At 71.1% G+C, this 57,671-nt stretch carries 47 protein-coding genes and 1 pseudogene (1 of these 48 running past the window's edge); 21 read left to right on the plus strand and 27 right to left on the minus strand.

All coding sequences use genetic code 11. The features are described 5' to 3' along the window. Together ACTWPV_RS44425 and ACTWPV_RS44430 are read left to right on the plus strand one after the other, a co-directional pair. Positions 1 to 195 (plus strand): annotated as a pseudogene (locus ACTWPV_RS44425) (hypothetical protein); the annotation flags it as partial. 58 nt (positions 196 to 253) lie between these two features. After that, positions 254 to 1,006 (plus strand): hypothetical protein, encoded by a 753-nt coding sequence (locus ACTWPV_RS44430; protein ID WP_443156408.1) that lies wholly within the window; start codon positions 254 to 256, stop codon positions 1,004 to 1,006. A gap of 12 nt (positions 1,007 to 1,018) precedes the next feature. On the opposite strand, the gene ACTWPV_RS44435 is transcribed toward ACTWPV_RS44430, so the two are convergent. Then, entirely contained in the window at positions 1,019 to 3,172 is a 2,154-nt protein-coding gene (locus ACTWPV_RS44435; RefSeq protein ID WP_443156409.1) for an alpha-glucuronidase, read from the minus strand. A 225-nt stretch (positions 3,173 to 3,397) separates the two neighbouring features. Here ACTWPV_RS44435 and ACTWPV_RS44440 point away from each other — a divergent pair, with 225 nt between their 5' ends. From ACTWPV_RS44440 to ACTWPV_RS44455, 4 genes are all read left to right on the plus strand, one after another. Further along, positions 3,398 to 6,175, plus strand: a complete 2,778-nt coding sequence (locus ACTWPV_RS44440; RefSeq protein WP_443156410.1) for a TIM barrel protein — start codon at positions 3,398 to 3,400, stop codon at positions 6,173 to 6,175. A gap of 128 nt (positions 6,176 to 6,303) precedes the next feature. Continuing rightward, positions 6,304 to 7,149, plus strand: a complete 846-nt coding sequence (locus tag ACTWPV_RS44445) for a shikimate dehydrogenase (RefSeq protein ID WP_443156411.1) — start codon at positions 6,304 to 6,306, stop codon at positions 7,147 to 7,149. Positions 7,150 to 7,161: 12 nt separating this feature from the next. Continuing rightward, complete coding sequence (locus ACTWPV_RS44450) at positions 7,162 to 8,904, plus strand: bifunctional sugar phosphate isomerase/epimerase/4-hydroxyphenylpyruvate dioxygenase family protein (protein ID WP_443156412.1); 1,743 nt, start codon at positions 7,162 to 7,164, stop codon at positions 8,902 to 8,904. Between the two features lie 9 nt (positions 8,905 to 8,913). Further along, entirely contained in the window at positions 8,914 to 9,564 is a 651-nt protein-coding gene (locus tag ACTWPV_RS44455) for a TetR/AcrR family transcriptional regulator (RefSeq protein ID WP_347650138.1), read from the plus strand. Between the two features lie 90 nt (positions 9,565 to 9,654). Here the strand turns inward: ACTWPV_RS44455 and ACTWPV_RS44460 are convergent, their stop codons facing one another. From ACTWPV_RS44460 to ACTWPV_RS44490, 7 genes are all read right to left on the minus strand, one after another. Next, positions 9,655 to 11,721, minus strand: a complete 2,067-nt coding sequence (locus ACTWPV_RS44460; protein WP_347650137.1) for an outer membrane protein assembly factor BamB family protein — start codon at positions 11,719 to 11,721, stop codon at positions 9,655 to 9,657. A 232-nt stretch (positions 11,722 to 11,953) separates the two neighbouring features. Next, on the minus strand, positions 11,954 to 12,655 hold the full coding sequence (locus ACTWPV_RS44465) for an ABC transporter ATP-binding protein (protein WP_347650136.1): 702 nt from the start codon (positions 12,653 to 12,655) through the stop codon (positions 11,954 to 11,956). Further along, positions 12,652 to 14,457 (minus strand): branched-chain amino acid ABC transporter ATP-binding protein/permease, encoded by a 1,806-nt coding sequence (locus ACTWPV_RS44470; protein ID WP_443156413.1) that lies wholly within the window; start codon positions 14,455 to 14,457, stop codon positions 12,652 to 12,654. Before ACTWPV_RS44470 ends, ACTWPV_RS44465 begins: the two co-directional genes overlap by 4 nt. After that, complete coding sequence (locus ACTWPV_RS44475; RefSeq protein WP_347650134.1) at positions 14,454 to 15,323, minus strand: branched-chain amino acid ABC transporter permease; 870 nt, start codon at positions 15,321 to 15,323, stop codon at positions 14,454 to 14,456. The genes ACTWPV_RS44470 and ACTWPV_RS44475 overlap by 4 nt, the downstream gene beginning before the upstream one ends. Before the next feature lies 1 nt (position 15,324). Then, a complete protein-coding gene (locus tag ACTWPV_RS44480; protein ID WP_443156414.1) occupies positions 15,325 to 16,467 on the minus strand; it encodes an ABC transporter substrate-binding protein in 1,143 nt (380 codons plus the stop codon). 108 nt (positions 16,468 to 16,575) lie between these two features. After that, positions 16,576 to 18,291, minus strand: a complete 1,716-nt coding sequence (locus ACTWPV_RS44485) for a thiamine pyrophosphate-binding protein (RefSeq protein WP_443156415.1) — start codon at positions 18,289 to 18,291, stop codon at positions 16,576 to 16,578. Beyond that, the gene (locus tag ACTWPV_RS44490; RefSeq protein WP_443156416.1) at positions 18,288 to 19,736 is read right to left on the minus strand and encodes an aldehyde dehydrogenase family protein; all 1,449 of its coding nucleotides are present in this window, start codon (positions 19,734 to 19,736) and stop codon (positions 18,288 to 18,290) included. Before ACTWPV_RS44490 ends, ACTWPV_RS44485 begins: the two co-directional genes overlap by 4 nt. Positions 19,737 to 19,986: 250 nt before the next feature. Here ACTWPV_RS44490 and ACTWPV_RS44495 point away from each other — a divergent pair, with 250 nt between their 5' ends. From ACTWPV_RS44495 to ACTWPV_RS44510, 4 genes are all read left to right on the plus strand, one after another. After that, the gene (locus ACTWPV_RS44495) at positions 19,987 to 20,718 is read left to right on the plus strand and encodes an IclR family transcriptional regulator (RefSeq protein WP_443156417.1); all 732 of its coding nucleotides are present in this window, start codon (positions 19,987 to 19,989) and stop codon (positions 20,716 to 20,718) included. 14 nt (positions 20,719 to 20,732) lie between these two features. Further along, the gene (locus ACTWPV_RS44500; RefSeq protein WP_347650129.1) at positions 20,733 to 21,890 is read left to right on the plus strand and encodes a CaiB/BaiF CoA transferase family protein; all 1,158 of its coding nucleotides are present in this window, start codon (positions 20,733 to 20,735) and stop codon (positions 21,888 to 21,890) included. Continuing rightward, complete coding sequence (locus tag ACTWPV_RS44505) at positions 21,887 to 22,678, plus strand: citryl-CoA lyase (RefSeq protein ID WP_443156418.1); 792 nt, start codon at positions 21,887 to 21,889, stop codon at positions 22,676 to 22,678. The genes ACTWPV_RS44500 and ACTWPV_RS44505 overlap by 4 nt, the downstream gene beginning before the upstream one ends. 163 nt (positions 22,679 to 22,841) lie before the next feature. Continuing rightward, positions 22,842 to 23,783: a ThuA domain-containing protein gene (locus tag ACTWPV_RS44510; RefSeq protein WP_443156419.1), complete on the plus strand. Its 942-nt coding sequence runs from the start codon at positions 22,842 to 22,844 to the stop codon at positions 23,781 to 23,783. A 37-nt stretch (positions 23,784 to 23,820) separates the two neighbouring features. Here the strand turns inward: ACTWPV_RS44510 and ACTWPV_RS44515 are convergent, their stop codons facing one another. Both ACTWPV_RS44515 and ACTWPV_RS44520 read right to left on the minus strand, forming a co-directional pair. Further along, the gene (locus ACTWPV_RS44515; RefSeq protein ID WP_443156420.1) at positions 23,821 to 24,312 is read right to left on the minus strand and encodes a luciferase domain-containing protein; all 492 of its coding nucleotides are present in this window, start codon (positions 24,310 to 24,312) and stop codon (positions 23,821 to 23,823) included. A gap of 61 nt (positions 24,313 to 24,373) precedes the next feature. Continuing rightward, positions 24,374 to 24,946 (minus strand): TetR/AcrR family transcriptional regulator, encoded by a 573-nt coding sequence (locus ACTWPV_RS44520; protein ID WP_443156421.1) that lies wholly within the window; start codon positions 24,944 to 24,946, stop codon positions 24,374 to 24,376. Between the two features lie 382 nt (positions 24,947 to 25,328). Here ACTWPV_RS44520 and ACTWPV_RS44525 point away from each other — a divergent pair, with 382 nt between their 5' ends. Further along, a complete protein-coding gene (locus ACTWPV_RS44525; RefSeq protein ID WP_443156422.1) occupies positions 25,329 to 26,597 on the plus strand; it encodes a pectate lyase in 1,269 nt (422 codons plus the stop codon). Here the strand turns inward: ACTWPV_RS44525 and ACTWPV_RS44530 are convergent. Further along, positions 26,584 to 27,156 (minus strand): cobalamin B12-binding domain-containing protein, encoded by a 573-nt coding sequence (locus tag ACTWPV_RS44530; RefSeq protein WP_443156423.1) that lies wholly within the window; start codon positions 27,154 to 27,156, stop codon positions 26,584 to 26,586. The genes ACTWPV_RS44525 and ACTWPV_RS44530 overlap by 14 nt on opposite strands. Then, the gene (locus ACTWPV_RS44535) at positions 27,153 to 28,463 is read right to left on the minus strand and encodes a PP2C family protein-serine/threonine phosphatase (protein ID WP_443156424.1); all 1,311 of its coding nucleotides are present in this window, start codon (positions 28,461 to 28,463) and stop codon (positions 27,153 to 27,155) included. Before ACTWPV_RS44535 ends, ACTWPV_RS44530 begins: the two co-directional genes overlap by 4 nt. A gap of 291 nt (positions 28,464 to 28,754) precedes the next feature. On the opposite strand from ACTWPV_RS44535, the gene ACTWPV_RS44540 reads away from it, so the two are divergent. Further along, positions 28,755 to 29,420 carry an IclR family transcriptional regulator gene (locus ACTWPV_RS44540; protein ID WP_347650119.1) on the plus strand — a complete coding sequence of 222 codons (666 nt, stop codon included), beginning with the start codon at positions 28,755 to 28,757 and terminating at the stop codon, positions 29,418 to 29,420. A gap of 75 nt (positions 29,421 to 29,495) precedes the next feature. On the opposite strand, the gene ACTWPV_RS44545 is transcribed toward ACTWPV_RS44540, so the two are convergent. The 14 genes from ACTWPV_RS44545 to ACTWPV_RS44610 all read right to left on the minus strand — a co-directional run bounded on the left by ACTWPV_RS44545 (position 29,496) and on the right by ACTWPV_RS44610 (position 47,352). Beyond that, a complete protein-coding gene (locus ACTWPV_RS44545) occupies positions 29,496 to 30,935 on the minus strand; it encodes an FGGY-family carbohydrate kinase (RefSeq protein ID WP_443156425.1) in 1,440 nt (479 codons plus the stop codon). Next, the gene (locus tag ACTWPV_RS44550) at positions 30,935 to 31,912 is read right to left on the minus strand and encodes a substrate-binding domain-containing protein (protein WP_347650117.1); all 978 of its coding nucleotides are present in this window, start codon (positions 31,910 to 31,912) and stop codon (positions 30,935 to 30,937) included. The genes ACTWPV_RS44545 and ACTWPV_RS44550 overlap by 1 nt, the downstream gene beginning before the upstream one ends. Beyond that, positions 31,909 to 32,967 carry an ABC transporter permease gene (locus ACTWPV_RS44555; protein WP_347650116.1) on the minus strand — a complete coding sequence of 353 codons (1,059 nt, stop codon included), beginning with the start codon at positions 32,965 to 32,967 and terminating at the stop codon, positions 31,909 to 31,911. Before ACTWPV_RS44555 ends, ACTWPV_RS44550 begins: the two co-directional genes overlap by 4 nt. Beyond that, entirely contained in the window at positions 32,964 to 34,472 is a 1,509-nt protein-coding gene (locus ACTWPV_RS44560; RefSeq protein WP_347650115.1) for a sugar ABC transporter ATP-binding protein, read from the minus strand. Before ACTWPV_RS44560 ends, ACTWPV_RS44555 begins: the two co-directional genes overlap by 4 nt. Beyond that, positions 34,469 to 36,871 (minus strand): glycoside hydrolase family 172 protein, encoded by a 2,403-nt coding sequence (locus ACTWPV_RS44565; RefSeq protein ID WP_347650114.1) that lies wholly within the window; start codon positions 36,869 to 36,871, stop codon positions 34,469 to 34,471. The genes ACTWPV_RS44560 and ACTWPV_RS44565 overlap by 4 nt, the downstream gene beginning before the upstream one ends. Then, positions 36,861 to 38,276 carry an L-fucose/L-arabinose isomerase family protein gene (locus ACTWPV_RS44570; RefSeq protein ID WP_443156426.1) on the minus strand — a complete coding sequence of 472 codons (1,416 nt, stop codon included), beginning with the start codon at positions 38,274 to 38,276 and terminating at the stop codon, positions 36,861 to 36,863. Before ACTWPV_RS44570 ends, ACTWPV_RS44565 begins: the two co-directional genes overlap by 11 nt. A 192-nt stretch (positions 38,277 to 38,468) precedes the next feature. Then, positions 38,469 to 39,470 (minus strand): LacI family DNA-binding transcriptional regulator, encoded by a 1,002-nt coding sequence (locus ACTWPV_RS44575; protein WP_443156427.1) that lies wholly within the window; start codon positions 39,468 to 39,470, stop codon positions 38,469 to 38,471. A 71-nt stretch (positions 39,471 to 39,541) separates the two neighbouring features. Further along, entirely contained in the window at positions 39,542 to 40,621 is a 1,080-nt protein-coding gene (locus tag ACTWPV_RS44580; protein WP_347650111.1) for a glycoside hydrolase family 172 protein, read from the minus strand. A 13-nt stretch (positions 40,622 to 40,634) separates the two neighbouring features. Beyond that, positions 40,635 to 41,432 carry a carbohydrate ABC transporter permease gene (locus tag ACTWPV_RS44585; protein WP_347650110.1) on the minus strand — a complete coding sequence of 266 codons (798 nt, stop codon included), beginning with the start codon at positions 41,430 to 41,432 and terminating at the stop codon, positions 40,635 to 40,637. Beyond that, positions 41,422 to 42,372, minus strand: a complete 951-nt coding sequence (locus tag ACTWPV_RS44590; RefSeq protein ID WP_347650109.1) for a carbohydrate ABC transporter permease — start codon at positions 42,370 to 42,372, stop codon at positions 41,422 to 41,424. The genes ACTWPV_RS44585 and ACTWPV_RS44590 overlap by 11 nt, the downstream gene beginning before the upstream one ends. A gap of 64 nt (positions 42,373 to 42,436) precedes the next feature. Further along, a complete protein-coding gene (locus tag ACTWPV_RS44595) occupies positions 42,437 to 43,786 on the minus strand; it encodes an ABC transporter substrate-binding protein (RefSeq protein WP_443156428.1) in 1,350 nt (449 codons plus the stop codon). A gap of 303 nt (positions 43,787 to 44,089) precedes the next feature. Further along, the gene (locus ACTWPV_RS44600) at positions 44,090 to 44,959 is read right to left on the minus strand and encodes a hydroxymethylglutaryl-CoA lyase (RefSeq protein ID WP_443156429.1); all 870 of its coding nucleotides are present in this window, start codon (positions 44,957 to 44,959) and stop codon (positions 44,090 to 44,092) included. Between the two features lies 1 nt (position 44,960). Next, complete coding sequence (locus tag ACTWPV_RS44605; protein WP_347650106.1) at positions 44,961 to 46,181, minus strand: CaiB/BaiF CoA transferase family protein; 1,221 nt, start codon at positions 46,179 to 46,181, stop codon at positions 44,961 to 44,963. A gap of 184 nt (positions 46,182 to 46,365) precedes the next feature. Continuing rightward, entirely contained in the window at positions 46,366 to 47,352 is a 987-nt protein-coding gene (locus ACTWPV_RS44610; RefSeq protein ID WP_443156430.1) for a LacI family DNA-binding transcriptional regulator, read from the minus strand. Between the two features lie 284 nt (positions 47,353 to 47,636). Here ACTWPV_RS44610 and ACTWPV_RS44615 point away from each other — a divergent pair, with 284 nt between their 5' ends. After that, positions 47,637 to 49,304, plus strand: a complete 1,668-nt coding sequence (locus tag ACTWPV_RS44615) for a hypothetical protein (protein ID WP_443156431.1) — start codon at positions 47,637 to 47,639, stop codon at positions 49,302 to 49,304. A 19-nt stretch (positions 49,305 to 49,323) separates the two neighbouring features. On the opposite strand, the gene ACTWPV_RS44620 is transcribed toward ACTWPV_RS44615, so the two are convergent. Next, a complete protein-coding gene (locus ACTWPV_RS44620; protein ID WP_443156432.1) occupies positions 49,324 to 50,349 on the minus strand; it encodes an aminotransferase class V-fold PLP-dependent enzyme in 1,026 nt (341 codons plus the stop codon). 117 nt (positions 50,350 to 50,466) lie between these two features. Between ACTWPV_RS44620 and ACTWPV_RS44625 the strand changes: the two genes are divergently transcribed. The 8 genes from ACTWPV_RS44625 to ACTWPV_RS44660 all read left to right on the plus strand — a co-directional run. Next, entirely contained in the window at positions 50,467 to 51,201 is a 735-nt protein-coding gene (locus ACTWPV_RS44625) for a GntR family transcriptional regulator (protein WP_347650102.1), read from the plus strand. Between the two features lie 128 nt (positions 51,202 to 51,329). Beyond that, on the plus strand, positions 51,330 to 52,460 hold the full coding sequence (solA, locus tag ACTWPV_RS44630; RefSeq protein WP_443156433.1) for an N-methyl-L-tryptophan oxidase: 1,131 nt from the start codon (positions 51,330 to 51,332) through the stop codon (positions 52,458 to 52,460). Next, positions 52,457 to 53,509 (plus strand): ABC transporter substrate-binding protein, encoded by a 1,053-nt coding sequence (locus ACTWPV_RS44635; RefSeq protein WP_443156434.1) that lies wholly within the window; start codon positions 52,457 to 52,459, stop codon positions 53,507 to 53,509. Before solA ends, ACTWPV_RS44635 begins: the two co-directional genes overlap by 4 nt. After that, a complete protein-coding gene (locus tag ACTWPV_RS44640) occupies positions 53,506 to 54,549 on the plus strand; it encodes an ABC transporter substrate-binding protein (RefSeq protein WP_443156435.1) in 1,044 nt (347 codons plus the stop codon). Before ACTWPV_RS44635 ends, ACTWPV_RS44640 begins: the two co-directional genes overlap by 4 nt. Then, the gene (locus ACTWPV_RS44645; protein ID WP_443156436.1) at positions 54,546 to 55,670 is read left to right on the plus strand and encodes an ABC transporter ATP-binding protein; all 1,125 of its coding nucleotides are present in this window, start codon (positions 54,546 to 54,548) and stop codon (positions 55,668 to 55,670) included. The genes ACTWPV_RS44640 and ACTWPV_RS44645 overlap by 4 nt, the downstream gene beginning before the upstream one ends. Further along, entirely contained in the window at positions 55,634 to 56,590 is a 957-nt protein-coding gene (locus ACTWPV_RS44650) for an ABC transporter permease (RefSeq protein ID WP_443156437.1), read from the plus strand. The genes ACTWPV_RS44645 and ACTWPV_RS44650 overlap by 37 nt, the downstream gene beginning before the upstream one ends. After that, positions 56,587 to 57,393 (plus strand): ABC transporter permease, encoded by an 807-nt coding sequence (locus tag ACTWPV_RS44655; protein WP_347650096.1) that lies wholly within the window; start codon positions 56,587 to 56,589, stop codon positions 57,391 to 57,393. Before ACTWPV_RS44650 ends, ACTWPV_RS44655 begins: the two co-directional genes overlap by 4 nt. 11 nt (positions 57,394 to 57,404) lie before the next feature. Continuing rightward, a protein-coding gene (locus ACTWPV_RS44660) for an NAD(P)/FAD-dependent oxidoreductase (protein ID WP_443156438.1) crosses the window boundary here: on the plus strand, positions 57,405 to 57,671 show its 5' portion. The gene runs 876 nt beyond the window's last position; the window shows 267 of its 1,143 coding nt (coding positions 1-267); it begins with the start codon at positions 57,405 to 57,407; the stop codon falls past the right edge of the window.

Genomic DNA, 57,671 nt, shown 5'->3' on the forward strand with positions numbered 1-57,671 from the left:
GGGCTGGGCATCCTGCTCGGCGGCCTCCTCGTCGAAGCGGCCGGACCGGAGCACGGCCTGGCGATCGCCGGCGCCGCCGGGCTGGTCGCGGGAGTGCCGGTGCTGCTGGCCTGGAACAGAGCCACCAAGGCGTCCCCCGGTCCGCGTGATCACGATGCTCGCGCCGCTCCGGGGCCGAGGCAGCAGCCTCGTTGAGGCATCGCCGGTCAACGCATCGCGAAAGCTCTGGAATCGTGATGTATACGATGCTGCTGTGGAATCCACGCGGAACGATCGTGACTCGGCCCCGTCTGCCTCATTCTCCATCGCAGGTGAGAGGGCTGTTCCCGGCAGGGAGCAAGCGCAGTTCGGCACGGGGCCGCTCTCGCGTGTCGCCGCGCTGGTCTACACCCTGCTGGTCGTCGAGCTGCTGTTCCTGGTCACCGCCGCGCCAGGGCTGGCGGCGCTCGTCCTGCTCGACCGCGACGCGAGCAACATCCCGCTGGCCGCGCTGTGCGCGCTGCCCGCCGGGCCGGCGCTGTCGGCCGCCCTCTACGCGCTGCGCCACCGCAGGTCCGACCTGACGGACCTGCGTCCCGCGGCGGCGTTCTGGCGCGGTTACCGGGGCAACGTCGCCGGGGTCATGAAGATCTGGGCGCCGTGGCTGGCGGGGCTGGCCGTCGTAGGGACGAACCTGGCGAACTTCGCCGCCGCGGGCGTCCCCGGCTGGTGGGCGGTGCTGCTCGTCGCCGTCGCCGTGGCGGCGGCGCTCTGGGCCGCCGCCGCGCTGGTCATCACCTCGCTGTTCGCGTTCCGGGCGGCCGACGTCGCCCGGCTGGCGTCGTACGCGCTCGTGCGGTTCCCCGGCGTCACCGTGAGCAACCTCTGCCTCCTCGTGGTGGCGGTCGGGCTCACGCTGGTCGCCACCGAGGCGGCGGTGACCCTCCTGGCCGTCGTCTTCGCGGCGGCGCTGCTGCGCAACAGCCGCCCGATGATCGACGAGATCAGGGAGAGGTTCACCGCCTGAGGCGCCGGCGCGTCACGGGATGCGCCGGCCCCGGGCGTCGGGCACCCCCGACTTGCGGAAGAAGTAGGCGTTGACCTGGTCGCGCCACTCCTCCGCGCAGCGCAGCTGCTCGTCGAGCAGCTCCGTCACCCGCGCGTGCAGCGCCGCGTCCCCCGGCTCCGCCCGCTCCCACAGCCGCCGGCTCCCGGCCACCTCCTCGACCCCGGCGAAATGGGTGTCGTAGATGTGCTGGATGACCGTGGTGCCGTCGTGCAGCACGTGCCCGTACGGGACGTGGTGGAAGAACAGCAGCAGCTCGTCGGGGCAGGTGCCGGGCGACTCGTAGACGTCGGACCACGGCTGCGGATACTGGCCGGTGAACCCGGTGCCGGACGCGCGGGTGCGGTCGACCCCGACGCCGTCGCGGTCGGCGAAGTGGTACGTGCCCCACGGCGTGTACTCGTAGCCGTCCACGTCAGGGCCGTAGTGGTGCCCGGGACGGACCATGAACCCGACGCCCAGCGGCGCCGTGTAACGCTCGTAGGTGCGCCACGAGCCGTCCATCATCGCGTGCAGCGTGCGCCGCAGCGGACCGGGGTCGCCGCCCTGCGCCGGCGCGAACGTGAGGTCGATCCACTCGTCGAGGAGGGCGTCGGGCTCCAGCCGCGGGTCCCAGGCCAGGCGGCCGAAGGCGTACAGGTTGGCCTGCGCGAGCGGATGGCCCGTCCAGTAGAAGTCGTCGCCGACGTTGGAGACCGCGACCAGGCCGCCGCCGTCGCCCGACGCCCCGACCGCCACGTCCGCCACGCTGCGCCCGGCCCTGTCCCCGGCGGCGTCCCCGTCTCCGTCCCCGTCCTCGCCTGGGCCCCACGGCCTGAACCCGAGCACCTCCTTCCACATCGGCGCCAGGTAGCACACGTGCCGCTGCTGGCCGGTGTACTCCTGCGTCACCTGCAGCTCCACCGCCAGCCGGGTGGACGGCATGGCCGCGATCACCGGCGACACCGGCTCGCGCGTCTGGAAGTCCATCGGGCCGTGCTTCACCTGCAGGATCGCGTTGTCCCTGAACCGCCCGTCGAGCGGCGCGAAATGATCGTGGGCGGCGCGGGCGCGATCGGTCGACCGGTCACGCCAGTCCTGCCGGTGGTTGTAGACGAAGGCCCGCCAGTGCGCGACCCCGCCGAACGGGGCCAGGGCGTCGGCGAGCACGTTCGCGCCGTCGGCGTGGCTGCGCCCGTACGCGAACGGCCCCGGCTGGCCTTCGGAGTCGGCCTTGACCACGTACCCGCCGAAGTCGGGGATGGCGGCGTACACGTGCTCGGTGGTGCGCGCCCACCACTCCCGCACCCGCTCGTCGAGCGGGTCGGCGGTGGGCAGCCCGCCGAGCCTCATCGGCGAGGCGAAGGTGACCGACAGGTGCACCCGGATCCCGTACGGGCGCACCTCGTCGGCGATGGCGGCCACGTCGCCGAGCCGGTCGGTCAGGAGGTGGGCCTCCGTGGCGTGCACGTTGACGTTGTTCACCGTGATGGCGTTCACGCCGGTCGCGGCCAGCAGCCGCGCGTAGGCCCGTACTCTGGCCAGGTCGCCGCGGGGGCCGCCGTCCCGCCAGAAGATCGACCCGCCGGAATAGCCGCGCTCGACCTGGCCCATCACCGGATGCACGTCGACGTTGTCCCAGTGGTCGAGCATGCGCCGGCGCGCCGCGGGCCGGTGCGGCTCTGCGGGGCGCTCGCCCGCGAACGCGTCCTCGCCCAGCCTGACCACGTGGAACAGCCCGTAGAGCAGGCCGGCCGGATCGCCGGCCAGCACCACGGTGACGCCGTCGCGGCGGGCGAGCAGGTAGCCCTCCTCGCCGATGGCGGACCCGCCCTGCCCAGCCAGGACTTCCCGCGCGGCTGCCAGCGCGCGGGCCACTGAGGGGCCCACTGAGGGGGCCGCGGAGGGGCCCGCGGAGGTGGCGGCCGGGGGAGCCGCGCTTGAGAGCGCGAGCACGAGGTCGGGGGAGCCCGTCGCGTCCTGCTCCAGGGAGCCGCCGTGCCGGGCGCAGGCGTGCCCGACCTCCGCGCGTACGGTGCCGGTGAGGAGCCCGTCGCCGAGCACGAGGACGCGGCGCGCGCCGACCGCGCGGAACGCGCCGGGGGGAAGCCACGCGGGATGGACGTCCGCCAGTTCGGGAATGCTCACGTGTTCCTCTGTCCGCTCAACGATGGGCTGATCCGTGCGCGAATCTACCGAAAACAGATCACCCGGCGCCGCCGGGACGTCGCCCTCGACACGCGGGAGGCCGGGTGAGGTCCCCGCCTGACCGGCGGATCCCGCGGCGCCGCCTCTTCCTTCGATGAGCGTCAAGGCATATAAGTAAGTATCTAGTTCGTTCGTTGATCGATGCGCCAGGAAGGTGAGAAGCCCATGCTCGCCACCGGCCAAGGCATGCCACGCCCTCTCGGCCGCCGCTCCGCGAGCCCTTCACTGGCGCTCGCGACGGTCTGTCTCTCCGGCACCATCGAGGACAAGCTCGCGGCCGCCTCCGCGGCGGGCTTCAGCGGGATCGAGATCTGTGAGGGCGACCTCATCGTGTCGAACTGGTCGCCGGGCCGGATCCGGCAGGAGTGCGCCGACCTCGGCCTGACGATCCATCTCTACCAGCCGTTTCATGACTTCGAGGCAGCACCGCCCGCGACTTTCGAGGCGAATCTGCGGCGGGCGGAGCGGAAGTTCGACGTGCTGGAGCAACTCGGCGCCACCACGATGGCGATCTGCTCGACGACGTCCATGACGGCCATCGACGACGACGACCGCGCCGCACAGCAGCTCCACACGCTGGCGGGCAGGGCCGCCCGGCGTGGCCTGCGTATCGCCTACGAGGGCCTGGCGTGGGGCCGGTTCGTGAACACCGTCGACCACGCCTGGCAGATCGTCCGGCGAGCCGACCATCCCGCGCTCGGCTTATGCCTGGACAGTTTCCACGTGTTCGCGCGCGGTGAGGACCCCGCCACGATCCGGGCCGTGCCCGGGTCGAAGGTGTTCCACCTGCAGCTCGCCGACGCACCGCGGCTGAACATGGACGTGCTGGAGTGGAGTGAGCACCACCGTTTGTTCCCCGGGCAGGGCGCTTTCGATCTGGCCGGCTTCGTCGGCCATGTCCTGGCCACCGGATACGACGGCCCGCTCTCGGTCGAGGTGTCCAACGACGTCTGCCGGCAGGCGGATCCCCGGCACGTCGCCGTCGACGCGATGCGCTCGCTGCTCTCGCTGGAGGAGGCGGTAGGAACGGCCTGCCCGGTGGCGGTTCGTGAGCGCGTTCGGCTGGCCGATCTGCCGCCGGCTCCGCACCTCGGCGGTCACGTGTTCACCGAACTCGCCGTGGATGAGGTCTCCGGCCCTGTCCTGGCGCGGGCGCTCACCGCGCTCGGATTCACCCATACCGGCCAGCATCGTTCCAAGCCGGTCCAGCTGTGGTCGCAGGGCACGATCCGGCTTCTGCTGAACTTCGCCCCGCAGCGGACGGTGCCGCCGGGCACTGCGGCCATCTGCGCGCTGGCCGTGGAGAGCGCCGACCCGGCCGGTTCGGTCCGGCGCGCTGAGCGGCTGCTTGCGCCCGTGCTGCCCCGCGTCCGCCGGAGGGAGGAGGCCGATCTCGACTCCGTGGCGGCCCCCGGCGGAACGGCCGTCTTCTTCTGCCGCACCGGCGGCGACGACAACTGGCTCGACGATTTCGCCCCCACCGGCCGCGTGGACCGCGGCGACGGTCTGTTGACCGGGACGGACCATGTCTCGCTCACCGAGTCGGTCGATGACTTCGACCAGACCGCGCTCTTCTATAGCGCTGTGCTCGGCCTCCAGGCGACGCAGACCACCACGCTGCCCGCGCCGTTCGGGCTGATGCACAGCCGGGCCGCGACCGACCCGGAGCAGCGCGTCCGGATCGGTCTCAACACCGCGCCGCTACGGCGGGGCGACTGGTCGCCGGCGGTGCCGAACCCGCAGCACATCGCCTTCGGCACCGACGACGCGATCGCCGGCGCGCAGGCGTTGCGGGCACTCGGCGCGCCGCTGCTGAGGATCCCCGACAACTACTACGACGACCTCGACGCCCGCCTGGCGCTGCCACCACGACTTCTTGCGGCGATGAGGCGGCATTCCCTGCTCTACGACCGCGATCAGCACGGCGAATACCTGCACTTCTACACCGAGATGCTCGGCGCGCGGATCTTCTTCGAAGTGGTGCAGCGCGTCGGTGGGTATTCCGGCTACGGCGCTCCGAACAACGCGGCGGTGCGCATGGCCGCCCACCGCAGGCGGCGGCTGACCAGTCTGAGGGAGCCGTCCGCCCCCGCCGGCGGTGACCACGCGCACGACTATTCGCTGGCGCATCTGACGGCGCTGAGCCTGTCTCCGCCCGACCTGGTGAGCGCCGCCGCTGACGCAGGCTATCGGTACGTGGGCCTGCGCATGACCAGAGTCACTCCGCACGAGCCGCACCATCCCCTCGCCACCGACCCGGCCTTGATGAGGGCGACCAAGGTCCGTCTCGCGGCCACGGGGGTCGAGGTGCTCGACATCGAGCTCGCCCGGATCCCGCCCGAGGCCGACCCCGCGGACTTGCTGCGCTTCCTGGAAGCCGGCGCCGAGCTCGGTGCCCGCCACGTCATCTGCCAGCTCCCGGACCCGGACTTCGCCCGCAAAGCCGACCGGTTCGCACGACTGTGCGAACTGGCCAGGCCGCTCGGCCTCACCATCGATCTCGAATTCCCGTCGTGGACCCAGACCGGCGACCTCACGCAGGCCGTACGCGTCCTGCGTGAGACCCGCCGGCCCAACGCGGGCATCCTGATCGACCTGATTCACTTCGCACGCTCCGGCTCCAGCGTGGCCGAGCTGCGTGATCTGCCATCCGAGTGGTTCCGTTTCGCCCACGTCTGCGATGCCCCGGCCGAGGCGCCGGACACCCTGGAGGAGGTCGTCCATGCCGCGCGCTTCGAGCGCCTGTTCCCCGGCGAGGGCGGCCTCGACGTGCACGGCATTCTCGGCGCCCTGCCGCCCAGGATCCCGTACGCCCTGGAGATCCCCCGGGCCACCCTCGTGGCCCAGGTGGGCGCCAAGGAGCATGCCCGCCTGGCGATCGCCGCGGCGCGCCGTCACCTCGACGTGGCCGCCCGGCGGACGGGCCCCACAGAGGCGGCATAGACGATCAGCAGGTATGGCAACGTAACTCACTAGTACGTACATTAGTGCTGCCGGGTTTGAGTCCTGGCTGTCTACGGGCCCGCGCCGGCGCTCACGCGTCTGTCGCACCTGCTGGAAAGGGAGACGTGATGGATTCGTTCCTGGTGGGGTTGATCGGCTCGGGCATCGGCCCCTCCTTGAGCCCGCCGCTGCACGAGCAGGAGGCCGTGCACCACGGTTTGCACTACGTCTACCGGCTGCTCGACATCGATCGCGTGGGTGGTGAGCTGGGCGAGCTGGTCCGCACGGCGCGGCGGTTCGGCTACGACGGGCTCAACGTCACCCACCCCTGCAAGCAGGCCGTCATCCCGTTCCTGGATGAGCTGTCGCCGGACGCCCGCATGCTCGGCGCGGTCAACACCGTGGTGTTCGACGGCGATCGGGCCATCGGCCACAACACCGACTGGACGGGCTTCGCCGAGTCGTTCGCCCGCGGCCTGCCCGACGCGCCGACCAGCCGGATCGTGCAGCTCGGTGCCGGGGGAGCGGGGGCCGCGGTGGCGCACGCCATGCTCACCATGGGAGCCGACCGGATCACCGTCGTCGACGCGGACGTGGCGCGGGCTCGCGCCCTCGCTGGTGAGCTGGCCGCCCGGTATGGCGCCGGGCGCGCCCGCTTCGCGGCCCAGGCCGAGCTGCCGGAGCAGCTGGAGCGGGCGGAGGGACTGGTGCACGCGACCCCGACCGGCATGGCCCGCCATCCGGGCCTGCCGCTGCCTGCCGAGTTGCTCCACCCCCGGCTGTGGGTGGCCGACATCGTTTACCGGCCGCTGGAGACCGAGTTGCTCAAGCAGGCCAGGGCGCTCGGCTGCCGCACGCTGGACGGCGGCGGCATGGTCGTCTTCCAGGCCGTGCACGCGTTCAGGCTGTTCACCGGCAGGGAGCCGGACGCCGAGCGGATGCTCGCCCACCTGACCGACCTGATCGCCGTCTGAAGAGGAGAAAGCGTGCGCAAGTCCATCGCCACCGTGTCCGTGAGCGGCACGCTGGCCGAGAAGCTGGAGGCCATCGCAGCCGCCGGGTTCGACGGGGTGGAGATCTTCGAGAATGATCTGCTGGCCAGTCCCCTGCCGCCGGAGGAGGTGCGGGCCAGGGCCGCCGACCTCGGCCTCGGCATCGACCTCTACCAGCCCTTCCGCGACTTCGAGGCGGTGGACGCCGGCACGCTGGCGCGCAACCTGCGCCGGGCCGAGCACAAGTTCCGGGTGATGGAGCGGCTCGGCGCGGACCTGCTGCTGGTCTGCTCGAACGTCTCGCCCGACGCGATCGCCGGGGACGAACAGGCGGCCGAGCAGCTCCGGCTGCTGGCCGAGCGGGCCGCCGACCACGGCATCCGCATCGCCTACGAGGCGCTGGCCTGGGGCCGGCATGTCAGCGAGTACCTGCACGCCTGGCGCGTCGCGCGGTTGGCCGACCATCCCGGCCTTGGCGTGTGCCTGGACAGCTTCCACATCCTCTCGCGCGGCTCCGACCCCATCGGCATCGAGGCCATCCCCGGCGACAAGATCTTCTTCCTGCAGCTCGCCGATGCACCCCCGCCCGCCATGGACGTGCTGCAATGGAGCCGCCACTACCGCTGCTTCCCCGGGCAGGGCACCTTCGACCTGACTGGGCTGGTGGCCAGCGTGCTGCGCGCGGGCTACACCGGGCCGCTGTCGCTGGAGGTGTTCAACGACGTCTTCCGCCAGGCGTCGGCGGAGCGCACCGCGCTGGACGGCATGCGCTCGCTGATCGCCCTGGAGCAGAGCCTGCGCGGCGAGACGCATCCGGCCGCCCCCACGGGGTTCGCCTTCGCCGAGCTGTCCGGCACAGGGCCGGTGGGCAGGCTGCTGGGCGTGCTCGGCTTCGCGCGCACGGGCACGCACCCCACCAAGCCGGTCGAGCTGTGGGAGCAGGGTGGCGCGCGGCTGCTGCTCAGCGCCGCCACCACCGCCGCCGCCGCCACCGGCCCCGCGCTCATCGCCATCGGCCTCGACAGCCCCGATCCGGCCGGCGCGGCCGAGCACGCCGAGTCGCTGCTCTCGCCGGTCCTGCCCCGCGAGCGCGCCCCCGAGGAGGCCAAGCTGGAAGCGGTGGCCGCGCCGGACGGCACCGAGATCTTCTTCTGCGACCAGGCCTGGCTCGCCGACTTCGCCCCGGCCGGGCCGATGCCGGGCCCGGTCACCGGCATCGACCACGTCGCGCTCGCCCAGCCGTGGCACCACTTCGACGAGGCCCAGTCGTTCTACCGCAGCGTGCTGGGGCTGCGCCCGCAGGAGAGCCTGGAGGTGCCCGACCCGTACGGGATGCTGCGCAGCAAGGCCATGTCGGGGCCCGGCGGCGCCGTGCGCATGGTGATGAACATCGCCCAGGTGGGCGCCGACCACCTCCCGCGGCAACACATCGCGCTGGCCTGCGACGACGTCGTGGCCGTCGCCCGGAGGCTGAGGAGCGAGCATCCCGGCCTGCTCCTGCCCATTCCGGGCAACTACTACGACGACCTGGAGGCGCGCCACGAGGCCGATCCCGAGCTGCGCCGCCTCGGCGTGCTGTACGACCGGGACGAGCACGGCGGCGAGTTCCTGCACCTGTACACCGTCACGGTGGGGCGGGTCTTCTTCGAACTCGTGCAGCGCGCCGGCGGCTACCAGGGCTACGGCGCCGCCAACGCCCCCATCCGGCTCGCCATGCAACATGCGGCAGGTCACTAGGATGGGCTGGTGACCTCTCAGCCCGCCGCCCCCGAACGCCAGCGGGACCCTGACCGCACCAAGGCGGAGATCCTCGTGGTCGCGCAGCAGGAGTTCGCCCGCCACGGCTACGCGGGGGCGCGGGTCGATGAGATCGCCGCCCGCATGCGGACCACCAAGCGCATGATCTATTACTACTTCGGCAGCAAGGAACGGCTCTACATCGCCGTCCTGGAGAAGGCCTACGCCGAGGTGCGCGAGATGGAGCGGGCCATCGAGGTGGAGCACCTGGCTCCGCTGGAGGCCATCCGCACGCTGGCCGAGCTGACCTTCGACCACCACGACCTGCACCGCGAATTCATCAAGCTGGTGACGATCGAGAACATCCACCAGGCCGAGCACATCCGCAAGTCACCGGCGCTGGCCGGCCTGGGCACGCCCGTGCTCGACCTCATCGAGACGATTCTCGACGCGGGCACGGTGAGCGGCGACTTCGTCACCGACGCCGACGCCATCGACGTGCACATGCTGATCAGCTCGTTCTGCTTCTTCCGGGTGGCCAACCAGCACACCTTCGGCGCGCTGTTCGGGCGCGACATGACCGCGCCCGAACACCGTGGCCGGCTGCGGCGGATGGTGGGGGACGCGGTCGTGGCCTATCTGCGCGGCGCGGGCGCCTGATCCCGGCCGGCGGGCCCTGGCTCGTGATCGCCGGCCGTGACCCGCCGGTGCCCGCACGTTTCCCGCTCCTGAGCCCCGACGTCGCGCCGATCAGCCCGTGACCTCGACCTTCCCGGTCGGGCGCGGGCTGTGGCAGTCGTTGAAGAAATACTCCCCCGGTTTCGTGAAGGTGTATTGGAACGACTCGCCCGGCCTGAGCCGTACATCGAACAGTCCCTCGAAGAACTGGGTGGCCCCGTGCACGTGCACGTTGTCCGGCGGGTTGACGAACGTCACCGTGGTCCCCGCCGGCACCCGCAGGTGGGTGGGCGCCATGGCGTTCACGGCCGTGGACTCGACCGCGCCCACCTGCCCGCCGGCGTAGACGCGGGCGAGCACGACCGTGTCGTTCACGACGGACCCGTCCACCGGCCCGCCTGAGACCGGCCGGCGCACCACGGGCGGGGGCGGCGCGGTGGCAGGGGACACCCGTCCGCCGAGCTTGAAAGCCCACAGGTGGTCGCCGCGCGGAGCGGAGTTGCCGTAGGGGATGCCCGTGCCGCCGGCGTAGACGGCGACGTACTGCTCGCCGTCCACCTCGTACGCGATGGGGCTGCTGCTGATGGCCGCGCCGGTCTGCCAGCGCCACAGCTCGCGGCCGTCGCGGGCGTCCAGGCAGAGCAGGTTGCCGTCGGGCTGGCCGATGAACAGCAGATCGGAGGCGGTGGTGAGGATGCCGTTGCCGTGCGCCAGCGAGTAGGGCAGGTTCTTCTTCCAGCGCACCCGGTTGGTGGAGGGGTCCACCGCCACGACGCCGCCGGTCATGTACTCGCCCGGCGGGCGCAGCCCGTTGGAGGACTCGGTGAGGGAGTGGGCGGCGGCCACGTACCCGAAACCGGTGTAGACGAGCCCGGTGCTGTGGCTGTAGGACTGGTGGCTCCAGTCGGCGCCGCCGCCGTGGCCGGGGATGGTGAGGATCGGCTCGTCCCAGTGCGGCGTGTACAGCGCGCCGATGGTGTAGTTCGGCACCGCTCGGTGCGGGAGACCGGGCAGTTGCGTGCCCAGCGGCTGCCACACCGGCTTCAGCTCCGTCCAGCCGCCCTGGCGTGGGAAGGGCTGCGTCGGCCACGTCTTCTGCCGCGGCTCCTGCGGCACGGGCAGCTCGTCGATGCCGAGAGGGGCGGAGCCGTCGGCCCGGTCGAGAATGTAGTACATGCCGGTCTTGCTGCCGTACACGACGAGCTTGCGCATCCGGCCGCGCACGCGGGCGTCCACCAGCACCGGCGCCATGACGTTGTCCATGTCCCAGATGTCGTGGTGGACGGACTGGAAGTGCCAGCGGTGGGCGCCGGTCTTCAGATCCATGGCCACGATCGAGTTGGCGAACAGGTTCTGCCCGCCGCGCTCGGAGCCGTCCTGCGACGACCTGCTGCCCCTGGCATTGCCGAACGTCCAGTAGACCAGGCCGAGCTCGGCGTCGATCGCGCAGTGCATCCACGGTGTCGCGCCGCCGGCCTGCCAGGAGTCGCCCTCCCAGGTGCCGCCGCCGACCTCGCCTGGAGCCGCGGTGCCCCAGAAGTGCCAGACCAGGTCGCCGGTCCCGGCGTCGAAGGCGAGGGCCGCGCCGCGAGGCCCGTCGTTGGTGCCGCAGTAGAGCATGCCGTCGTGGTAGGTGACGGCCACCTTCTCCAGGTTGCCGTAGCCGTTGTGCTGCCGTTCCCAGAGAACCCGGCCGGTGCGCTGGTCGAGGGCGATCAGCCAGTTGCCGTTGGCGCAGGTGTACACCTTGCCGGCGCCGACCGCGACGCCGCGGCGGGTGACCGCGCCGCGCGTCTGCTCGTACTTCCATATCGTCGCCCCGGTACGGCCGTCCACCGCGACGACGTTGCCCAGCGCCGATTCGATGTAGAGAACGCCGTCCACGGCCACCGTGGAGCTCTGGCTGTTGCCGGATGCCAGGCCGCCCTCGATGTTGTTCACCCACGCGGCGCGCAGCCGTCTGATGGTGCCACGGTGAAGGTCGCGCAGCCGGCTGTGGTTCTGATTGGCCAGGTTTCCGCCGATCTTCGGGAAATCCCGATCGGAGCGCTTGGTGGCTGCCGATGCCGGGGCCTGCCCGGCTCCCGCAAGGGCGACGGCGGCAACGGCGCCCGCGAGTAACTCTCTGCGACGAACCATGAGCATCCCCTAACGTTCCATTCTGTGGACTTTTGTATCCGTCTGATGGACGCACCATAGATCGCGTCACATTGCTCGTCAACGGACCATTTGAACCGTCTAGCGGACCTCGATTCTCGCGTGTCATGACGGTCTCAGCCCTGCCGGGCATCAGACGAGTCACGGACTCACCCCCGGGCGACCGCCAGGAGAAGAACTCCCCGTGCCGCGGGCGGCGAGCCGGAGCGGGCCGTCACAGGCCGAGATAGATGCGCCGGACCTGGGGGTCGTTTCTCAGCTCGGCGGAGGTGCCCGTTGCGGCGATCACGCCGTTCTCCATGACCAGGCAGGTGGTGGTGACATCGAAGGTGAGCTTGGCGTTCTGCTCGACGAGCAGGATGGCCAGGCCGTCGGCGTTGAGCCGCTTGAGCACGCCGGCGATCTCGGCGACGAGAATCGGCGACAACCCCATCGAGGGCTCGTCCAGGAGCATCACCTGGGGCCGGCACATCAGCGCCCGGCCCACCGCCAGCATCTGCTGCTGCCCGCCGGACAGCGCGCCCGCCAGCCGGTGGCGCATCTCGCCCAGCACCGGGAACAGCTCGTACACCTCGTCGACAGGGGTGCGTTTCCAGCTCTTGGTGTACGCGCCGAGCAGGAGGTTCTTCTCCACCGTGAGGCCTGGGAAGACGTGCCTGCCCTCGGGGACGTATCCGATGCCGTGCCTGACCAGCGTGTGCGCGGGCGCGCGCAGCAGGTCGTGGTCGCCGAAGCGGATGGCCCTGGCCTGACGCGGCGCCAGCCCCATGACGGCCTTGAGCGTGGAGGACTTGCCCGCGCCGTTGGCGCCGATGATGCCCAGCGACTGGCCGGCTTCAAGGGTGAAGGAGACCTCGTGGGTGGCGCGGACACCGCCGTAGTGCACTGACAGTTCCTCGACGGTGAGCGTGGTCATCGGGTCGCCTCCTCCACCGCGGCCTCCGCGGTCTCCTCGGTCGGTGCAGCCATCGAGTCACCGAGGTAGGCGGCCACCACGTCCGGGTGCACGGCCACCTCGGCGGGCGGCCCATCGGCGATGACCTTGCCGCTGGACAGCACCGTGACCTGGTCGCACAGGGACATGACCAGCCCCATGTGGTGCTCGATGATGATCACGGTGACGCCCGAGTCCCTGATGGAGCGCACGATCTCGGCGAGCTGCCGCACCTCCTCGCCGTTCAGCCCGGCGGCGGGCTCGTCGAGCAGGAGCAGGGTGGGGGACATGGCCATGGCGCGGGCCAGTTCGATGCGGCGCTGGATCCCGTACGGCAGTGAGCGCGGCTCGGCGTCGGCGACCTCGGTGAGCCCGAAGCGTTCGATGAGCTCCTCCGCCCTGCGGCGCAGCGTCCGTTCCTGGCCCAGCACCTTCCACGGCAGGATCGGGTAGCGCCAGATCCAGAAGGCGCGGGTGCGGTCAAGGGCGAGCAGCAGGTTCTCGCGCACGCTGAGATCCTCGAACAGGCGCAGGTTCTGGAACGTGCGCGCCACGCCGCGCTGCGAGAGCCGGTAAGGCGCCAGCCCCGTCACCCCGCGGCCGCGCAACTCGACCGACCCCTGCGTGGCCGTGTAGAAGCCACTGATCACATTGAACAGCGTCGTCTTGCCCGAGCCGTTCGGGCCGACGATTCCGCGGATCTGACCGGTGGGGACGGTGAGGGACACCGCATCGAGGGCGACCAGTCCCTTGAACCGCATCGTCACCTTCCGGACCTCCAGCGCGGCCTGCCCGTCGACGACGGACGCGGCGTCGTAGGGCAGGAACGGGCCCAGCTGAGCCCGCGAGGCGCCGGTGCGCCGGCGCACCAGGTGCCTGATCTGGCCGGGCAGGCCCGCCAGGCCCTTGGGAGCGAAGACCACCACGAGCACGACCACCAGGCCGTAGCCGAGCTGGGCGTAGCCGGAGGCGTCCAACAGGGCCTCTCTGATCAGGGAAAGCCCGATCGCGCCGACGACGCAGCCCAGGATGCTGCTCCGGCCGCCGATGATGACCATGGCGAGCAGCAGGAACATGTTGGCGATGTTGAAGGACTCGGGGGCGACGAAGCGGATGAGCCCGGCGTACAGGATGCCGGCCAGGCCTCCGTACAGGCCGGACAGCACGAACGCGGTCATGCGCAGCAGCGGGATCTCCGCGCCCAGCGAGCCTGCGGCCAGGTCGTCGTCGCGCATCGCGCGCAGCCGGCGGCCCAGCGGCGAGCGGGTGACCAGCAGCGCGAAGGCCAGCGCGACCGTGAAGACGATCACCTCGACGTAGTAGAACAGGTAGCCGCTGGACAGGTCGATGCCGAACATGGGCGGCACCGGGATGTCGCTGATGCCCTCGGCGCGGCCCGCGATCGTGGAGTTGGTGACCCAGTTGGTGAAGGCCAGCGCGAGGCCGAGGGTGACGATGCCGAGGTAGTGCGACTGCATGCGCAGCGCCGGGATGCCGGTCAGCACGCCGAACACCACCGCGGTCAGCAGCGCCAGCACGGCCGCCGTCCAGAAGCCGAGCCCGGCCTCGGTGGTCAGGATGGCCACCGTGTAGGCGCCGACGCCGAAGAAGGCGACCTGGGCCAGATTGATCTGCCCGGCCACACCCATCGTCAGGCCGAGCCCGATGGCCAGGATCGCGAAGATGATCGCGACGTCGGCGACGTGGATGGCGTAGCCGCCCAGGCCGTAGGGCAGCAGCCAGGCCGCGACCGCGGCGATGGCGATGAGCACCAGACGTTTCATGCGCGGTTCACCGTTGCCTCTCCGAAGATGCCGGTGGGGCGGATCATCACGATCACCGCGAACACCAGGAAGGTCACGAGTTCGGAGTACTCCTGGAAGTTGCCGGCGGCGAAGGCGTCGAGCAGGCCGAAGGCCAGGCCGCCGACGATCGCGCCCGGCATGCTGCCGAACCCGCCGAGCATGGCCGCGGCGAAGCCCTTGATGCCGAGCGTGCCGCCCATGGTCGGGTTGACGTACAGCAGGGGCCCGATGAGGCTGCCGGCCAGCGCGGCCAGGCCGGCGCCGATCCCGAAGGCCAGGGCGTTGCTGCGGCCGACGTGGATGCCGCACGCGGTGGCGGCCTGGTGGTCCATGGCGGCTGCCTGCATGGCCGCGCCGCGCTTGGTGCGCTGCAGGAACAGCGCCAGCAGCCCGGTCGCGGCGGCGGCGACGGCGATGACGAGCAGGCTGTAGGCGGGGATGCGGATGCCGCCCAGGTCGATCGGCCCCGTCGCGACCGGCGACGGCACGGCGTGCCCGGTCGCGCCCCAGACGAGCACCGCGCCCGCCTCCAGGACGGCGCCGAAGCCGATCGTGCCGATCAGCATCAGCGTGAAGTCCTTGTTCTCCAGCGGCCGCAGGAAGCGCTCGATCACCAAGCCGATCAGGCCGGTGACCGCGATCGCCACCACGACGGCCACGGCGAACGGCAGCTTGCTGGCCATGTAGAAGGTGGAGGCGGCGTACGCGCCGATCATCACGACGCTGCCGTGGGCGAAGTTGACCAGGCCCATGGTGCGGTAGACGATCGAGAAGCCCATCGCCACCAGCGCGTACACCGCCCCGAAGGTGATCCCGCCGATCAGGGTCTGAAGGAAGACCTGCACGTCAGCTCGCGGCCTCGGGCACGACCTTGCCGTCCTTGACCAGGCCGATCTTGGTCTCGTGGATGCCGACGCCGTTGGCGTCGTAGTTGTAGGTGCCGAGCAGCCCGGCGCGCTTGGCGCCGCGGATGGCGTCGGCCAGTTTCTGACCGCCCTCGCCGCCTGTCTGCTTGAGGGCCTCGACGAGGATGGACGCGCCGTCGTAGGCCTTGGCCACGTGCATGCGGGCGTCCTCATGGTAGACGGACTTGTACTTGGCGGCGAACTCCTCGATCTGCGGGCTGGCCTCGTTGCTCAGGTAGGGGGAGCTGACGATGGTGCCTTCGGCGTTCTCCGAGCCGGCCGTGGTCGTGTACACGTCGGTGCCCACGGGGGCGCCGCCGGCGAAGACCGCCTTGATGCCGAGCTCGCGGGCCTGTTTGGCGATCAGCCCTGACTGGACCTCCTCGGCGCCGATGAACAGCACCTCCGGGTCCTGCTCGCGGATCTTGGCGAGGTTGGAGTTGAAGTCCTTCTGGTCGGGGGTGACGACCTCGTCGGCCAGCGGGGTGACGTTCCTGCTCTTGAGCGAGGCCAGGAACGCGTCATGCTCGCCGGCCCCGTACGCGCCGTTGTTGCTGATCAGCGCGATCTTCTTCATGCCCTTGTCGTCCACCAGGTGCTTGGCCAGCGTCTCGTCGAAGGTGACGCTGGTCGGCGCGTTGAGGAACAGGAACGGGCTGCCCAGCTCGGCCAGCTTGGGGGACTGGCCCGAGGTGATGTTGGGGATCTTGGCGTCCTTCAGGATGGGCGCCATGGCCAGGGTCACCGCGCTCTCGGCGGTGCCGAGCATGGCGATGTAGCCTTCGGCGGCGATCTTTCTGGCCACGTTCGTGCCCACGGTCGGGTCGCCCTGGCTGTCGAACAGGTCGAGCTGAATCTGCCGTCCGTTGACGCCCCCTGCCTTGTTGGCCTCGTCGATGGCGAGTTTGACGCCCTTGTGCTCCCACTGGCCGAGCGAGCTGAGCTGGCCGCTCTGCGCGTTGACGTTGGCGATCTTGATCGGGCCGGTGGCCGTGGCTGCGGTGTCGGCTTGCTGGCCGGGCGGGGCACAGGCGGCGACGGTGATCAGGGCCGCTACTGCGATGGAGAATCTCGTGAAACGCACGGTTCACCTCGTCGGGGGGTAGGTGAGTCTCAATTCACGGACTAGTACGTTCGTTATAAGTGACAGGAACGGTTGAGGGAATCTCGAACTTACAACGGTTTCAGCCCTTCAGTCGGTGAAGAGACCCTGGTATATGTCCGTGATGTTCCAGTGGCCGGGCGTCGGAACCGGCTCGTTCACCATCGGCACATCGATCACGGCGGGTCGTCGGTTCGTGATGGCCTCGTGTAGCGCTGTGCCGAGATCGTCGGGCGTGGCCACCGTATGCCCGTCGGCCCCGCAGGCTCGGGCGAGTGCGGCGAAACCGGGGCTGTAGGGCCGTCCGGCGGGATCGACGAAGTCGCAGCCGTGGCTGCGGCCGAAGTGCGCCGACTGCAGGTCGGAGATCGTGCCGTGGGAGCGGTTGTTCATCACTACGAAGATCACCGGAGTGCCCTGCTCGACCGCCAGCGGCAGCGAGGGGAGCTGTGCGCTCATGCCGCCGTCGCCGACCAGCGCCACCACGACGGCCTCAGGCCGGGCCAGCTGCACGCCCACGGCGGCGGCCGGGCCGAAGCCCATGGTGGAGGCGCCGCCCGGGGTGATGAAGCGGCCCTCGGCGGGCAGCTCGTAGCACCGCGCCACGCCGTTCTTGTTCCAGCCCACGTCGGTGACCAGGAACGCGTCCGGCGGCAACGCGTCCCGCAGGTCCTTCAGGATGCGCTCGGGCCGCAGCGGGAAGTCCGCGCTCCCGCCGCGTTCCCGGCTGGCCGAGAACAGCTCCGATCGAGCCTGCTGGATCTGCTCGCGAAGCTCGGGCCTCGAACGTGCGGCGTGAGGCATGGCGGCATCGGCGATCGCCTCGACCGCGAGCCGGACGTCGGCGACCGCGCCGATGGCGGCGGGGTAGTTGCGGCCGATCTCGGCCGGGTCGATGTCGATCTGGATGAGCGTGCTGCCGGAGAAGTCCCATGTGAAGCGGGGATCCCAAGAGCTGGCGTCGGTCTCGGCGAAGCGGGTGGCGAGCGCCAGCACCACGTCCGCCTCGCGGGCGTAGGCGTTGGTGAGCTCCAGTCCCCAGAAGCCGGGCATACCGAGGAGCAGCGGGTGCGCGTCGGGCACGGTCCCCTTGGCCATGAGCGAGTGGACGATGGGAAGGTCCAAGTGCTCGGCCAGCCGGATCAGGGCCTCGGGCCTGTCGCGCAGCCCGCCGCCCACGTAGATCAGCGGCCGCTCCGCCGCGGCCAAGCGCGCGGCGATCAGCTCGGCCGTGTCCTGCGGCAGCCCGGGCGGCGCCGCGCGGCTGATCGGCGGATACGGTGCGGCGGGACGGGACAAGACGTCCATCGGCACGTTCACCAGCACGGCGCCCGGACGTCCCGCCGTGGCCGTCCAGAAGGCGCGCTCGACGAAGCGGCCGAGGTCCTGGGCCCGGTGCACGTTCCAGGCCCGCTTGACGAACGGCCGGAACACGCTCGCCTGGTCGGCGTCGGCGTGCAGGTTGATCTCCTGGTGGGGATGCCGGCCCTGGTAGTAGGACGGGATGTCGCCGGAGATCACCACCATCGGCACCGAGTCCAGCGCGGCCGTCATGACGCCGGTGGCCGCGTTGGTCAGGCCGGGCCCGACGTGGACCAGCAGGACTCCCGGCTTGCCGGAGGCCCGGGCGTAGCCGTCGGCGGCGTGCGCGGCGGCCTGCTCGTGGCGGCCGATGACGAAGCGGATGCGGCTGTCGGCCAGCGCGTCCAGAACGGCGATGTTCGTGTGGCCGCACGTGCCGAAGACGTACTCGACGCCGAGCTCCTCGAGTTGGGCGACGAGGGCGTGAGCGGCTGTGGTGGTCAACGGTCTCCCCAGATGGTCAGGCCTTTGAGCATGAGCGTCTTGGTCACGGTGAAGTCTTCGATCATCCAGCGCGGCGACTCGCGGCCGATGCCGGAGTCCTTCACCCCGCCGAACGGGACGTGGTCGAGCCGGAAGTTGGAGGAGCCGTTGACGACCAGGCCGCCGACCTCCAGCTCGCGCCAGGCGGTGATGACGCGGCGGACGTCGTGGGTGAACAGCCCGGCCTGCAACCCGTACGCGCTGCGGTTGCACGCCTCGATCACAGCGTCGAAGTCGTTGTAGGGCAGCACGGCGACCAGGGCGCCGAACACCTCCTCGCGAACCACCCGGGCCTCGGCGGGCGGTGCGACGACGACGGTCGGCGCCATCACGGCGCCGTCGCGCGTGCCGCCGGCCGTCACCCTGGCGCCCTGACCGGCGGCCTCAGCGGTCCAGCGGACCACCCGCTCGGCCGCGTCGTCGTCCACCATGGAGCCGACGTCGGTCGCCGGATCCAGGGGATCGCCCACGACCAGGCCTTTGACCCGCGCGGTCAGCTCCTGGGCGAACTCCTCGAAGCGGCTGTGGTGCACGTACACGCGCTGGACGGAGATGCAGCTCTGCCCGGAGTTGCTGTAGCCGGTCCGCGCGCAGGCGGACGCCGCCTCCGCGATGTCGGCGTCCTCGCAGACGATGGTGGCGGCGTTGCCGCCGAGTTCCAGCATCACCCGTTTCGGCCCGGCGGCGTGGGCGACGGCGTGGCCGGCCGTGACGCTGCCCGTGAAGCTCACGACGGCGATCTCCGGTGCGGCGCACAGCCGCGCGCCCAGCTCGCCGCCCCCGTGCAGGACCTGCACCGCCTCCACCGGCATGCCGGCCTCCAGCATCAGCTCGACCAGGGCGGTCGAAACCGCGGGGGCCTGCGGCGGCGGCTTGACGATCGTGGTGTTGCCGGCCGCGAAGGAGGCTGCGAGCTTGTGCGCGAGCAGGTTTGCGGGCGCGTTGAACGGCGTGATTGCCAGCACCGGGCCCGCGGGCGCCCGCTGGGTGATCGCGGTGTTGCCCACCCCGCGGCCCCAGCCCGCCACGGGCAGCACCTCGCCGCCGATCATCCTCGCCTCAGCCGCGGCGACGGACAGGGTGTCCGCGACACGCACGATTTCACCACGCCCGTCCTTGAGGGGTTTGCCCAGCTCCAACGCCAGCAGCCCTGCCAGGCGGTCCCCCTGTGCCGTGACCGCGGCCGCGGCGCGTTCCAGGACGCCGGCCCGGGTGGCGGGCGCCAGCCGCGCGACACGTCCGGCCGCCTGCCGCGCGTAGGCCAGGGCCGCGTCGACGTCGCCGGGTGGGGTGGTTCGTGCCCGGCTCACGACCTCCCGCAGGTAGGGGCCGACGCGGTCGGCGTGCTCTCCGCTGGTCAACCACTCCCCGGCGACTAAGCACCTGGCTTCGTTGATGGTGTTCATGGTCGACGACTCCCATCGATCCGCGCAGTGGTTCTCAAACTCCGCAGTGTGGATTGCCTCACGGTATGAGCATGCCGAAGGTTCTGGCAAGGGGGTCGGGTAATCCGCTTGATGGTTCTTATGGACCGCTAAGCGGACTGGGTGTTAGCGTACGGACCACATGAGAAGGTGAGCGGCAGATTCGCCTTCAACTCACAAGTGAGGATCCGTGCCTTCATCCATTCCTGCGGAGCCCGGGGAGAGCGGGGGCGTGCGCAGCGTCCAGCGCGCGTTCGACATCCTCTCCCTGCTCACCGAGGATCGCCGGACGCTGACGATCCGCGAGGTCGTCGACGAGACCGGACTGGCCAAGACCACGGCTCTGCGGCTGTTGCAGACGCTTGAGCACATGGGCCTGCTGTGGGCCACGCCCAAGGGCTACACGGCCGGGCCGGCGCTGTGGCGCTGGGCCCACCTGGCCCGATCGGCGTGGGAACTGCCGCCTGAGACCGTCCAGCTCATGCGTGAGCTGGGCATCCGGCATCGCGAGACCGTCAACCTCTACGTGCTGCGCGACACGCACCGCATCTGCATCGCCCAGCAGGAGAGCCCGCAGCCGCTGCGCCACGTGGTGCGGGTCGGCGACGAGCTGCCCCTGTGGGCGGGGGCCTCCTCCAAGATCCTGCTGAAGGACGCCTCGGAGCGGCTGCTCCAGCGGGTGGCCCGCTCCTCTCCCGACGGCGCGGCACACCTGACCACGTTGCGGAGCTGGATCGACGAGGCGGCACACGCGGGGTACGCGGTGAGCCACGGCGAGCGCGAGCCCGGCCTGTCGGCGGTCGCGGTCCCGGTCACGGGCGGTTCGCGAGCGACCGTGGCGGCGCTGACGCTCAGCGGCCCCACCGTCCGCTTCACCGAAGAGCGTGTCGGGGAATTCGCCGCAGGTCTGCGCGAGGCCGCGAAGCGCATGTCGGAGCGCGGGTTCGACCATCCACTGACCTGACCTATGGAGCGTGAATGCAGCAGTTGCCACTGGACGGCGTCAAGGTCGTGGACCTGACCAACGTACTGGCCGGGCCGTACTGCAGTTACCAGCTGATGCTGTTCGGCGCGGAAGTGGTCAAGGTGGAGCTGCCCGGCGCAGGGGACCTCGCCCGGCGGCTCGGACCCGACCCGGAGCTCAATCGGGAGCAGATGGGGGCCTCCTTTCTCGCCCAGAACGCCGGCAAGAGGTCGGTCGAGCTCGACCTCAAGAGCCCGGCAGGGCGGGCCGCCTTCGAGTCGCTGGTGGCCGGGGCCGACGTCCTGCTGGAGAACTTCCGCGCCGACGTGCTGGCGAGGCTCGGCTACGGCTGGGACCGCCTGCGCGAACTCAACCATGGCCTGGTCTACTGCGCGATCTCCGGCTTCGGCCAGAGCGGACCGATGAGCGGAGCGCCCGCCTACGACCAGATCATCCAGGGGCTGTCCGGCATGATGAGCGTCACCGGCACGCCCGACACCGCGCCACTGCGGGTGGGTTTCCCCATCTGCGACACCATCGGCGGGCTGATGGCCGCGCTGGCGGTGTCCGCCGCGCTGGCCGGGCGCCACCGCACAGGGCAGGGCTGCTTCCTGGACCTGTCGATGCTGGAGGCGTCGATCTCGGCTATGGGCTGGACGGTGTCGAACTACCTCATCAGCGGCGTGGAGCCGGAGCCGATGGGCGATCAGAACGCCACCGCCGCCCCCTCGGGCACGTTCGAGACCGCCGACGGGCCGCTCAACATCGCCGCCAACCAGCAGCCTCAGTTCGAGACGCTGTGCCGGCTCGTCGGGCGGCCCGACCTGCCCGCCGATCCGCGCTTCGCCGAGCGGGAAGCGCGCAAGACCCACCGGCGGGAGCTCAACCGGGAGCTCAACCAGGCGCTACGGGCCAAGACCGCACTGGAATGGGAGGAGATCCTTTCCCGCGAGGGCGTGCCCGCCGCCCGAATCCTCACCGTCCCCCAAGCGCTCACACTCGACCAGGTGCGTCACCGGGGCTTTCTGACAGAGGTGCCGTTCGCCGGAGCGGACGAGCGGCGGGTCACGGTGACGGGGAACGGTGTCGTCGTCGACGGCGTCGCCCTGCGCCCGCGCGGGCCGGCCCCGCTGCTGGGCGAGCACAACGACGAGTTCGGGGCCGGGTCATGAGTGAGCCGGCCAGGACCGGGGACGCCGCCCCCGCGGCAGGCCGCGCCCCCGAGACCGCGGTGGCCGACTGGTGGGCGACAGCGGTGTCGCGGATCGAGCCCGACGTCATCGAGCTGCGCGGGCGGCCGGTCCAGGATCTCATCGGGCGGATCGGCTTCGTCGAGATGATCTGGCTCATGCTCCGCGGCGAGCGCCCCGACCCGCGCAGGGCGGCGCTGCTGGAGGCGGCCCTGGTCTCCTCGGTCGACCACGGGCCGCACGCGCCGTCCATCGCCGTCGCCCGGATGGCCGTGACATGCGGGGTGGGGCTCAACAATGCCGTTGCCACAGGCGTCAACCTGCTCGGCGACGTGCACGGCGGCGCGGGCGAGCAGTGCGTGGCCTTGCTAGAGGAGGTGGTCGCCGACGGCGACGTGGCCGCCGTGGTCGCCCGCCGGCGCTCGCGGGACAAATACCTGCCAGGGTTCGGCCATCGTTTCCACACGCGCGATCCACGCCGGGATCCGCTCCTGGACCTGGTGTCCGAGGCCGTCACGGCTGGAGTGGTGCCGGGCGCACACCTGCGAGCCGCGATCGAGGTCGAGCGGCTGATCGCACCGGTGCCGATGAACATCGACGGCGCGACCGCCGTGGTCTACGCCGAACTGGGCTTCCCCGCGCCGCTGGCGCGCGGGCTCTTCGTGCTCAGCAGATCTGTCGGCATCCTGGCGCACGCCTGGGAGGAAGCCGGGCAGGGACGGCGCAACAAGGGGCCGATGCCGCCGTCCGTGCTGCCTACCTGGCTCTGAGCGTGGGAGGGGGAGACCCGCTGCGGCGGATCTCCCTTCCCGCGGTCCCGGCGCGCCTTGCCGGGTGTGCGCAAGAGCTTGTTCCCGCGAAGATCCGTGGTTACGCTCAAGCTCCCCCAGCGGACCTATCGATCCGCCTGGTGGATCGAAATGTGAGGTGTCCATGCGCAGCCGACTCTCCATCGCCACCGCCGCCGCAGCGGCGGCCGTCCTGCTCACCGCCACCGCCCCCAGCTCCGCCGCCTCTCCCGAAGGGGCGCGCAACCTCGGTGATCCCGACTACGGGGTCTGCCGGGGCACCGACCCCCGCTGCTATCACGACTGGGGCAACTTCGACCCCGCCGAGGGTTACAGGCTGCTCGTCTACAGCCGCACCGCCGGCCCGCGTCACGCCCACCTCGGCACCCCGCTCGCCCCTGGCATGAACCCGCCGCTCAACGACGACAACGTCGCCGTCAAGGCGATGGTCGAGCTGGGCCGGGAGAACGGCTTCACCGTCGACTACACCGAGGACGTCGCCCAGCTCGCCTCGGCCGGGCGGCTCCTGAACTACAACGCGGTGATGTTCCTCAGCACCACCCGCGACGCCCTCGACGACGCCGCCCAGACCGCGCTGCGCCAGTACGTCCGCGCGGGCGGCGGCTTCATCGGCGTGCACAACGCCTTCGGCACCGAGTACAACTGGCCCTGGTACGAGGGCCTGCTCGGCAACGCCAACTTCTACGACCACAGCGCCAACCAGCCTGGCACCGTGGTCACCGTGAACCGCCGCGACGCCTCCACCCAGGGGCTTCCCCGCACCTGGGCCTTCTCCGACGAGTGGTACAACCTCGTCCCCGCGCCCACTCACGTCCGGGTGCTGGCCGAAGTGGACGAGAACACGCTGGCCCGCGGGGTACGCGGCAACCTCGGGCACCCCGGCCACGGCAGGCGTCACCCCGTGAGCTGGTGTCAGTACTACGACGGCGGCAAGGCCTGGCTGACCACCCTCGGGCATGACGTCAAGGCGTGGACCGATGAGCCCATGGAGGGCGACCGGTATTTCGTCCAGCACCTGCTGGGAGGTGTCAAGTCCGTCCTCGGCATGGCTCCGTTCTGCCGCTGAGATCGGCGATCGGAACGCACATCCCCTTCGCCTCCGGTCAGAGGATGTGGCCGGAGGCGAAGGCGTGGCTGCGGCGCACCAGCTCCCACACCGTCTCCAGCTCGTCGTCGTCGCGCGGGCCGTACACCATGATCAGAGTGGGCGGGCAGCGGCCCTCCAGCACCAGCGGGTGGAACTCGCCCCACCCTCGTGCCACGGCCTCGGCGGCGTCCCGCTCGGGCAGCAGCAGGTGCAGGCTCCCGTCGGACGCGCCGTGCAGGTGGGCGAACTCGGTGCTGCCGCGGACGAACGCCGGGCCGGGCCCGAGCGCGTGCTCCGGGTCCAGGTGCAGCGCGCGGGTCTCCGGCAGGGAGACGACGCTGGCGCCGGTGCGTACGTGGCCGAGCCCGGCCATCCGCCGCCACAACTCTTCCTGCAGCTGCACCGGCGCGATCTGGTCGAGTTGCTGGTGCGGGATCTCGGGAAAGGTGGCGGGACGGTCGCCGCACCGCTCCCGCAACGTGGATATCGCTGCTTCTTGGCTGCTCACACTGAGTAATCATACATGTGCGATATGTAGCGACATAGGGGTGTGCGCCTCCGACTGACCGTCACGCCGTGATGTCTGATCCTGTCAGGTAGTGCTGCACCACCGGGCCGATCTCCCGCACCAAGGTCTCGGTGTCGGCCTCGGCCATCGGCGGGAGCCGCAGGACGTAGCGGGTGAGTGCCAGGCCCAGCAGTTGCGTGCTGATCAACCCCGCCCGGAGCGCCGCCCCCTCGGCCCCGGTCAGCCGGGCCACCTGCGAGGCGATCTGGCCGGCGAACACCTCCCGCATGCGCTCGGCGGCCATGGGGTTGGTGCTCGCGGAACGGAGTAGCAGGATCAGCACGTCGTCGGACAGGTCGCCCTCCCAGCGTGCCAGGAAGTGGCGCACGAGCAGCTCGCCGAGCCGGTCGAGCGGCGGGTCCTCGACCCGGTCGAGCCGCAGGTCGACGTCCGCGGCGGCGCTGAACAGCCCGGCCTTGCTCCCGTAGTAGCGCATGACCATCGACGGGTCGACGCCCACCTGCGCGGCGACGGCCCTGATCGTCATGCCCTCGAAGCCCCGCTCGATGAGGAGTTTCCTGGCGGCCGAGAGGATGGAGGTCCGTGTGGCGGCCGATCGCTCGGTGAAAGCCATGACAACGATTGTAGGCCAACACTCGTACGCACTTTCCTGGGCACGGGTGGCGCCGCCATCTCCGACGAAGCTCCTCGCGGATGATCGCCGATCACCAGGAGGCCGTATGACGATTCCCGCGCCCGGCGCCACGGGCACGGCCGGCCGCCCCGTTCGACCTCGCCCCGCCGGATGGCCGGGGCTCGGGATGAAACTTTCACCGCGGGAACCCGCAGGTCGGCGGGCGTGCCTCCGAGGGCCGGTTGACGGTGGCCCCGGCGCGTGCGATCAAAGCTCGAACAGCGACGACCAGCCTTCGAGTAAGGCGGATCTCCCAACGAACTCGGCTATCCCGGCAGCGTCACACCCATTGGGAAAGCGCTTACCAAAGAGGAGGACGACCTTGACACGTGACCCTCGTTCCAGGCGATGGCGCCGGCTGCCGGCGACCCTCGCCGCCATGTTGACGGCCGTGTTGACGGCCGTGCTGACGGCCACGGTGGGCGCCATCGCCGTGGCGCCGCTCCCGGCGCAGGCGGCCAGCGTCGACACCAGCGCCTGGTACGTGCTGGTCAACCGGCACAGCGGCAAGGCCCTCGACCTGTACGACTTCGCGACCAACGACGGCGCGCCCATCGTGCAGTGGGCCCGCAACGACGGCAACCAGCAGCAGTGGCAGTTCGTCAGCTCCGGCGACGGCTACTACCGGCTCAAGTCGCGCCACAGCGGCAAGGTGCTGGACGTCTACGAGTGGTCGACCGAGGGCGGCGCGCAGATCGTCCAGTGGGCCGACCTGAACGCCGCCAACCAGCAGTTCCGCCTGGCCGACTCCGACGGCGGCCACGTCCGGCTGATCAACCGCAACAGCGGCAAGGCGCTGGAGGTGTGGGAGTGGGGCACCGGTGACGGCGCCAGGATCTCCCAGTGGGACGACCTCGGCGGCGCCAACCAGCAGTGGCAGCTCGTCAAGATGGGCAGCGGCGGCGGAGGCGGCGACGGCAGCGGCGAGTGGCCCTCCGACACCGGCAGCGTGCACATCACCGAGACCCGTGACGTGGGCACGTTCTTCGACGGCGGCATGAAGCGCTACTACGGCATCGGCGACGGCGGACAGGGGGAGAGCCAGGACCCGATGTTCGTCGTGGACAACGGCGGCACCATCCAGAACGTCATCATCGACGCCCCGGCCGGCGACGGCATCCACTGCGAGGGCTCGTGCACGATCCGCAACGTGTGGTGGAACGACGTCGGTGAGGACGCCGCGACGTTCAGGTCGTCCAGCTCGTCGGCCACCTACCTGGTGGACGGCGGAGGCGCCAAGTCCGCCTCCGACAAGGTGTTCCAGCACAACGGCGCCGGCACGCTGACCATCAGGGACTTCCAGGTGCACAACGCGGGCAAGCTCTACCGCGCCTGCGGCAACTGCTCCAGCTCCTACCAGCGCCACGTGGTCATGGACGGCGTCACCGCCCGCTCGACCGACGTGCTGGCCGGCATCAACACGAACTGGGGCGACACGGCCCGCTTCAGCAGGATCACGGTGTACGGCGACGACACCACGATCTGCGAGAAGTACCGGGGCGTCCCGAAGGGCGACGAGCCGGAGAAGATCGGCGAGGGGGCGGATGGCGTGAACTGCCTCTACTCCTCCTCCGACATCACCTGGCGCTAGTCACCGCGGGGCGCAGCACGTCACGTGCCCGCGCCAGCGTGGCGAGGGCACGCGGGAAACCGGTGAGGAGGCCGGCCAGCACGTCGACGGCGGAGGCCACCACCTGCGCCGCCGCGTCCGGGTTCGTCCGGTGCAGGTGCGCGACCAGGTGGCGCGTGGCGATCTGCGCGCCCAGGTAGTCGACGTGCCAGCCGTTCACCCGCAGCACCTCGCTCAGCAACCGCGCGGGGAACGCGTGCCATTCGCCGTCGATGCACGCCACCGCGACCCGGCCCCTGCCCGGCGCCCGGCTCTGCCTCATGGCCGGGTGGTGGGCCAGGGCGTCGAGCACACGTTCGTTGACCGCGGTCGCGGTGTGCTCCTGGGCGACGGTGATGCGGTTGGCCGCCCACTCGTGGCCGACCCGGGCCTGCACGGCGGCGACGACGTCCATCAGCAGGGTCTCCACGGGGACGCCGGCGTCGATGGCGGCCGTCGCCGCGTCGATCGCGGCGTACTGGTCGCCCGCCATCGCCGCCGCCCACAACGTGTCGACGTGGTTCCCGATGCCGGCGTTCACGGGAGCCGCTCTCCTGCCGCGCCGGGTGGGACGTCGCGGCAGGCCGTGATGGCGACCACCGCCATGTCGTCGTGCTCGCCGCCGCCGACCCACTCCGATGCCAGCATCTCGACGCGTTCGGCCAGCGCCTCCGGAGGCATGCCGGCGCACTGCGCGAGCTGCTCGCACAGGCGTTCGTCGCCGAAGAACTCGTCGCCGAGCGGGCCGCCCCTGGCCTCGATGATGCCGTCGCTGTAGAGCAGGCACGTGTTGCCGGGCTCCAGCTCCACCGAGGCGGTGGCGCTGGTGATGTGCTCCAGCAGGCCGATCAGCGTGCCGACGGTCGTGACCGTCTCGACGCGGCCGTCGTTACGCAGGATCAGCGGTGGCGGATGCCCGGCGCTGGTCAGCCGCAACTCGACGCGGGTGCCGCGGCGCCTGAACGAGGCGAGGACGAGGGTGACGAAGCGGGTCGGGACGCCGTCGGCGATGAGGACGTCGTTCAGCAGCTCGAGCACGCGGTGGTGGTCGTCCGCCAGGGCCGACAGGGCCCGCAGGGTGTTGCGGATCCTGCCGGTGAGCACGGCGGCCTCCAGCCCTTTGCCGGACACGTCGCCGAGCACCACGAGCGACTCGCCCCCCGCGCCCGCGACGGGATGCACGTCGTAGAAGTCGCCGCCGATCCGCTCCCCGGCGCCCGCGGGCCGGTATCGGGCCGCCACCTCCGCACCCTCCAGCCGCGGCGGGGGAGGTGGCAGCAGCTCGGCCATCAGGGTCTCGGTGATGGCCTCCTGCTCGGCGTACAGGCGGGCGACCGAGATCGCCGCACCCGCCCACGCGGTCAGCAGCCTCGCGAACACCGCCTCGTTGTCCGAGAAGCCGGCCTCCCGCTCGCGCCGCAGCAGCACCAGCGCGCCCGCGGGCAGGCCGCGGCCGGGCAGGGAGGCCAGCGCGACCGAGCCGATGTCCCCGGACCCGTCACTGAGCACCCAGCCGGGAGCGTCGGCCGGATCGATCCAGCGGGCGGGCACCGGCGGAAAACCTTGCAGCGCCTCGTCGAGGCCCGGGACCGCGCGTGGATCGATGGCCGCGCTCTCGCGGGCCACCCGGCCTCTCGCGTCGCAGCGCACGATCACGAACCTGCGGCGGGGCATCGGCAACACGACCAGCGCGGCGTCGGCGAGCCGCCGGGCGGCCAGGCGCGCCGTCGTCTCCAGGCAGCGGTCGAGGTTCAGGGAGGACAGCAGTTCCCCGGACGCCTCGACCATGTACGTCGTCCACTGGCGCTCGGCGTGCAGCGCCTCGGCGGTCCGCCGGCACCCGGTCATCCCGGCCAGCCCGGCGGGAAACGCGTCATGAGCCCGCGAGCGTCGTACCCCACCATCCAGATCGTGCCCCGTCCCCGACCGCTGTCCAAATCGTCACTCTACGGGCAGCAGGGCACGGGACCATTCACGTCATATCCTTTCTTTCCGTATCTTTCACCTGCGCCGGTGCAGGGCGGCCCGCCGGAGGCGATCGAGCTCGTCCGCGGCAACCATCGAGGGCGTGACGCTCGTCGAGATCAAGAACTGACCGGTGTCGTGGCGCGGCTCGCGCGGCGGAGCTAAGGTCGTGCCGTGAGGGATGAGGAGCAGGCAAACCTGGTCACGGGGGTCGGGGTGATCGACCGGGCGGTCGCCATCCTCGACACCGTCGAGCGCGCCCCGATGAGCGCCACCGAGCTGGCCCGCCACCTCGGCCTGTCCGTCCCGACCGCGCAGCGGCTGGCCGCGTCCATGGTCAAGCACGGGTTGTTGCGCCGTGACCCGCAGGGGCGCTACCACGTCGGGCGGCGCTTCACCTCCTCGGGCCTGATCACGGTCTCCGGCCCCGTGCTCGACGACCTGCGCGCGCGCACGGGGGAGACGGCGGCCATCTGGGTGCGGCGCGGCGATCACCGGCTCTGCGTGGCCAGCGCGGAGTCCGAGGCCGAGCTGCGTGCCTCCCTGCCCGTCGGCTCGCGCCTGCCGCTGGCCGGGCGCGGCTCGGCGGCGCGCATCCTGGAGGCCGGCGACCCGCCGGATCCCGCGCGTCCCGAGCGGCGCTGGCTCGAGAGCGTCTCCGAGCGCATGCTGGGGCTGAGCTCGGTCAGCGCGCCCGTGCGGGTCAACGACGAGGTGGTGGCGGCTCTCTGCCTGTCCGCCCCGCTGTCGAGGGTCAGCCGGGAAGGGCCCGGCCACCAGTACGGCGACCTCGTCGTGGCCGCCGCCGAGCGCATCGAGAAGCTGATCGTGTCCGGCTGACGGCCCTGCACGAAGCCGGCCGTGTCCCGCTGAGGGGGTTCCTCGCGAAGCTCATCGTGTCCGGCTGAGCGCCGCTCACGCGAGCGCGTGGGCGATGTGGCGCGTCGACCGGTAGAGGTCGCGGTAGAGGTGGTAGAGCCGGTCGTAGTCGGCGGCCGCGCCCGCGTCGGGCTCGACCGTGGCGACGGCCGGGTTCCAGCCCTCGCTGGCCACGCCGCACGCCCGGGCGGCCAGCATGGCGTCGCCGTACGCCGCGCCGACCGTGTGCGCGGGCAGCACCTGCGGCTGCTGCAGCACGTCCGACACGATCTGGGTCCACAACCCGCCCCGCGTGCCGCCGCCGACCGCCACGAGCCTCCTGCCCGCGCCGCCCGCGGCGCGCATGGCCTCCAGGTTGTGCCGCACGCCGAAGGCCGTGGCCTCCAGCGCCGCCCGGTAGAGGTGGCCGCGCCCGTGCCGCAGGGTCATCCCGATGAGCGTGCCGCGCGCGTCCGGGTCGAAGAGCGGCGTGCGCTCCCCGGCGAAGTACGGCAACATGAGCAGCCCCTCCGCGCCACGCCCGGCGGCCGCGGCCTCGGCGGTGAGCTCCTCGAACGACGCGCCGGTCAGGTCGCGCAACCATCCGGTGATCGCCCCCGAGGTGGCCATCCCCGCCGCCAGGTTGTACGTCCCCGGCGCGACCCCGGCGGTCCCCCACAGGTGCGGCGAGGCGGCCCGCGCGGCGAGCACCTCGACGATGAACATGGTGCTCCCGTACATCAGCATGACGTCACCCGGCGCGGTGACGCCCGCGCTGTGGGCCTCCGCCCAGGCGTCGATGGTGCCGGCGACGACCGGGATCCCGGCGGGCAGCCCGGTGCCGACCGCGGCGGCGGGCGTGACCGTGCCGACGGTCTCGCCGCTCCACGCGAGCGCGGGCAGCTCCAGCCCGGGCGCGATGCCGGCGGCCCATTCGGCGATCCACGTGTGGGCGCGGGTGTCGTAGAGGGGCGTGCACTGGCTGGCCGAGTGGTGGTCGAGCACGTACGCGCCGGTCAGACGGTACGCCAGCCAGGAGTGCGCCATGAACACGCGCCGGGTGCGCTCCCACACGCCGGGTTCGTGGCCCCGCAGCCATTCCAGTTTCGGCCCGGCCGCCTGCGAGGTGAGCGGCGACCCGCACCTGTCCATGATCGCGGCTTCGCCGTACCGCTCGGTCTGGGCGGCGATCTCGGCGGTGGCGCGGGTGTCCACGCCGTAGAGGATGGCCGGGCGCAGCGGCGTGCCGTCGGCGTCGCAGGGCAGGACGCACGGTCCGATGCCGCTCAGCCCGAGCGCGGCGACGTCAGGACGGGCCAGCTCCCCGGCGATGGCCAGGAAGTCGGCCCACCAGACCTCGTCCGCGTCGTGCTCGAACCAGCCGGGCCGGGGCGTGGCGGTGCGGTGCTCGCGCACCGCCGTGGCCACCACCGTCCCGTCGGGCGCCACCAGCACGCCTTTGGAGCTCGCGGTGCCGATGTCGATGCCGAGGAACATCAGCCCTGCCCCGACAGGTCGTACTTCTTGTAGAGCTCGGCCGCGTTGTCCTTGGTGACCTGCGTCGTGCCGAGCACCTGCTTCTTGTCCACCTCCTGGCCGTGGAGGATCTTGTTGACGGTCTCGGCCGCCTCCTCCGCGCCCGTCGGGTAGATGAACGTGGCCGAGAGCTGGCCGAGCTGCACGGCGCGGATGCCGCCGTCGGGGATGGCCAGGCCGTCGATGCCGATGAACTTGATCTGCTCGGCCTTGCCCGCGGCCTGGGCCGCCAGGTAGGCGCCGAGCGCCATGGGGTCGTTGTGCCCGTACACGAGGTCGATCTTCTCGTGCTGGGCCAGCCACTGCTGCATGATCGGGGTGGCCTGTTCCTTCAGCCACTTGCCCTCGCGGTCGGCGATGATCTTGATCTTGGGGTTGGCCGCGATGGCCTCGCGGAAGCCCTTGTCGCGGTCGATCTGCGGCTGGTTGGACATGATGCCGCGCAGCTCGACGATGGTGCCGCCGTCGGGCAGCAGCTTGACCGCCTCCTCGCCCGCCTTCTTGCCGATGAGCACGTTGTCGCCGCCGATGAAGGCGGTGTAGCAGTCGGTGTTCACCGTGCGGTCGAGGATGATGACCGGGATCTTGGCCTGGCACGCCTGCTCCACTGCCGCCGTCAGCGGCGCGGGCTCGGTGGGGGAGACGATGAGCGCGTCGACCTTCTGCGTGATGAAGTTCTGGACCTGGGAGACCTGCGTGGCGCTCGACTGCTTGGCGTCGGCGATCGGCAGCAGCTCGATATCCGGATATTTCTTCATGAAGTGCTGCAGCTGCAGGTTGAGCTGCGCCCGGTACGGCTCGGCGTTGTTCGACTGCGAGTAGCCGACGACGAACGTCTTCTTCTCACCGCCGTCCGCCGACGTCGACGGGCCGGGCGCCTTCGACGCGCACGCCGCGGCGAGAACCGCGCACAGCGCGATGGTGATGGCCTTCTTCACGATCGAGACCCTCCTCGGAAGAACTTGAAGAGATCGGGACGCTGCAGGACCACCGCCACGACGACGATCAGCCCCTTGATGACGAGCTGCCAGTTGTCGCTGACCGCGTTGAGCCCCAGCACGTTGTCCAGCAGCGTCAGGATGAGGGCGCCGACGAACGTGCCCGCGATGGTCCCCCTGCCGCCCGCCAGCGACGCACCGCCGATGACCGCGGCGGCGATGGCGTCCAGCTCGTACGACTGCCCGGCCTGCGGGTCGGCCGAGGCGCTGTAAGCGGCGTCGATGGGCCCCGCGAACCCGGCGAGCATGCCCGACAGCGTGAACACCGCGATCGTGATCGCCGTGACGTTGACCCCGGACAGGCGGGCCGCGGTGGGGTTGCCGCCGACCGCGTACACGTGCCGGCCGAACCGGGTCTTCGTCAGGATCAGGTGGAAGACCACGCAGACCACGATGAAGGCCAGCACCGGGTAGTAGATCCGGTCGAACAGGTTGTGCCCCGGAGTGCCGAACAGCTGGAACGCCTCCGCCTGCGGCGTCAGCTTCCCGTCGGGGCCGGCGATCTGGGTGCCGACGCTGACGTTGTCACTGACCTGCCGGTCCAGGCCGCGTACGACGGACAACATGGCCAGCGTCATGACGAACGACTGGATGCGCAGCCAGGCCGTGCCCGCGCCGTTCAGGAAGCCGAAGAACGCACCCACCACCATGCAGATCGGCACGATCTGCCACGGCTCCAGCGAATGCTTCGACAACATCATCGCCGCCGTCATCGAGGCGATGCCGAGCAGCGAGCCGACGGACAGGTCGATGCCGCCGGTCAGGATCACCAGCGTGACGCCGACGGCCAGGATGCCGCGCGAGGCGAAGGCGCCGACGGCGTTGGTGAGGTTCGTCTCGTTGAGAAAGATGTCGCCCTTCGTGGCGATGCCGACCGCGAGGATCAGGACCAGGCCGATGTAGGCCTGGGCCGCGCCGAGGGCGGAGAACGTGCGCCGCAGCCGGTTCTCGCCCGGTGGCTTCGCGGGCGTGGGCGGCGCGGTCTTGGTCGTCATGGGGTCGTCACCTTTTGTCGTGCCATGGCGGCTTCGAGAATCGCCTCCTGCGTGGGATTCTCCGTTCGGGAGAACTCCGCGGTGATCCGGCCCTCGCACAGCACGAGGATGCGGTCGCACATGGCGAGCAGCTCGGGCAACTCCGACGAGGCCACCAGCACGCCCTTGCCGCCGGCGGCCAGCGAGGACATCAGCGCGTGGATCTCCGCCTTGGCCCCCACGTCGATGCCGCGGGTGGGCTCGTCCATGAGGATCAGCGACGGCGAGGTCAGCAGCCACTTGGCCAGCACGACCTTCTGCTGGTTGCCGCCGGACAGGTTCCCGACGGTGAACCGGGTGCCGGGCGCCTTGACCCGCAGCTCGGTCACCTGCCGCTCGACGGCCGCCTGCTCGCGGCGGGCGTCCACCATGCCGAAGCGCAGGAACCGCCCGAGCGAGGGCAGGCCGGCGTTGAAGGCGATGCTGTTGCCCAGCACCAGGCTCTGCGCCTTGCGGTCCTCGGCGACGAGCGCGACGCCGCGCCGGATCGCGCCCTTCGGGCTTCGCGGGCGGTACGGCCGCCCGCCCAGGCTCATCGAGCCCGCGGCCGGCCGGTGCATCCCGAAGATCGTTTCCAGCAGCTCGCTGCGGCCCGCGCCCATCAGGCCGGCCACGCCGACGATCTCGCCCGCCCGTACGGACACGGAGACCTCGCGCAACGGGGTACGGCCGGTGCCGGGCTCGCCCGGCACCGACAACCCCTCGACCTTCAGCAGCTCCCCTCCGGTGCTTCCGCCGTCCGCCCGCGGGAACATCTCGCCCAGCGGCCGGCCGACCATCATCCGGATCAGCTCGTCCCGGTCCACGTCCGAGCGTTCGCCGACGTAGGTGCCGTCGCGCAGCACGACCACCCGGTCGGCGATCTCCTCCAGCTCCTCCAGGCGGTGCGAGATGTAGATGACGGCCACGCCGCGCCCGGTCAGGTCGCGGATGACCGTGTACAGCCGCCGCACCTCCGCGTCGGCCAGGGCCGAGGTCGGCTCGTCCATGACCAGGACGCGGACGTTCTGCGACAGCGCCTTGGCCACCTCGATGAGCTGGCGTTCGGCGATCTTGCACTGCTTGATGAGCCGGCGCGGCGACAGGTCGAGGCCGAGACCGCGCAGCAGCTCCGCGGTCCGCGCCTCCATGGCCTTCCTGTCGAGGATCGCGCGCTCCCTGCCGAGGAAGATGTTGTCCGCGACGGACAGCTCGGGCACGAGGTTGAGCTCCTGGTGGATCATCGCGATCCCGTGCCGGCGCGCGTCCTTGGGCGAGTGGATGCGCGCCGCCTGCCCGCCGATCTCGATCTCGCCCTCGTACTCCTTGAACACGCCGGCCAGGATGTTCATCAGCGTCGACTTTCCGGCGCCGTTCTCTCCGAGGAGGGCCACCACCTCGCCCTCCGCCACGGTGAGCGAGACCCCGTCGAGGGCCCGCACGCCGGGGAAGGACTTGCCGATGGCCCGCATCGTCAGAACGGTCACCGCAGACTCCACGCGGTGTAGGAGGCGGCCGACCAGGGCGTCTTCGGCGTGAGCCGGACCGTGATCTCGCCGCGGCCCCGGGTCGCGCTCGCCGGGATCTGGTAGGTGTCCTCCAGCCACCTGCGGCTCTCGTTGCCGAGCGGCTGCGTCCAGTCGGGCAGCCGGTGCCCGTTGACGGTGACCTCGGCGCGCTGCCCGGCGCGGCTCTGGTCACTCGTCCGCCGCAGCTCGACGCCCTTGTTGCCGCGGTCGATCCGCAGTCTGAAGGAGACCGGGCCCTCGGTGACGCGCTGGGTGGCCTTCAGCGTGTCGGCGTTCTCCAGATCACCCTCGAACGCGGACTCCAGCGTGGTGACCTCGCCCTGGCCGGTGTAGCGGTGGGCCCGCTCGCTGGCCGGGTCGCCGACCGTCAGGGCGTCGGTCTTCCTGGCGGCCGTCCTGCCGGAGCCGTACCAGTAGGCGGTGGAGGAGTAGACGCCCTCGACGTTGTTGGTCCAGCCGTGCTCGATGTCGAACGTGATCGAGCTGCCGAACGGCACCGCGTCGCCGATCATCAGCCGGTAGGCGCTGGTGCAGTCGCTCTCCTCCGGGCAGCCGGTGGCCGGGGCCAGGTGCACGGGATTGCCGTGGAAGGGCGTGTTGAAGGTCTCCCTGTTGAAGTACCAGCCCGCCTGGTAGAAGTCCTCGCTGCCGGTGCCGTGGATCTGCGGGGTGCGCGAGCCGTCCACGTGGACGCGCTCGTCGCCCTCCAGGTAGTTGCGGTTGGTCGGGCCGCGCATGGTGTGGCTGACCCCGACGAACTTGCCCTGGCCGGTGGCCTTGAGGAAGGGCCAGCTCTTGCCGGGGGTGGTGGCGCCGGCGTGCGACTGCGCCCCGAAATAACCGATATTTCGTGCCATGGGACGGTGGGCCGACGTGACCGACGCCTCACCCTCGATCGCCCGGCCGGTGCCGTTGTGGAGCTCGACCGTCGCGCCCTTCCCGTACGGCATCGGCCACCAGGCCGACATCGTGCTCGTCTCGGCATCGACGGCGTACATCAGCGACTTGACCGGCATCATCGCGTGCCCGCTGCCGAAGAACTCGCCGACCGGCGCGTCCACGGTGCGCCTGCCGTCGAAGGCGATCCGCAGCCGCAGCCCCTGCAGCACCTCCTGGGCCGCCCTGACCCTGGCGAGCTCGTCCTCCTCCATCGGGAAGGCGAAGGTCCGCTCGCCCTGCCAGGTCTGCGCGGCGATCGTGTAGCCGTGCGCCGCCTCGTCCGCCGCGTCGCCCACGTCCACGGTGTCGGTGCGCTCGCCGCCGCTGTCCACCCAGTACGTGAACTCGTTGTAGTCGAGGTCCGCCGACTGGAACACGTTCTTGATCGTGATCTGCGCCTTGCCCCTGGTCGCGCTCGCCGGCAGGTCGACGGACTCCTCGGCCCACATGCCCGAGGCGCCGACCTTGCTCGGCGGCCACTGGGCCACCTCCTGGCCGTCCACCAGCACCTTGGCGACCTGCTTGCCGATGGCGGGGTCGATGCGCCGGGTCAGCCGCACCCCGTCGTTCTCGGGGTCGATCTTGACGGTGAACTCGCTGGAGCCGTCCTTGCCGAACGCCCGGCCCTCGTCGGCCTCGGTCTCGGGCAGGACCTGCTCGGCCTGGGGCAGCCGGAGCCTGATCTGAGACAGCAGGCCGGAGCCCTGCGTGCGGGCGAGCCGTACCGACCTGCCGGGGGCGAGGTCGATCGCGGTGTCGTGGGTGCGCGCGCCCGGGAGCGCGGGCTTGGGGTCGCCGCCGGCCCTGAGCCGGTCGATCACGTCCTGCGCCTTGTCGGACGGGTCGAACGTGCGCACGCCCTCGGCGTCGGCGAACGTGCGGTAGGAGACGTGGTGGAAGAGCGGGTTGTGCTCGGTCGTGATGCGCATCGACTCCCGGTACGGCATCGGCACCTCGACGTAGACGCCGCCCGAGCTCTGGTCGGCGTTGCCCACGAGGGGATGGACGAAAGGCGCGCCGAGCTTGCCGTTCACCAGGTCCTGCAGGCTCGCCTCGACGACCTTGCGGCCGTCCAGCTCGATGGTGATCGTGCCCGTCTTCGTGACGTCGCCGCCGTCCCTGGTGAACCAGATGGCCTGCACCTCGCCGGCGCCGGTGTGCTCGGCGATCACGCAACCCTGGCCGGAGGTGTGCAGGCAGGAGTACGTGCCCTCGAACCCGTCGTTGTTGTCGGCCGTGCGGTCGAAGCTGGAGAACTGTTTGGTCTGCACGCCGGTCGTCAGCTCCGGCAGCCGGTCGAGCCGCCGGTAGACGTCCCACCCGACCAGGCCCTTGTCCGGCACCGGCTGCGCCTGCGCGGGTGCCGCCAACGCCCCGGCCGCCAGCACGGCCGCCAGCAGGATCGTGTTAAGCCGCATCGCCGAACCCCTCGAACTCGACACCCAGTTGTGCGCAGACCGCCCGCAGTTCGGCGACGTGGTCGCCGGGAACGGCGTGGATGTGGTTGGAGCCGAACCGCCCGAGGAACTCGGTGGCCGGCACGTGCAGCCTGGTGAACGCGTGCGGCCACTCGAACGTCGACTGCCTGGCCATGGCCTCGTTCGTCGCGTCGTCGTACAGCTCGAAGTCGCCGCGCATCACGTGCATGCGATAGGCGCCGTCCCTGCGGGTGAGCCGGGCGAACGTGGCGGCGCCGGGCGCGGCCAGGTGGTGCACGCTGGCGCCGCCGGCGGGGAAGAAGAACACCTCGGGGTAGAAGTGCGTCCTCGCCAGGTTCTCGGCGGGGTCGTCGGAGCGGGCGGCGTACCAGGTGGCGTGCTGGCCGGAGTTGCACAGGTCCCACACGTCCTTGTCGGCGTGGTAGTGCCGCACGTCGGCGAACAGGACCGGGTCGCCGCTCAGCAGCTTGAGGATCTGCATGCTCAGCGCGCCGTCCATGTCGGCCTCGGTCGCGCAGACGTGCGTCTCCTTCGGGCCCTCCCAGTCGTAGGGGTCGTTGAGGAAGGACTCGGCGATGTCCATCGTGCAGAAGTGGGTGGTCAGCTCGGGCTGGCCCTTGATGCCGGAGAAGTCCAGCTTCCACTCGTCGATGAGCTCGCGCATCGCGTAGTACGTACGGATCTGCCGTTCGAGCAGGTCAGGTGTGAGCTGCTTGCCGTCGTAGTGGACGTTGCCCTTGGTCTCCAGCCATTCGCGAGTCTCCTTCACCCGGGTCTGGGACGCGTTCTCGCTGCGGCGCACGATCTCCCACTGGTCGATCTCCTCGACGTCCACGCCGAAGGTGCGCATCCACTGGTCGGTGTTGGCGACGGCGGTGTACATGCCCATGGGCCGGCCGCCGATCCGGCCGAACGTCGATCCGCGCAGCCCTCGGACGGCCCGCGCGGCGCGCACCTCGGTCAGCACGCGGCTCTTCACGGCGAGGTCCTCGATGTCGCCCCAGGCCCGTGCGTGCACCCTGCCGATCTGGTCAAGACCGCCGCCGCCGGCCAGCATGCCGACCATGCCCGGCTGGGCGGGGTCGATGTTGGCCATCAGCAGCAGCGGCCCCGGAGTGGCCTCGGCGGCGAGCATGGTGAAATGCGGGAAGGCCCAGACCGCGTAATTGAAGATCGTCAGGTCGGGCCGCTGATCGGCGAGCCGGCGGGCCTGGGAGGTGGCCAGCTCGCTGGTCGACACGATCTCCGGAGCCACGATCACCTCGTGCCCCTCCTTGCGCAACGCCTCCGCCAGGGCGGTGGTGGCGGTGTCGATGTGATCCACAAGATCGCGGGCGACGAAGTCGCGCCCGTCCGAGATGCTCAGCACTCCGATACGTGCCACGGGTGGTTGACCTCCATGTTCAGAAATCGATTGCTCAGAAATCGATTTCCACCCAAGCTAGATCTCACCTCTTGGACCGTCAATGCCGCTTCACATCACAGAATGGCAACAGTGACCGCCTGGTAGCGCTACCGCGTACGAGCAGCGGAAAGGCCGGCGCGGGGCGGCGCCGGCCCGGGTGTGGCGGGGAGGTCAGCCGGTGCGGGGGCTGGAGCTCTCGCGGGGGTGCAGCTCCGTCTGCAGCACCATGCGGGCGGCTGGCCTGGCCGGGTTGTCGATGCGGTCGGCGAGCAGCTGCGCGGCCGCCCGCCCCAGTTCGTACGTCGGCTGCCGCACCGTGCTCAGCCCCGGGCGGAACAGCCGCGCCCAGGGGATGTCGTCGAAGCCGATCACCCCGACCTGGCCCGGGATGGCCACGCCGCGATCCACGAGGCACTCCACGGCCCCCACGGTCATCAGGTTGTTCGCCCCGAACACCGCGTCGATCTCGACCCCTTCGTCCAGGAGCGCCGCCATGGCCGAGTAGCCGCCCTCCTCGCGGAAGTCGGCGTGGCGGATCAGGGAACGGTCCGACGGCAGCCCGAAGGCCCGCAGCGCCCGCTGGTAGCCGCGCAGCCGCCGCATCGCCGTGGACATCCGGCGCGGGCCGGTGATGCAGGCGATGCGGCGGTAGCCCGACTCCAGCAGGTGCGCGGTGGCCATCTCCGCGCCCTTCTCGTTGTCCACCAGCACGGCGTCGACCTCGGTCTCGGCCAGCTCGCGGTCGATGGTCACCACGGCGGTGCCGGCGGCGACCAGGGCGCTGATGTCGGTGGAGTCGTCGGCGGGGGAGATGATCACGCCGGCCATGTTGTCGGCCAGCGCCACCGCGATGTACTCGGCCTCCCTGGCGCGGTTCTCGTCGGTGTTGCACAACACGACCGAGTAGCCGAACTGCCGCCCGCCGTCCTCCACCCCGCGCACGAGCGAGGTGAAGAACGGGTTGCCGACGTCGGAGATGAGCACCGCCCACAGCGTGGTCTGCCGGCGCCTGAGGTTGCGCGCGACGCCGTTGGGCCGGTAGCCCAGCTCCCTGACGGCCGCGTGGACACGGGCCGCGAGCTCGGGGTTGACCGTGGAACGGCCGTTGAGCACGCGGGAGACCGTCGCGGCGGAGACCCCGGCGTGTCGCGCGACATCTTGGATTTTGAGCAACCTCGTCCCATCTCGTGGCAGGCCCGGCAGCTGAGCTACGGCAGTCTATCGCGGTGCCTGGAAATCGATTACTACCGGGGTGGGAACGGCAGCCGCTGCTCGACGGGCGCGATCCCGAACGGCTTGTGCGGCAGCGTCTGGTACCAGAACGCGACCGACGAGTAGTCGTCCGAGCGCTTGTTGGCGTGGCCGTGCTCGATCGTCACCCTGATCGACTCGGTGAACGTGATCGGGTCCTCGACGTGGAAGCGGTAGAGCGAGATCTCGCCGCTCCAGTTGTCGCCGCCGGGCATGGTGATGCCGTGGTACGGAGCGTGGTACGTCTGCGTGGGGCACCAGGCGGTGTTGAAGTAGTCCTCGGTGCCCGTGCCGTGCAACGACGGCGGGAACGGCTCCCCGTCGATGAAGATCATGTCGTCGCCCTCGCCGTACCAGTTCCAGTCGCTGGTCTCGCGCAGGTTGCGGATGTTGAGCACGCAGCCCACGTAGTGGCCGCGCCCTTCGGCGTCCAGCAGGACGTAGTTGCCGTCACCGGTGTCGTTGACGCCCTCGACCTGGAACTCGCGGTTGCTCTGCGCGCCCTGCTCGACCCCGTCCGTGGGCCGCTCGCAGCGCCACTGGGCGTGGAAGTAGCCGAGGTCGTCGGCGGCGGCGTCGAACACCTCGTAGTCGATGTAGTAGTAGAAGAAGACCGGCTCGGACGACAGCTCGCTGACCAGCTCCACCTTCGCCCGGCTGGCGAACGGCATGTGGAACCACGAGTTGAAGCCCTTGCCGTCCTGCGGGCTCATCTGCAGCGGCGCCGAGACGAAGTTCGCCGTCCTGGCGTGGCCCATGCCGAAGAAGTCGCCGAGCGGCACCAGCACGCTGGGATGCTCCTGGTCCTCCCACGTGATCTTCAACACCAGGCGGCGCAGGTAGTCGAGGTCCGCCGCGTCGGGCACGTCCTGCTGGGGCAGCGCCACGGTGCACCAGATGTGGTTGATCGAGCCGGGGCCCTCGATGTCGGCCAGGGTGACGGTGGTCCCCGCCTCGACCTTCAGCCGGTCGTCGTTGGCGCCCGTGCGGTCGTAGCTGGAGACGCGCCTGCGCCTGGACGCCCGCAGCCGGGGCAGGTCGCGCAGGCTGCTGCCGAAGTCGCCATAAGTCATGCTGGTTCGATCCTCACTTCAATCCGGAGGTCTTGATCGCCTCGACGAGCCGGCGCTGGCCGAGCACGAAAGCGACCAAGGTGGGCACGGCCGCGATCACCGTCGCGGCCAGGACATAGTTCCAGGCCGAGCCGTACTGGCCTTGGAGGGTGGAGATCCCGACCTGCACCACGCGCAGCTCCGGGTCTTGGACGGCGGTCAGCGGCCAGAGGAACGCGTTCCAGTTGGCCAGGAAGAACAGGACGGCGAGCGAGGCGAGCACCGGGCGGCTGAGCGGCACCACCACCTGCCACCAGCGCCGGAAATATCCGCACCCGTCGAGGTCTGCGGCCTCTTCCAGCTCGCGCGGAATCGTCAGGTAGTACTGGCGGAGCAGGAAGATCCCGAACGCGTGGAAGATCGCCGGCAGGATGAGCCCCGCGTACGTGTCCAGCAGCCCCAGCTCCCTGGCCACCAGGAACAGCGGCACGAGGATCACCGGCAGCGACACCAGCATCGTGGACACGATCATCGAGAAGATCACCTGCCGCCCGGGAAACCGCAGCCGGGCCAGCGCGTACGCCGCCATCGAGTGCAGCACGAGCGCGATCACCGTCACCGCGACGGAGACGATGGCGCTGTTGACCATGTATCGGCCGATCGGCACCTCGGTCAGCACGTAGAGCAGGTTGTCCAGGGTCAGCCTGCTCGGCAGCGTCACGTCGAACAGCTCGTCGGCCGGCCTCAGCACCGCCACCAGCAGCCACACCAGCGGGGCCACGGTGACCATGGCCAGCACGTATCCGACGATCGCGCGCAGCCTAACCGGCATCGAACCGGCCTCCCCTCGTGAGCCCGAACATGGTCCCCGTCGCCGTGATGAGGAACCCGACGACGACCGTGGTCAGGGCCGACGCGTAACCGTAGTTGTTGAAGGTGAAGGCCTGCTGGTAGATGTAGAAGACCACGCTCGACGTGCTGCCCGCGGGGCCGCCCTGGGTCAGCACATAGACCAGGTCGAAGGCCTGCAGCCCGGTCACCGACCCGACCACCGAGTTGACCAGCACGAAGAAGCTGGTGGGCCGGAGCAGCGGCCAGATCACGTGGCGAAACTTCTGCCACGCGGTGGCCCCGTCGATGCCGGCCGCCTCCTCGTACTCCTTCGGAATGTCCTTCAGCCCGCCGAGCAGGATCAGCATGTTGTAACCCATCAGGAACCAGATGCTGATCGCCACCAGCGACCCGAGCGCCAGCGACGGATCGCCGAGGAACGACGTGTCGCCCAGCCCCACGGGCCGCAGCAGCGTGGGCACCGCGCCCTGCTTGTCGACCAGCAGGAACTGCCAGGCGATGCCGACGACGACGAGGCTGATGACGTGCGGCAGGAAGAACATCGTCCGCACCAGCCCGACGCCGGGGAAGTGGTCGCGCACCAGCAGCGCGAGGCCGAGGCTGACGACGAAGCCGATCGGCACGAACGCCACCGTGTACGTCAGCGTGACCCTGACGCTCTGCCAGAGCTGGGCGTCCTCGGCCATCTGCCGGAAGTTGTCCAGGCCGACGTACGTGTAGCCGCCGAAGCCGTCCGCGCTGAACAGCGAGACACCGAGGGACAGGACCATGGGCAGCCCGACGAACATCACCAGGCCGAGCAGGTCGGGCGCCACGAAGGCGTACCCGGCGAGCGCCTCGCGCCTGCGCCGGTTCCACACCGGAGGCGCGGCGCCGGGCGGCCGCCGCACCGCCGTGCCGGCGTCGGCAACGGTCGCCATGTTCTATCGCCTCTCTCGGGTCAGGTGGTCGCCGGGCGTGCGCGCCCCGGGCCGGGGACGCCGGTCACAACATCGCCGCACCCTTGTAGCCCTTCAGGAAGGCGTCAATCTTCGCCGCGGCGTCGGCCGCCGCCTTGGCCGGATCCGCACCGCCGAGCTGGGCGGCCTGGATGGCGTCCGACACGGCCTTGTAGACCTCGGGGGTGTAGCGGGGCTCGCCTCTGGAACCGGGGACGACCTTCTCCAGGAAGACCTTCAGCGCGGGATCGTCGAAGGCGCCGGCCGACTTGGCCGCCTCCTGCACGGACGTCCGGGCCGGCAGGTTCGTCTTGACGACCGTGTTCCACTGGCGGCCGCGCTCGATGCCCTCGGCGTCCTTCGCGCCCAGGGCCCAGGTGATGAACCTGGCCGCGGCCTCGGGATTGGCTCCCTTGGCGTTGGCCACGAACGCCCAGCCGCCGACCGAGGTCGTGTAGGTGCCGCCTTCCGGCACGGGCAGCGGGAAGACGCCGTACTCGAAGTCCTTGTTGTTCTGAGCCAGCTGCGAGACCCCCCAGATGCCGGTCTGCTGCATGGCGACGAACCCGCTGCCGAGGTTGGCCGGGGTGTCGTTGCCGCCGTCGCCCTGCGGCTTGCGCGGGGACATCTTGCCGGTGACGCTGTCCTGCCAGAGCTTCAGCGCGCTGTGCACGGCGGGCGAGTCGAAGCCGGGCCCGCCGTTCTCCGGCACCGCCGAGCCGCCCGCCATCCACATGAACGGATACCAGGTGAAGTTCTGGTAGTAGCCGGGGATGGTCTCGAACAGCAGGCCGAACCGGTCCTTGGAGGACAGTTTGCCGGCCACCTCGAGCAGTTGCTCCCAGGTCTTCGGAAGGTCGCCCTCCGACAACTTCGCCTGCTCGAAGGCGTCGACGCTGTAGAAGACGGCCAGCGGCTCGCGCTCCATCGGCAGTCCGTAGATCTTCCCGTCGACCGTGCGGGTGTCGAGCACGCCGTCCGCGAAGTCGGCGATCTGGTCGGGCTTGAGGTGCGGCGTGAGGTCGGTCAGCACGCCGCCGTTGTGGTAGCGCAGGAAGTCGCCCGGGCTGAGCAGGAAGATGTCCGGCCCCTGCCCGGCGGAGAACGCGGTCTGCAGCGCCCGGCCGGCCAGATATTCCGACACGGGCAGGTAGTGGAGCTTGACCTTGACGTCGTTGTTGGAGTTCCATGTCGCGACGAGGTCGGTGAACCACTTGCTCTGGGCGTCGGACTGCGGATTGGGGCCGTAGAAGTTCCAGAAGGTCAGCTCTTTCGGGTTGCCGCCCTGGTCACCGCCCCCGCATGCCGACAGCAGCGGCGCCGCCATGGCCGAACCTAACATGACGGTCCCGCCGCGCAGCAGCGATCGGCGGGTCACCCTCGCGAAGGCCGACATATCGCATCCTCCTGGAGTTGAGTGCTCGGGGGGGCGAGCAATCGATTTCCCAGGAAATGTAGAAGTCGGCATGCCGGGCGTCAAGAACCTCACGGCTTCGCTTGCCGGATACAGGAATCGATATCTCCGCGTGACCTGCGCGGACGCCGTCCGGCCGGCCGGTCACGTCATCTCGGCGGCCGCGAGCGGTTTCCGCCCGTTTCCCGGGCGTTCTCCCGGGTCCTGCTCGCCGCGGTCGCCGACCTCGAAAAGCCCCTTCTGGACGCCGGGCGAGCGGGACCCGCACTGACCAGGGCCCGCGTGTCACGCAAGCGGCGTGCCCCGCGCCAGGCACTCCTTGACCAGGGCCACCGCGTCGGCGAGTGCGCCCTCGCCGACGCCGGTGCGCACGCCGCGCGCATGCAGGTGCGCCACCAGGCGCTCGGTCGCGAGGTTGCCGTGCGCGCCCGGCGCGAACGGGCAACCCCCGTAGCCGCCGGCGGCGGCGTCGAAGCGGGTCACGCCCAGCTCCAGCGCGGCGTCGACGGTGTCGAGCGCCTGGCCGCGGGCGTCGTGGAGGTGCAGCCCGAACTCCACGTGCGGCAGGGCGGGCCGGATCGTGGCCAGCGTACGGGCGATCCGCTCGGGCTCGGTGGTGCCCAGCGTGTCCGCCAGGACGATGCGGGCCACTCCCATCCCGGCGAGGCCGCGGGCCACGGCGAGCAGTCTGGGCGGGGCGATCTCGCCGTCGAACGGGCAGGTGAACGCGGTAGAGACGCCGCCGGTGAAGGTGGCCTGCGGGTGGCCGGCCACCACGTCGCGGAAACCGGCGAGCCCGTCCTCGACGCCGCGTCCCGCGTTGGCCAGGCTGTGTCCCTGCCCGGCCGACACGACCAGCACGATCTCGTCGGCTCCCGCCGCCACCGCACGGCTGACGCCCCGTGCGTTGAGCGCGAGCGCGCTGTAGCGTACGGAGCCGTCGCGGGGGAGTGCGGCGAACAACTCCTCCGCGCCCGCCATCTGCGGCACCCTGGCCGGGTTGACGAAGGAGGCGGCCTCGATCGCGCGCACTCCGGCGGCGGCCAGCGCGGCGGCGATGGCGACGCGGTCCGGCACCGGGACCACGACGGGCTCGTCCTGCAGCCCGTCCCTGAGCACGACGTCGTTGACCGTCACGTCGGCGGCGACGGGCATGTCAGATCACCTTCCTGGCGCGCAGCTCGCCGAGCCGGCCGGCCGAGTAGCCGAGCAGCTCGCCCAGGACCTGGTCGGTGTGCGCGCCCAGGTCGGGGCCGGCCCAGCGCACGTCGCCGGGCGCGCCGGGCACGCGCGGCACCACGCCGGGGAAGCGGATCTCCTCGGGCTCGCCGTCGACGGTGACCTTGAGCGGGCGGAGCATGTCACGGGCGCGGTAGTGCTCGTCGGCGGCGATGTCGGCGGCGTCGTAGATGGGCCCGGCGGGAACGCCGGCCCGGCTGAGCAGCTCGACCGCCTCGGCGGCGGTGTGGCGGGCGGTCCACGCGGAGATGGCCCCGTTGAGCTCGGGCTCGCGCGCGTCGCGGGCGGAGCCGTCGGCCAGCGTGGGGTCCGTGCCCAGGTCGGGGCGGCCCACCGCGGTCATGAGCCGGCCGAACACGCCGCTGGAGTTCCCCGCGATGATCACGGACCCGCCGCCGCTGGTGGGGTAGATGCCGCTGGGCACCACGCCGGGCAGGTTGCCTGCGGTGCGGCGGCGGATCACGTCGTACGCGTCGTAGTCGGGGACCAGCGACTCCATGGCCATGAACACCGACTCGTAGAGGGCCACGTCCGCGACCCGCGGTCCCTCGTGCGGCCGCCCCCGCGCCTTGGCCAGCAACAACATCAGCGCGCCGATCGCGCCGTACAGGCCGGCCAGGGCGTCGCCGACCGGCGCGGCGGGCCGGACGGGCTCGCGGTCGGGATGCCCGGTGACGTGCCGCAGGCCGCCGAACGCCTCGGCCACGCCACCGAAACCCGCCCGATCCCGGTACGGTCCCGTCTGCCCGTAACCCGAGATGCGGACCAGCACGACGTCGGCGTTGGCGGCCGTCAGCTCGTCGGAGCCGAGCCTGAGACGCTCCAGCGTGCCGGGGCGGAAGTTCTCCACGACCACGTCGCAGTGGCGCACGAGGCCGAGCGCGATGTCGCGGCCCTCGCCGGTGCTCAGATCCACGGTGACGGAGCGTTTGTTGCGGGCGATGGTACGGAACATCATCGACGTCCCGCCCCTGCTGCGCCGCCAGCCGCGCAGTTCGTCCCCGGTGCCGGGCCGCTCGATCTTCACGACCTCGGCGCCGAAGTCCGCGAAGATCCGGGTGGCGAACGGCGCGGCGATGAAGCTGCCCAGTTCGAGGACCCGGATCCCGGCGAGCGGCGGTTGGTCTCCTTCGTCCACAACACTGCCTTTCTCAAATAATGAGTATTAATGCTCATTTAACGAGAATGAGAGCCTATTTGTGACGATAGAGGCCGATATTTGGACAAACAAGGGGAGCGTGCCCCATAAGGACGTCATGGCGGGGCGCTTAGGTGGGCCTAGGGGTGCACGGCGCCGGAGGCCGTGCGGGCCGGGCGCCGGGTCAGCGGGCGCTGCTCTGGCGGGGGCGCAACTCGGCGGGCAGGACGACCGTGGCGGGCCGGCCCGCCGGGGTGGCGATGCGGTCGACGAGCAGGCGGGCGGCCATGCGGCCGAGCTCGTACGTCGGCTGGGCCACCGTGGTGAGCGACGGGCGGACCAGGTCGGCCCACGGGATCTCGTCGAACCCGACCACGCCCATCTCCCCTGGCACCCGCACCTCGCGGTCGGCCAGGCAGCGCAGCGCGCCCACCGTCATGAGGTTGTTGGCCACGAACACCGCGTCGGGGCGCTCGGGGGAGGACAGCAGCGACGCCATGGCGTCGTAGCCGCCCTGCTCGCGGAAGTCGGTCCTGGCGACCAGCGGCTCCGGCGGCTGCTGCGCGGAAAGGGCGGTGGTGTAGCCGCGCAGGCGCAGGTCGGCGGTGCTCACACCCTCGGGCCCCGTGATGCACGCGATGCGCCGGTAGCCGGCGTCCAGCAGGTGCCGGGTGGCCGTGCGCGCGCCCGCCTCGTTGTCGACCACGACGGTGTCGACCTCGCCGCGCGGCAACTGGCGGTCGATGGCGACGACCGGGATGGGGGAGTCGAGCAGGCTCTTGGCCGCCTTCGCGCTGCCCGACGACGCGATGATCACCCCGGCCATCTGCTCGCTCAGCGCCGCCGCGACGTATGTCTCCTCCTTGGCCGGGTCTTCGTCGCTGTTGCACAACACGACGGAGTAGCCCGCCTGCTGGGCGACGTCCTCGACGCCGCGGACGGTGGCGGTGAAGAACGGGTTGCCGATGTCGGAGATGATCACGGCCCAGAGCGTGGTGCGGCTGCGCCGCAGGTTGCGGGCCACCGCGTTGGGGCGGTAGCCGAGCTCGCGGACCGCGGTGAGCACCCGCGCGACCATGGCGGGATCGACCGTCCTGGCGCCGTTGAGCACGCGCGAGACGGTGGCGGCGGACACGCCGGCCTCACGGGCGACATCGTAGATAGTGGGCATCGCACCAAGTTTCTACCATCGCGGGGCTGCGCGCTCCCGGGCCTTCGGCGTCCAACAGGGAAAACTCCAAGATCATCCTGTCACACTTCAAACTTTCTCGAAATATGCCCGCCTGCCGGACGGGGCCCCATCCGATCTCTGGCGCGCGAGGGGCTTGACGCCTGTCACGCACGCTTGTACGTTCGGCCGGAAATCGATTGCTCGCAGCTGTTCTCCGACACCTCCCACCCTCATCGGCCCCCACCGCCGCGCGCCCAGGGGATACCGCACCGCCAGGAGAAGCCATGTATTCGATCGTCCGACGAGGCCTGGGCGCAGGACTGGCCACCCTGCTCCTGGCAGCGACCGCCGTGGCCCAGGACAGCACCCCCGCGGCGGCCGAGGCGCCGCCACCCAGCTCGTTCTTCTCGACGGTGCAGATCGACTCCGGCGCCACGGTCGGGGCGCCCGCCGTCGGCGACAACCGCAACCACGGCGACCTGTGGCCGTCGTGCTGGTCCGACGACGACAACGTCTACACCGCGTACGGCGACGGCATCGGCTTCGGCGGCGCCATGAGCGACATCGGCGTGGCCAGGATCTCCGGCATGCCGGGCAACCTCACCGGCGCCCAGTTGCCGGTCGGCGACGATGTCGGCCAGGTGTGGACCCCGGGACACACGCGCAAGCCGACCGGCATGGCCTGCGTGGACGGCACCCTCTACCTGGCCGTCCAGGACCTGGCCTTCGACTTCAACGACGCGCCCGCCGCCACCATCGCCAAGTCGACCGACCACGGCCGGACGTGGACGTGGGACAGGACGGGCGCGATGTTCCGCGACGGCCTGTTCACCACCATCATGTTCCTCGACTACGGCAAGGCGTACGCCAACGCGCCCGACGACCACGTCTACGCCTACGGGCTCGACCACAACTGGCGCGACTCGTTCAACGACCGGGTGCCCGATCCCGTGGCCGTGTGGCTGGCCCGGGTGCCGAAGGGCGCGGTGCAGGACCGCGACGCCTGGGAGTTCGTCAGCGGCTTCACCGCTTCCGGCACGCCCACCTGGTCGGAAGAGATCGGTGACCGCGTCGCCGTGCTGCACGACGACCGGCACCTGTACCAGGACGTCTACACCGCGGGACGAGCCAGGAACCTCACCGTGATCAGCCAGGGCGGCGTGGTCTACAACAAGCCGCTCGACCGCTACCTGTACACGTCGTGGACGGAGTACACGTTCGAGTTCTACGAGTCGCCCACGCCCTGGGGCCCGTGGCGGCGCTTCACCGGCAAGGACTTCGGCGGCTACCCGTGGACGCGCACCAAGCACGGCGGCTACGCCACGACCATCCCGTCGAAGTACATCAGCGCCGACGGCAGGTCGATGTGGCTGCAGTCGAACGTCTGCCCGTGCGGCGGCGGCTACCCGGAGGGCGAGCACTGGGCGTACACCTTCTCGCTGCGCGGGATGCGCCTCGAACCGCACGTGGAGACCACCCCGGGCAACGCGCCCGACGCCGGCCGCAACCTCGCCAGGGAGCCGGGCACCGCGGGCGTCGAAAGGGTCGCGCACTTCGGCAACACCGCGTACTACAACGACGGCGACAGATCCCGCAGCGAGGACGACTGGAACGACGAGCGCAAGGGCGCCAGCTGGTGGGGATACACCTGGCCGCGCGAGTACACGATGGACAAGGTCGTCTTCACCAGCGGGCAGATGTTCGGCGACGGCGGCTGGTTCGGCGCCGGCCTCAGGGTGCAGGTGCGCAGGGACCACGCCTGGACGGACGTGAGCGGGCTGCGGATCACCCCCGGATATCCGTACGACAGCACGGCGGGGCCCTTCCGCGCGTACGAGCTGGCTTTCGACGCGACCGGCGGTGACGGGGTGCGGATCATCGGCGCCCCTGGCGGCACCCGGACGTTCACCTCGATCGCCGAGCTGGAGGTCTACCACACGGGCGGCACGTGAACGCGGGCGCCGGCTCGGGTCAGGTGAGCGCGTCGAGGGCGCGGTCGACGTCGTCGGCGGTGGTGTAGACGTGGAAGCTGGCGCGTACCTTCCCGGCGCGTACGGCCGCGCGGATGCCGGCCGCCTCCAGCCGCTCGCCCGGGGCGTCCACGGAGACGATGGCCGTGTCGGCGGGCTCCAGGCCCAGCCCGGCTCTGAAGCGGTTGGCGAGCGCCACGTCGTGGTCGTGGACGCGCTGGACGCCGAGCTCGTTCAGCAGCTCGATGGCGGGGGCGGCGCCGACGTACGAGAACCAGGCGGGTGACAGGTCGAACGCGCGGGCGTCGGGGGCCAGGCGCAGCGGAGGGCCGTAGTAGGAGCCGCCCTCGCCGGCGCCGGCGTACCAGCCGGCGGCCAGGGGGCGCATGCGCTCGCGCAGGCGGGGCGACAGGTAGCCGAAGGCGGCGCCGCGCGGCGCCATCAGCCACTTGTACGCGGCGCAGGCCAGCGCGTCGATGCCGGAGACGTCCACCGGGAGCCAGCCGCAGGCCTGCGAGGCGTCGGCGATGACGAGCGCGTCGCAGGCCCTGGCGGCGGCCACGATGTCGGCGAGCGGCGCGACCTGGCCGGTGGCGGACTGGACGAGGCTGAAGGCGACGGCGCTGGTGGAGCCGTCGATCGCGTCGGCCAGCCGGTCGGCGGGGACGGTCTCCACTCGGGCGGCCACCGCCCAGGGGAACAGGTTGCTGGTGAACTCGATCTCGGGCACGACCACGCGCGCGCCCGGCGGCAGCGCCGTGGCGACCGTGGACATGATCTGGGAGACGGTGGAGCTGATCGACACGTCGGCCACGGGGGCGCCGATGAGGCGGGCGAACGCGGCGCGCGAGCGGGCGACGGAGGTGTCCCAGGGCGCCCAGTCGCTGCTGCCGTGCCGCCACTCGGTCAGCACGGCCTGGAGCTCGTCGGCGGCGCGCCGCGGCGGCACGCCGTAGGAGGCGGTGTTCAGCCAGCCCGGATCGGCGTCCCAGAGCTCGCCTGCCGTGGTGATGAGATCAGCGTCCATGGGGGCAGCGTAGACCGCCCGATCTGCCCAGAGTCGACCGCCTCACTGCGACACAGCCCGATAAGTTATATCAAATCTCCTATTGACATAACTAAACGCTACAACGAGTATTTTGGCATGTCAGAACGTGACCTCCTGCTCCATGTGCAGATCCGCAGGGCGCTGGAGGCGCGTATCCGCAGCGGCCACTGGGGTCCGGGCACCCGGATCCCCACCGAGGTCGAGCTCTGCGAGGAGTTCGAGGTCTCGCGCATCACCGTGCAGCGGGCCCTTCGCGACCTCGCCGACGCCGGGCTCATCGTGCGCTTCCGCAAGCGCGGCAGCTTCGTCGCCCAGGCCGTCGGCCGGCACAACCTGCTCCGCTTCACCGGCCTGCTGATCCAGGGACCGGAGACGCACGGCGACCACAAGGTCGTCTCGGCGCAGGTGATGCCCGCGCAGTCGGCGCGGCTGCGGCTGCCCGGCGTGCCGGACGAGGAGGCGGTCGTCCAGATGGAGCGCCACAAGATGGACACGGCCGGCCAGGTGATCAACAGCGAGCTGCACGTGTTGCCGTTCCGGCTGGCGCCCGACCTGCTCGACCAGCCGCTGGAGCCCCTCACCACGCACGCCTACCTGCGCGACCGCGGGATCGAGCTGGTGCGGGCCAGGATGTACGTGGAGCCGTGCGTCCTCGGCGGCGCCGAGGCGGAGGCGTTCGGCCTGCCCGCGGGCACGCCCGCGTTCCGCTGGACGCGCGAGACCTGGACCAGGCGGGGAGAGATCGCGGAGATCGTGGAAATGATCGTCCCGCCCCGGTCCGAGCGGTTCTACGTGGAGACCGACCTGGGCGGCTCCTCCGACCACAGCTGAATCATCCCCTGACAGGACGGCACGACAGGACCGGCGCGACCCAACCGGCGCCGGGCCGGGTTCTCGCCATGCCGTGAACCCCCCAGAAAACCGTCACACCCCCCGAAACCCCCCGAAGGAGCGGAGCCATGACCTCAGTCGCCGTCGTCGGCACCGGCACCGTCGGCTCGATGGCCCTGTGGCGGCTGGCCGAGCGCGGCATCCACGCCGTCGGCTTCGACACCTACGCCCCCGGCCACGACCGCGGGGCCGCCGGAGGCGAGTCGCGCATCTTCCGTACGGCGTACAAGGAAGGCCCCCGCTACGTGCCGCTGCTGCGCGAGGCCCGCGCCCTGTGGGCCGAACTGGAGCGCGCAGCGGGACGCCGGCTGCTCACCCCGGTCGGCGGCGTCACGGCGGGCCCCCGCGAACACCCCAAGGTGCGCGCGGTGCTGGACGCCGCCCGCGCCCACGACCTGCCCGTCGAGGTCCTGACGGGCGAGGACGCGCGGCGGCGGGTGCCCGAGCACCCCCTGCGCGACGGAGAGGTCATGGTCGTCGACCACGACGCCGGCTACCTGCGTCCCGAACCCGCCGTCGGGGCCGCGGCCGCCGCCGCGGAGCGGGCGGGCGCGCGCGTCGCCCGCTACACGCCCGTACGCGAACTGCGCGAGGACGCCGCCGGCGTCACCGTCCTGGCCGAGGACGGCGAGCACCGCTTCACCCACGCGGTGCTCGCCCCCGGCCCGTGGGCGGCGGCGAGCGGCCTGCTGCCCGAACCGCTCGCCCGCGCCCTGACCGTCAGGGCCATCACCTCTACCTGGTTCCCGCGCCGGGACGAGAGCCTGTTCGACCCCGGCCGGTGCCCGATCGCCATCCGCGTCGGCGAGCCCGCCTACTCGTGTTTCCCCGCGGTGGACGGCGCGGGCGTCAAGATCAACCTGCACGTGCCCTGGCGGGAGATCGCGTCACCCGCCGCGCTGGCCCGCAGCGTGCCCGTCGCCTACGTCAGGCAGGTCGCGCGCGCGGTCGCCGAGACGCTGCCGGGACTGGACCCGGACCCGGTGCGGGTGGCGACGTACTGCGACGCCTTCACCTCCGACGGGCACGGCCTGCTCGGCGGGCACGGCCGCACCGTGCTCGCCGCGGCGTTCAGCGGCCACGGTTTCAAGCTCGCACCCGTCCTCGGAGACATCATCGCCGACCTGGTCGAGACCGGCGCGACCGCGCGCGACATCGGCCACCTAGCCCCGAACCGCACCCTGCGGAGGTCGCCATGACACCCAGATCGCTGACCGCCGGGCTCCTCGCCGGAGCCCTCGCCCTCACCTCCTGCGGCCCGCCCACGCCGTCCGCCGCCCCCGGCACGCTGGTCATCGCCGGATACGGCGGGTCGTACGAGGAGGCGTTCAAGCAGTCGGTCATCCCCGGCTTCGAGAAGGCCTGCTCGTGCAAGGTCACCTACGTCGCCGGCAGCTCCACCGACACCGTCGCCAAGCTCAAGGCGCAGAAGGACGCGCCGCAGATCGACGTCGCGCTCATCGACGACGGCGTGCAGAACCAGGCGGTCGAGGCGGGCCTGCTCGCCAAGCTCGACCCGAAGACCGTCACGAACCTGCCCAAGGTGATCGACATCGCCCGCCTGCCCGGTGACGTCGGCGTCGGCTTCTCCCTGAACGCCACCGGCCTGGCCTACAACACCGACTACTACGCCAAGAACGGCCTGCCCGCTCCCGAACGGCTCGCCGACCTGGCGGACCCCAAGCTCAAGGGCAAGCTCGTCATGCCGTCCATCACCCAGACGTACGGCCTGGGCGCCCTGCTCATGGCGGCCAAGGTCGCCGGCGGCTCCGAGCAGGACATCGCCCCCGGCTTCGCGGGCGTGAAGAAGGTCGCCGCCAACGCCGTCACGTTCGACACCACCGCCGACGTGTCCAACTATTTCCTCCAGGGCCAGGCCGTCGCCACCGTGTGGGGCAACTCACGGGTGCAGACGCTGGCCAAGAAGGGGTTCCCCATCAAGTTCGTCTACCCGGAGGAGGGCGCGCTGCCCCTGATCGCCACCGTCAACGTGGTGAACAAGGCGCCGCACCCCGACCTGGCGCAGAAGTTCGTCAACACGCTGCTCGACCCGTCGGCGCAGCAGGCCATGGCCGCCTCCAACTTCAACGGCCCGGCCGTCGAGGGCGTCACGCTCGACCCCGCGCTCGCCGAGAAGGTCGTCGGCCAGGAACGCGCCGCGGACCTGCGCAAGCTCGACTGGGCCACGATCAACAAGAGCCGCTCCGCGTGGACGGACCGCTGGAACAAGGAGATCGAAACCTCATGACCAGGCTGCTCGCCGCGGCGCTGGCCCTCGTCGGGCTCGCGGCCTGCGCCCCGCCCACCCCCGCCGCCGCGCCCGGCAAGCTCGTCGTGGCCGGGTACGGAGGCTCGTACCAGGAGGTCTTCGAACAGGCCGTGCTGCCCGGCTTCGAGAAGTCCTGCGGCTGCCAGGTCACCTACGTCGCCGGCAGCTCCACCGACACCGTCGCCAAGCTCAAGGCACAGAAGGACGCGCCGCAGATCGACGTGGCCCTCATCGACGACGGACCGCAGGCCCAGGCGGCCGAGGCCGGGCTGCTGGCCAGGCTCGACCCGGCCAAGGTCACCCGCCTGGACAAGGTGGAGAAGGTCGCCAGGCTCGCAGGAGACGTCGGGGTCGGCTTCGCGCTGACCGCGACCGGGCTCGCCTACAACCGCGACTGGTACGCGAAGAACGGCCTGCCCGCGCCCAAGCGCCTGGCCGACCTGGCCGACCCGAGGCTCAAGGGCAAGGTCGTGCTGCCGTCGATCAGCAACACGTACGGCGTGGGCGCGCTGATGCTGGCGGCCCGCGCGGACGGCGGTTCCGAGCGGGACATCGACCCGGGCTTCGCGGGCGTGAAGAAGGTGGCCGCCAACGCGTTCACGTTCGACACCACCGCCGACGTGTCCAACTACTTCCTCCAGGGGCAGGCCGTCGCCTCCGTCTGGGGCGGATCGCGCGTGGAGACGCTGGCGGACAAGGACTTCCCGATCGCGTTCGTCTACCCCGAGGCCGGCGCCATCCCGCTGCTGGCCACCGCGAACGTGGTCGACGGGGCGCCGCACCCCGACCTGGCGCAGCAGTTCGTCAACGCCCTGCTGCAGCCCGGCATCCAGCGCGAGCTGGCCGCCGAGGGCTACGACGGGCCGACGGTCACCGACGCCGGGCTCGACCCGGCGGTGGCCGGGCGGGTGGTCGGCCCGGAGCAGGCGGCCGAGATGAAGCCGCTGGACTGGACCGTCGTCAACGACGCGCGGTCCGCGTGGACGGACCGGTGGACGAAGGAGGTCGAACGGTCGTGAGGACCCGCACCACCCGGCAGGAGGCTGAACGGCCAGTGAGCACGAGCACCACCGAGACGCCCGCGGGCACGGCCGCACGGCGCGGGCGCCTGCGCCTGGACGGCGTGCGCAAGGTGCTGGGCGGCAAGGAGGTCGTCTCCGCGGTGGACCTGGAGACGGAGCCGGGCGAGTTCCTGACCCTGCTCGGGCCCTCGGGCTGCGGCAAGACCACCACGCTCAACATGGTGGCCGGGCATCTCGGCGCCGACGGCGGCGTGATCGAGGTGGACGGCACGGACGTCACCGGCACCCCGCCGCACCGCCGCTCGATGGGCATGGTCTTCCAGTCGTACGCGCTGTTCCCGCACATGACGATCGCCGACAACGTGGCGTTCGGCCTGCGCATGCGGAAGGTGCCGGCGGCCGAGCGCCGGAGCCAGGTCGAGGAGGTGCTGGAGATGGTCGGCCTGGACGGCATGGCCGGCCGGCACCCGCGCCAGCTGTCCGGCGGCCAGCAGCAGCGCGCCGCGCTGGCCAGGGCCCTCGTCATCCAGCCCGACCTGCTGCTGCTCGACGAGCCGTTCTCCAACCTCGACGCGCAGCTGCGGGTTCGGCTGCGCGAGGAGGTCGTCGCGCTGCAGCGGCGCATCGGCACCACCACCATCCTCGTCACCCACGACCAGGAGGAGGCGCTGGCGGTCTCCGACCGGATCGCGGTCATGGCCGACGGCGTCATCCACCAGCTCGACCGGCCGCGGGAGATCTACCTGAGGCCGGCCACGGACTTCGTGGCGCAGTTCATCGGCGAGGTCAACGCCCTCGACGGCACCGCCACGGGCGCCGGCGTCTGCGAGGTCGCGGGCGCGAGGGTCGGCGCCACCCCCGTGGGCGACCCTCCGGCCCAGGGCGCCGGCGTGCGCGTCTACGTACGGCCCGAGGTCGTGCGGATCCGGGCGGACGGCGACGGGCTCAGGGGCACCGTGCGGGAGACCCGGTTCCTCGGCTCGCGCATCCGGTGCGTCGTCGCCACCGGTGCGGGCGAGGTGACGGCGGCGCTGCCGTTCGACGCGGAGGTGCCCGAGGCAGGGGAGGAGGTGACCTGCGCATGGCGGCCGTCGGACGCCTCGATGGCGGCCCGGTGAACGGGCCAGGGAACGGGCCAGGGAACGGGCCAGGGACCGGGCCAGGGAACGGGCCAGGGAACGGGCCGGCGAGCGGGCGGGGGAGCCGTCCCCGCTGGCGTACTGGCCTGCTGCTCGCGCTGCCCGCCGTCGTCATCTTCGCGCTGCTGTTCGTGGCGCCGCTGTTCACGCTGGTGGCCAACAGCTTCAGGACGCAGACCGGCGCGTTCACCTTCGGAAACTACGCACGGTTCCTCGGCGACCCGTTCTACCGGGACGTGTTGTGGAACACCCTCAAGGTCGCCGCCCTGACCACGGCCGGCTGCCTGGTCATCGGCTACCCGTTCGCCCTCTACATGCGCGGCCGCTCCCCGCGGGTGCGCAACTGGCTGGCGTTGCTGCTGCTGTCGCCGCTGCTGATCAGCATGGTCATCCGCGCGTACGGCTGGCTCGTGGTGCTGGGGCCGAACGGCCCCGTCGCGGCCGTGCTGACGTGGCTCGGGCTCACCCCGCCGCAGCTGCTCTACAACGACACGGCCGTGCTCATCGGCATGGTCCACGTGATGCTGGCGTACATGGTGCTGCCGCTGATGGGCAGCCTCGACCGGATCGACCCGACGCTCGTGCCCGCCGCCAAAGGGCTGGGCGCGCCCGGCTGGACCTGCTTCTGGCGGATCACGCTGCCGCTGTCCGCTCCCGGCATGCTGGCCGGAGCCATGATCGTGTTCAGCCTGACCGCGTCCAGCTTCGTCACCCCCGCGATCCTCGGCGGCCCGAAGGTGAAGCTCATGCCGTACTTCGTCTACACGCAGGCCACGACCACGCTCGACTGGCCGTACGCGGCCGCGATCGGGTTCGTCCTGGTCGTCGTGACGACCGGGCTGCTGCTCGGCTACTCCCGGCTGCTGCGCAGGGGCCACGGGGAGGCGGTGTTCGGATGACCCGGCTCACCCGCGTGCTCGGCACCGGCTTCGCCGTCCTCGTCGGGCTGTTCCTGATCGCCCCCGTCGCGGTCACCGTGGCCTCCTCGCTCACGACCACGTCGTACGTGACGTTCCCGCCGCAGGGGATCACGCTGCGCTGGTACGCGGAGGTGTTCGGCAAGCCGGAGTTCCTGTCGTCGTTCGCGCTCAGCGCCGGGGTGGCCCTGGCCGCGGCGGCGATCTCCGCGGTGGTGGGTCTGGCCGGCGGGCTGGCCATCCACCGCCACCGCTTCCCCGGGCGCGGCGCGCTGGAGGCGGTGTTGTCCAGCGCGTTCGCGGTGCCCACGATCGTGCTCGGCATCGGCCTGCTGCAGTGGTTCGCGCAGATGGGGCTGGCCTCCAGCCCGTTCACGCTGCTGCTGGCCCACCTGGTGCTGACGGTGCCGTACGCGGTGCGGCTCGTCCTCGCCGGGCTCGCCGGACTGGACCGCTCGGCGGAGAAGGCCGCCGCGGGGCTGGGCGCGCCGCCGTTCCTGGTGTTCTGGCACGTGACGCTGCCCGCCGTGCGCGGCGCGCTCATCGGCGGCGCGTTCTTCGCCTTCATCACCTCCTTCGACGACCTCACCGTGGCGCTGTTCGTGGTCACCACCGACCTGCAGACGCTGCCCGTACGGATCTTCAACTACATGCAGTACGACTACGACCCGACGGTCACCGCCATCGGCACGCTGATGGTGCTGTTCGCCGTGGTCGCGGTCGTCGTCATCGAACGTTTCGTCGGCGTGGCCAGGCTGTTCGGCGCCGACACCGACCACAAGTGAGAGGAGCCACTGTGCGAGTCGTCGTCATCGGTGCGGGGGTGGTCGGTGCCGCGGTCGCGGCCGGTCTGACCCGGCGCGGGGCGCAGGTCACCGTCCTGGAGGCCCGGACCCCGGGCTCCGGTACGACGTCCACCTCGGTCGCGTGGATCAACGCCAACAACAAGACGCCGAAGGAGTACTTCGACCTCAACCACGCCGCCGTCTGGGCGCACCACCAGCTGCCCGGCGACTGGCACTTCCCCACGGGCAACCTCGAGTGCGCGGCCACCGACGAGCAC

It is taken from the genome of Nonomuraea sp. KM88 (assembly GCF_052245635.1).
Lineage (GTDB): Bacteria > Actinomycetota > Actinomycetes > Streptosporangiales > Streptosporangiaceae > Nonomuraea.

Excerpts from the sequence above, each read along its gene's own strand:
- ACTWPV_RS44440 (WP_443156410.1), top strand. The coding sequence starts at position 3,398 with ATGCTCGCCACCGGCCAAGGCATGCCACGCCCTCTCGGCCGCCGCTCC.
- ACTWPV_RS44445 (WP_443156411.1), top strand. The coding sequence starts at position 6,304 with ATGGATTCGTTCCTGGTGGGGTTGATCGGCTCGGGCATCGGCCCCTCC.
- ACTWPV_RS44460 (WP_347650137.1), bottom strand. The coding sequence starts at position 11,721 with ATGGTTCGTCGCAGAGAGTTACTCGCGGGCGCCGTTGCCGCCGTCGCC.
- ACTWPV_RS44465 (WP_347650136.1), bottom strand. The coding sequence starts at position 12,655 with ATGACCACGCTCACCGTCGAGGAACTGTCAGTGCACTACGGCGGTGTC.
- ACTWPV_RS44470 (WP_443156413.1), bottom strand. The coding sequence starts at position 14,457 with ATGAAACGTCTGGTGCTCATCGCCATCGCCGCGGTCGCGGCCTGGCTG.
- ACTWPV_RS44490 (WP_443156416.1), bottom strand. The coding sequence starts at position 19,736 with ATGAACACCATCAACGAAGCCAGGTGCTTAGTCGCCGGGGAGTGGTTG.
- ACTWPV_RS44500 (WP_347650129.1), top strand. The coding sequence starts at position 20,733 with ATGCAGCAGTTGCCACTGGACGGCGTCAAGGTCGTGGACCTGACCAAC.
- ACTWPV_RS44505 (WP_443156418.1), top strand. The coding sequence starts at position 21,887 with ATGAGTGAGCCGGCCAGGACCGGGGACGCCGCCCCCGCGGCAGGCCGC.
- ACTWPV_RS44510 (WP_443156419.1), top strand. The coding sequence starts at position 22,842 with ATGCGCAGCCGACTCTCCATCGCCACCGCCGCCGCAGCGGCGGCCGTC.
- ACTWPV_RS44520 (WP_443156421.1), bottom strand. The coding sequence starts at position 24,946 with ATGGCTTTCACCGAGCGATCGGCCGCCACACGGACCTCCATCCTCTCG.
- ACTWPV_RS44535 (WP_443156424.1), bottom strand. The coding sequence starts at position 28,463 with ATGACCGGGTGCCGGCGGACCGCCGAGGCGCTGCACGCCGAGCGCCAG.
- ACTWPV_RS44545 (WP_443156425.1), bottom strand. The coding sequence starts at position 30,935 with ATGTTCCTCGGCATCGACATCGGCACCGCGAGCTCCAAAGGCGTGCTG.
- ACTWPV_RS44555 (WP_347650116.1), bottom strand. The coding sequence starts at position 32,967 with ATGACGACCAAGACCGCGCCGCCCACGCCCGCGAAGCCACCGGGCGAG.
- ACTWPV_RS44565 (WP_347650114.1), bottom strand. The coding sequence starts at position 36,871 with ATGCGGCTTAACACGATCCTGCTGGCGGCCGTGCTGGCGGCCGGGGCG.
- ACTWPV_RS44580 (WP_347650111.1), bottom strand. The coding sequence starts at position 40,621 with ATGACTTATGGCGACTTCGGCAGCAGCCTGCGCGACCTGCCCCGGCTG.
- ACTWPV_RS44585 (WP_347650110.1), bottom strand. The coding sequence starts at position 41,432 with ATGCCGGTTAGGCTGCGCGCGATCGTCGGATACGTGCTGGCCATGGTC.
- ACTWPV_RS44590 (WP_347650109.1), bottom strand. The coding sequence starts at position 42,372 with ATGGCGACCGTTGCCGACGCCGGCACGGCGGTGCGGCGGCCGCCCGGC.
- ACTWPV_RS44595 (WP_443156428.1), bottom strand. The coding sequence starts at position 43,786 with ATGTCGGCCTTCGCGAGGGTGACCCGCCGATCGCTGCTGCGCGGCGGG.
- ACTWPV_RS44600 (WP_443156429.1), bottom strand. The coding sequence starts at position 44,959 with ATGCCCGTCGCCGCCGACGTGACGGTCAACGACGTCGTGCTCAGGGAC.
- ACTWPV_RS44610 (WP_443156430.1), bottom strand. The coding sequence starts at position 47,352 with ATGCCCACTATCTACGATGTCGCCCGTGAGGCCGGCGTGTCCGCCGCC.
- ACTWPV_RS44615 (WP_443156431.1), top strand. The coding sequence starts at position 47,637 with ATGTATTCGATCGTCCGACGAGGCCTGGGCGCAGGACTGGCCACCCTG.
- ACTWPV_RS44620 (WP_443156432.1), bottom strand. The coding sequence starts at position 50,349 with ATGGACGCTGATCTCATCACCACGGCAGGCGAGCTCTGGGACGCCGAT.
- ACTWPV_RS44625 (WP_347650102.1), top strand. The coding sequence starts at position 50,467 with ATGTCAGAACGTGACCTCCTGCTCCATGTGCAGATCCGCAGGGCGCTG.
- solA (WP_443156433.1), top strand. The coding sequence starts at position 51,330 with ATGACCTCAGTCGCCGTCGTCGGCACCGGCACCGTCGGCTCGATGGCC.
- ACTWPV_RS44635 (WP_443156434.1), top strand. The coding sequence starts at position 52,457 with ATGACACCCAGATCGCTGACCGCCGGGCTCCTCGCCGGAGCCCTCGCC.
- ACTWPV_RS44640 (WP_443156435.1), top strand. The coding sequence starts at position 53,506 with ATGACCAGGCTGCTCGCCGCGGCGCTGGCCCTCGTCGGGCTCGCGGCC.
- ACTWPV_RS44650 (WP_443156437.1), top strand. The coding sequence starts at position 55,634 with ATGGCGGCCGTCGGACGCCTCGATGGCGGCCCGGTGAACGGGCCAGGG.
- ACTWPV_RS44655 (WP_347650096.1), top strand. The coding sequence starts at position 56,587 with ATGACCCGGCTCACCCGCGTGCTCGGCACCGGCTTCGCCGTCCTCGTC.